The organism is Arthrobacter sp. NPDC080031, from assembly GCF_040702485.1.
Classification (GTDB): domain Bacteria; phylum Actinomycetota; class Actinomycetes; order Actinomycetales; family Micrococcaceae; genus Arthrobacter.
In genome coordinates this window covers 1-47,420 of the sequence record NZ_JBFBLA010000035.1, presented here as the reverse complement: position 1 = coordinate 47,420, position 47,420 = coordinate 1, and the positions used below count along the sequence as shown (strand labels likewise).

The 47,420-nt window shown below is 63.3% G+C and carries 37 protein-coding genes and 1 tRNA gene; 23 read left to right on the top strand and 15 right to left on the bottom strand.

Going from position 1 to position 47,420, the window contains the following annotated elements:
* Positions 1-343: 343 nt before the first annotated feature.
* The 5 genes from AB0323_RS21805 to AB0323_RS21785 are packed head-to-tail and all read left to right on the top strand — an operon-like array spanning position 344 to position 6,462.
* A complete protein-coding gene (locus AB0323_RS21805) occupies positions 344-1,660 on the top strand; it encodes an ABC transporter substrate-binding protein (protein ID WP_366179199.1) in 1,317 nt (438 codons plus the stop codon).
* Positions 1,661-1,674: 14 nt separating this feature from the next.
* A complete protein-coding gene (locus AB0323_RS21800; protein ID WP_366179198.1) occupies positions 1,675-2,679 on the top strand; it encodes a sugar ABC transporter permease in 1,005 nt (334 codons plus the stop codon).
* Positions 2,676-3,587 (top strand): carbohydrate ABC transporter permease, encoded by a 912-nt coding sequence (locus AB0323_RS21795; RefSeq protein ID WP_366179197.1) that lies wholly within the window; start codon positions 2,676-2,678, stop codon positions 3,585-3,587. The genes AB0323_RS21800 and AB0323_RS21795 overlap by 4 nt, the downstream gene beginning before the upstream one ends.
* Positions 3,588-3,592: 5 nt before the next feature.
* Positions 3,593-5,653: a beta-galactosidase gene (locus AB0323_RS21790; RefSeq protein WP_366179196.1), complete on the top strand. Its 2,061-nt coding sequence runs from the start codon at positions 3,593-3,595 to the stop codon at positions 5,651-5,653.
* A gap of 29 nt (positions 5,654-5,682) precedes the next feature.
* Positions 5,683-6,462 carry a DeoR/GlpR family DNA-binding transcription regulator gene (locus AB0323_RS21785; protein WP_366179195.1) on the top strand — a complete coding sequence of 260 codons (780 nt, stop codon included), beginning with the start codon at positions 5,683-5,685 and terminating at the stop codon, positions 6,460-6,462.
* A 19-nt stretch (positions 6,463-6,481) separates the two neighbouring features.
* Here AB0323_RS21785 and AB0323_RS21780 read toward each other — a convergent pair whose 3' ends face one another.
* Together AB0323_RS21780 and AB0323_RS21775 are read right to left on the bottom strand one after the other, a co-directional pair.
* The gene (locus AB0323_RS21780; RefSeq protein WP_366179194.1) at positions 6,482-7,501 is read right to left on the bottom strand and encodes a LacI family DNA-binding transcriptional regulator; all 1,020 of its coding nucleotides are present in this window, start codon (positions 7,499-7,501) and stop codon (positions 6,482-6,484) included.
* Between the two features lie 14 nt (positions 7,502-7,515).
* Positions 7,516-8,718, bottom strand: coding sequence for a Gfo/Idh/MocA family oxidoreductase (locus AB0323_RS21775; RefSeq protein WP_366179193.1), 1,203 nt, complete (start codon positions 8,716-8,718; stop codon positions 7,516-7,518).
* A 227-nt stretch (positions 8,719-8,945) separates the two neighbouring features.
* Here AB0323_RS21775 and AB0323_RS21770 point away from each other — a divergent pair, with 227 nt between their 5' ends.
* The 5 genes from AB0323_RS21770 to aroQ all read left to right on the top strand — a co-directional run bounded on the left by AB0323_RS21770 (position 8,946) and on the right by aroQ (position 15,150).
* Positions 8,946-9,887 carry a sugar ABC transporter permease gene (locus AB0323_RS21770; protein ID WP_366179192.1) on the top strand — a complete coding sequence of 314 codons (942 nt, stop codon included), beginning with the start codon at positions 8,946-8,948 and terminating at the stop codon, positions 9,885-9,887.
* A 12-nt stretch (positions 9,888-9,899) separates the two neighbouring features.
* A complete protein-coding gene (locus AB0323_RS21765) occupies positions 9,900-10,859 on the top strand; it encodes a carbohydrate ABC transporter permease (RefSeq protein WP_366179191.1) in 960 nt (319 codons plus the stop codon).
* Positions 10,860-10,910: 51 nt separating this feature from the next.
* Positions 10,911-12,266, top strand: a complete 1,356-nt coding sequence (locus tag AB0323_RS21760; protein WP_366179190.1) for a sugar ABC transporter substrate-binding protein — start codon at positions 10,911-10,913, stop codon at positions 12,264-12,266.
* Between the two features lie 112 nt (positions 12,267-12,378).
* Complete coding sequence (locus tag AB0323_RS21755) at positions 12,379-14,592, top strand: alpha-galactosidase (RefSeq protein ID WP_366179201.1); 2,214 nt, start codon at positions 12,379-12,381, stop codon at positions 14,590-14,592.
* A gap of 93 nt (positions 14,593-14,685) precedes the next feature.
* Positions 14,686-15,150 carry a type II 3-dehydroquinate dehydratase gene (gene aroQ, locus AB0323_RS21750; protein ID WP_364540388.1) on the top strand — a complete coding sequence of 155 codons (465 nt, stop codon included), beginning with the start codon at positions 14,686-14,688 and terminating at the stop codon, positions 15,148-15,150.
* Between the two features lie 562 nt (positions 15,151-15,712).
* Here the strand turns inward: aroQ and AB0323_RS21745 are convergent.
* Positions 15,713-16,897 carry a MarP family serine protease gene (locus AB0323_RS21745; protein WP_366179189.1) on the bottom strand — a complete coding sequence of 395 codons (1,185 nt, stop codon included), beginning with the start codon at positions 16,895-16,897 and terminating at the stop codon, positions 15,713-15,715.
* A gap of 247 nt (positions 16,898-17,144) precedes the next feature.
* Between AB0323_RS21745 and AB0323_RS21740 the strand changes: the two genes are divergently transcribed.
* Positions 17,145-17,822, top strand: a complete 678-nt coding sequence (locus AB0323_RS21740) for a Crp/Fnr family transcriptional regulator (RefSeq protein WP_011775987.1) — start codon at positions 17,145-17,147, stop codon at positions 17,820-17,822.
* Between the two features lie 97 nt (positions 17,823-17,919).
* Here AB0323_RS21740 and AB0323_RS21735 read toward each other — a convergent pair whose 3' ends face one another.
* Genes AB0323_RS21735 through AB0323_RS21725 form a run of 3 tightly spaced genes read right to left on the bottom strand, consistent with a single transcriptional unit; the run spans position 17,920 to position 19,543 of the window.
* Positions 17,920-18,831: an NUDIX hydrolase gene (locus AB0323_RS21735; protein WP_366179188.1), complete on the bottom strand. Its 912-nt coding sequence runs from the start codon at positions 18,829-18,831 to the stop codon at positions 17,920-17,922.
* A 17-nt stretch (positions 18,832-18,848) separates the two neighbouring features.
* Positions 18,849-19,385: a RidA family protein gene (locus AB0323_RS21730; RefSeq protein WP_366179187.1), complete on the bottom strand. Its 537-nt coding sequence runs from the start codon at positions 19,383-19,385 to the stop codon at positions 18,849-18,851.
* A 2-nt stretch (positions 19,386-19,387) separates the two neighbouring features.
* On the bottom strand, positions 19,388-19,543 hold the full coding sequence (locus AB0323_RS21725) for a DUF4177 domain-containing protein (protein ID WP_009359196.1): 156 nt from the start codon (positions 19,541-19,543) through the stop codon (positions 19,388-19,390).
* Here AB0323_RS21725 and AB0323_RS21720 point away from each other — a divergent pair.
* The 5 genes from AB0323_RS21720 to AB0323_RS21700 all read left to right on the top strand — a co-directional run bounded on the left by AB0323_RS21720 (position 19,542) and on the right by AB0323_RS21700 (position 26,997).
* Positions 19,542-21,881: a transglycosylase domain-containing protein gene (locus tag AB0323_RS21720; RefSeq protein WP_366179186.1), complete on the top strand. Its 2,340-nt coding sequence runs from the start codon at positions 19,542-19,544 to the stop codon at positions 21,879-21,881. The genes AB0323_RS21725 and AB0323_RS21720 overlap by 2 nt on opposite strands.
* Complete coding sequence (locus tag AB0323_RS21715) at positions 21,874-22,836, top strand: metallophosphoesterase (RefSeq protein ID WP_366179185.1); 963 nt, start codon at positions 21,874-21,876, stop codon at positions 22,834-22,836. Before AB0323_RS21720 ends, AB0323_RS21715 begins: the two co-directional genes overlap by 8 nt.
* Positions 22,837-23,191: 355 nt before the next feature.
* The gene (locus tag AB0323_RS21710) at positions 23,192-25,021 is read left to right on the top strand and encodes an ABC transporter ATP-binding protein (RefSeq protein ID WP_366179184.1); all 1,830 of its coding nucleotides are present in this window, start codon (positions 23,192-23,194) and stop codon (positions 25,019-25,021) included.
* Complete coding sequence (locus tag AB0323_RS21705) at positions 25,018-26,835, top strand: ABC transporter ATP-binding protein (protein ID WP_366179183.1); 1,818 nt, start codon at positions 25,018-25,020, stop codon at positions 26,833-26,835. Before AB0323_RS21710 ends, AB0323_RS21705 begins: the two co-directional genes overlap by 4 nt.
* Positions 26,836-26,920: 85 nt before the next feature.
* Positions 26,921-26,997: transfer RNA gene (locus tag AB0323_RS21700), tRNA-Pro, on the top strand.
* Positions 26,998-27,290: 293 nt separating this feature from the next.
* Here the strand turns inward: AB0323_RS21700 and AB0323_RS21695 are convergent.
* Positions 27,291-27,554: a hypothetical protein gene (locus AB0323_RS21695; RefSeq protein WP_366179182.1), complete on the bottom strand. Its 264-nt coding sequence runs from the start codon at positions 27,552-27,554 to the stop codon at positions 27,291-27,293.
* A 137-nt stretch (positions 27,555-27,691) separates the two neighbouring features.
* Between AB0323_RS21695 and AB0323_RS21690 the strand changes: the two genes are divergently transcribed.
* Complete coding sequence (locus AB0323_RS21690) at positions 27,692-28,978, top strand: helix-turn-helix domain-containing protein (protein ID WP_364540412.1); 1,287 nt, start codon at positions 27,692-27,694, stop codon at positions 28,976-28,978.
* 64 nt (positions 28,979-29,042) lie between these two features.
* Here AB0323_RS21690 and AB0323_RS21685 read toward each other — a convergent pair whose 3' ends face one another.
* Together AB0323_RS21685 and purD are read right to left on the bottom strand one after the other, a co-directional pair.
* Positions 29,043-29,978 carry a phosphoribosylaminoimidazolesuccinocarboxamide synthase gene (locus tag AB0323_RS21685; RefSeq protein ID WP_366179181.1) on the bottom strand — a complete coding sequence of 312 codons (936 nt, stop codon included), beginning with the start codon at positions 29,976-29,978 and terminating at the stop codon, positions 29,043-29,045.
* A gap of 3 nt (positions 29,979-29,981) precedes the next feature.
* Positions 29,982-31,292, bottom strand: a complete 1,311-nt coding sequence (gene purD / locus AB0323_RS21680) for a phosphoribosylamine--glycine ligase (RefSeq protein ID WP_366179200.1) — start codon at positions 31,290-31,292, stop codon at positions 29,982-29,984.
* A 560-nt stretch (positions 31,293-31,852) separates the two neighbouring features.
* Between purD and AB0323_RS21675 the strand changes: the two genes are divergently transcribed.
* The 3 genes from AB0323_RS21675 to AB0323_RS21665 are packed head-to-tail and all read left to right on the top strand — an operon-like array spanning position 31,853 to position 34,885.
* Entirely contained in the window at positions 31,853-33,430 is a 1,578-nt protein-coding gene (locus AB0323_RS21675) for a molybdopterin-dependent oxidoreductase (protein ID WP_366179180.1), read from the top strand.
* A 36-nt stretch (positions 33,431-33,466) separates the two neighbouring features.
* Positions 33,467-34,483: an asparaginase gene (locus tag AB0323_RS21670; protein ID WP_366179179.1), complete on the top strand. Its 1,017-nt coding sequence runs from the start codon at positions 33,467-33,469 to the stop codon at positions 34,481-34,483.
* 15 nt (positions 34,484-34,498) lie between these two features.
* Complete coding sequence (locus tag AB0323_RS21665; RefSeq protein ID WP_366179178.1) at positions 34,499-34,885, top strand: sterol carrier family protein; 387 nt, start codon at positions 34,499-34,501, stop codon at positions 34,883-34,885.
* A 66-nt stretch (positions 34,886-34,951) separates the two neighbouring features.
* Here the strand turns inward: AB0323_RS21665 and AB0323_RS21660 are convergent, their stop codons facing one another.
* The 3 genes from AB0323_RS21660 to AB0323_RS21650 all read right to left on the bottom strand — a co-directional run bounded on the left by AB0323_RS21660 (position 34,952) and on the right by AB0323_RS21650 (position 40,955).
* Positions 34,952-36,442: a cation:dicarboxylase symporter family transporter gene (locus AB0323_RS21660; RefSeq protein WP_366179177.1), complete on the bottom strand. Its 1,491-nt coding sequence runs from the start codon at positions 36,440-36,442 to the stop codon at positions 34,952-34,954.
* A gap of 119 nt (positions 36,443-36,561) precedes the next feature.
* Entirely contained in the window at positions 36,562-39,342 is a 2,781-nt protein-coding gene (locus AB0323_RS21655; RefSeq protein WP_366179176.1) for an ornithine decarboxylase, read from the bottom strand.
* A gap of 14 nt (positions 39,343-39,356) precedes the next feature.
* A complete protein-coding gene (locus AB0323_RS21650; protein ID WP_366179175.1) occupies positions 39,357-40,955 on the bottom strand; it encodes an amino acid permease in 1,599 nt (532 codons plus the stop codon).
* Positions 40,956-41,228: 273 nt separating this feature from the next.
* Between AB0323_RS21650 and AB0323_RS21645 the strand changes: the two genes are divergently transcribed.
* Together AB0323_RS21645 and AB0323_RS21640 are read left to right on the top strand one after the other, a co-directional pair.
* Entirely contained in the window at positions 41,229-42,845 is a 1,617-nt protein-coding gene (locus AB0323_RS21645) for a helix-turn-helix domain-containing protein (protein ID WP_366179174.1), read from the top strand.
* Positions 42,846-42,848: 3 nt separating this feature from the next.
* Complete coding sequence (locus AB0323_RS21640; protein ID WP_366179173.1) at positions 42,849-43,760, top strand: glutaminase; 912 nt, start codon at positions 42,849-42,851, stop codon at positions 43,758-43,760.
* A 26-nt stretch (positions 43,761-43,786) separates the two neighbouring features.
* Here AB0323_RS21640 and AB0323_RS21635 read toward each other — a convergent pair whose 3' ends face one another.
* The 3 genes from AB0323_RS21635 to AB0323_RS21625 all read right to left on the bottom strand — a co-directional run bounded on the left by AB0323_RS21635 (position 43,787) and on the right by AB0323_RS21625 (position 46,995).
* Positions 43,787-44,551 (bottom strand): SDR family oxidoreductase, encoded by a 765-nt coding sequence (locus AB0323_RS21635; RefSeq protein ID WP_366179172.1) that lies wholly within the window; start codon positions 44,549-44,551, stop codon positions 43,787-43,789.
* Positions 44,552-44,572: 21 nt separating this feature from the next.
* A complete protein-coding gene (locus tag AB0323_RS21630; protein WP_366179171.1) occupies positions 44,573-45,331 on the bottom strand; it encodes an aspartate/glutamate racemase family protein in 759 nt (252 codons plus the stop codon).
* Between the two features lie 95 nt (positions 45,332-45,426).
* Positions 45,427-46,995 carry an NCS1 family nucleobase:cation symporter-1 gene (locus tag AB0323_RS21625; protein WP_366179170.1) on the bottom strand — a complete coding sequence of 523 codons (1,569 nt, stop codon included), beginning with the start codon at positions 46,993-46,995 and terminating at the stop codon, positions 45,427-45,429.
* Positions 46,996-47,210: 215 nt separating this feature from the next.
* On the opposite strand from AB0323_RS21625, the gene AB0323_RS21620 reads away from it, so the two are divergent.
* Positions 47,211-47,420: hypothetical protein (locus AB0323_RS21620; RefSeq protein WP_366179169.1), on the top strand; the 210-nt coding region annotated here is incomplete at its 3' end.

The window sequence follows — 47,420 nt, the reverse complement described above, 5'->3', positions numbered from 1 at the left end:
CGTCCCCGAACTACCCAAAACCCGATCCGGGAAAATCATGCGCCGCCTCCTCAAAGACGTCGCCGAAGGCCGCGAACCCGGCGACGCCACCACCCTCTCCGACCCCACCATCATGGCCCAGATAGCCCAGTCCCTGAAAAAATAGGCTCTGCCCCAACCAAGCAAAGCCCCTCAGGCCAGCAGGCTAAGGCGGCGGTTCTCTCCAAGGAGGACCGCCGCTTCTGTCTTAAAACCCTCCGTCGCAAGAATGTTATATTTAGTGCTTTCATGTTCTCTTTTGAGCGGTTATAGTCGAGTTCTACGTGAGAAACCTCACAAGCACCACGCTTTCAAGGGAGAGAACATGGCAGCGAATCTTGACCCGATCCAGCCGGCCCACAATGCCGGCCCTGGACGCCGCACCATCCTGAAAACGCTCGGTATCGGCGCTGCGGGGCTCGCCGGCATTCCGCTGCTGGCTGCCTGCACCGGCGGCTCGGGGCCAGCTCCCGGAGCCACGTCGAACAGCCTGACCTTCGGCTCGGGTTCCTCGGACGACGTTCCCAAGGCCGCCTACAAAGCCGTCACCGATGCCTTCACCAAGAAGACCGGCATCACGGTGGCCACCAATGTCGTCCCGCACAACGACTTCCAGAACAAGATCAACTCCTACCTCCAGGGCAGCCCGGACGATGCCTTCACGTGGTTCGCCGGCTACCGCATGCAGTACTACGCGGGCAAGGGCCTCCTGGCTCCCGTGGATGACGTGTGGGCAACGATCGGCAGCAACTTCTCGGACGCCATGAAGAAGGCCTCCACCGGGCCGGACGGCAAGATGTACCTGGTCCCCAACTACAACTACCCTTGGGGATTCTTCTACCGGAAGAGCTTCTGGGCCGAAAAGGGCTACGCAGTACCGAAGACCTTCGATGAGTTGAAGACCTTGGCCGCCAAGATGAAGGCCGACGGCATCATCCCCATCGGCTTCGCGGACAAGGACGGCTGGCCGGCCATGGGCACTTTCGACTACATCAACATGCGCCTTAATGGCTATCAATTCCACGTGGACCTGACCGCCCACAAGGAAAGCTGGGACCAGAAGAAGGTCAGCGACGTCTTCGACACCTGGAAGGCCCTCCTTCCGTTCCAGGACCCCAATGCCCTCGGCCAGACGTGGCAGGACGCGGCCAAGGCCCTCGAAGCCAAGAAGACCGGGATGTACCTGTTGGGTTCGTTCGTGACCCAGCAGTTCACGGATCCCGCCGTGCTGGCGGACATCGATTTCTTCCCGTTCCCGGAAATCGCCGTGGAAGGCACCGACGCCGTCGAAGCCCCCATCGACGGATTGCTCCTCTCCAAAAAGGGCGGCGACAACAAGGCAGCGCACGACTTCCTGGCGTTCATGGGATCCGCCGATGGCCAGAACGCCTACTCATCGGTGGATGGCTCCAACATCGCCACCGTCAAGGGCGCCGACACGTCGAAGTTCACCCCGCTGAACAAGAAGTGCGCGGACACCATCGCCAATGCCAAGTACATCAGCCAGTTCCTTGACCGGGACGCCCTCCCTGCCATGGCCAACAACGTGATGATCCCCGCGCTGCAGTCCTTCATCAAGGACGGCACCGTGGACGTCAAGAACCTTGAAGCGCAGGCCAAGACCCTTTACGCAGCCCAGTAGCTGAAGGAATCCCCATGAGTACTACCGCCGAGAAACCGGCAGCACCGGACAGCGAGCCCGGTGCTGCCGGGCGAACCACGGCCCGCAAGGGCCAGCCCGGCACCGCCAGGCGGACCGGCAAAGCAGGCAGGGTCCGCCGCCTCACCCGCCGCGACAAATTCATCCTCGCGATCATGGTGGGATTGCCGACGCTGATCCAACTTCTGCTGGTCTGGCTGCCCACGCTCTTCTCCGTTGCGCTGAGCTTCACGCGCTGGAACGGCCTTGACCTGAAGGACATCAAGGCCGCAGGGACGGACAACTACCGCTTCGTGGTCCAGGACTATCCCCCGTTCTGGCCTGCCATTCAACACAACGTGCTGTGGCTCGTCTTCCTGGCCCTGATCGCAACCCCCCTCGGCCTGCTGCTGGCCGTACTTCTGGACCAGAAGATCCGCGGCAGCAAGATCTACCAGAGCATTTTCTTCACCCCCGTCATGTTGTCGTTGGCCCTCATCGGCATCATCTGGCAGCTGTTCTACAACCGGGACAGCGGGCTTCTGAACTACCTCCTGGGCACGGCGGGCACACCGCATGCCGTGGACTGGTTTGGAGATTCCAACGTCAACATCTGGGCGGCCATGGTTGCGGCTACCTGGCGTCACGCGGGCTACGTCATGATCCTGTACTTGGCCGGGCTCAAGGGCGTGGACCCCTCGCTGAGGGAGGCGGCGTCGATCGACGGCGCCAACGCGGCGCAGACGTTCTTCCGCATCGTCTTCCCGGCAATGCGCCCCGTGAACATCGTGATCGTGGTGATCACGATCATCGAGTCGCTACGTGCCTTCGACATTGTGTACGTCATCAACCGAGGCACCAACGGCCTTGAACTGATCAGCGCCCTGGTGATCCAGAACCTGATCGGCGAAGGCCAGGTGATCGGGGTCGGCTCTTCCCTCGCGGTGATTCTCCTGGTCATCTCGCTGATCCCCATCGTTTTCTACCTCGTCCGCACCTTCGGCAAGGAGAGCAAGGCATGAGCGCCCTCGCCAACCCCATCCCGCGCACAACGGCGGCCGCTGGCGCAGCCCGGAACTCCGGCAAGCGCCACTACGGGACCCATATCTTCCTGACCGTCATGGCAATCATGTGGCTGATTCCGCTGGTCTGGTCCTTGTTCACAGCGTTGCGTCCCAAGGCGGATACGGACAAATTCGGCTACTTCAGCCTTGGCGGCACCTTCAATTTCGACAACTTCATCCAGGCCTGGACCCAGGGCGGATTCTCGAAGTACCTCCTGAACTCGGTGATCATCACTGTTCCGTCGGTGCTCCTGACCCTGTTCTTTGCCTCGATGATGGCGTTCGCCGTCTCCAGGGTGAGCTGGAAATTCAACGTCACGCTCCTGATCATGTTCACGGCAGGCAACCTCCTGCCCCCGCAGGTCCTTGCGGCCCCGTTGTTCGAGATGTTCAAACATGTCACGCTGCCGTACTCCTTCAGCGATTCCGGCAACCTGCTCAACACCTACATCTCGGTGATCGCCGTGGACACGGCATTCCAGATCGGTTTTTGCACTTTCGTGCTTTCCAACTACATGAAGGCCCTCTCGTCCGACCTGACGGAGGCCGCGCTGGTGGACGGTGCCGGGATCTGGCGGCAGTACTGGAACATCATCCTGCCGCTGTGCCGGCCAGCCCTCGCGGCACTCGGAACCCTGGAAGTCATCTTCATCTACAACGACTTCTTCTGGCCGCTTCTCTTCATCCAAAGCGGTAACCGGCTGCCGATCACGACTGCCATCAATAACCTGCAGGGCGAGTTCCTCAGCAACTACAACCTGCTGGCGGCCGGCGCCACCATCACCGTGATACCCACCCTGATCATCTACCTCGTGCTGCAGCGCCAATTCGTGGCCGGCCTCACGCTGGGTTCCAGCAAAGGATAAAACGCATGGCAATGGATTACATCGTCGACAAGCTGGGCGGCCGGATCGCCTTCGGCGGCGACTACAACCCCGAACAATGGCCGGAAGAGGTCTGGAAGCACGACGTCGCCCTCATGAAGGAAGCCGGGGTGAACCTCGTCAGCGTCGGCATCTTCAGTTGGGCCCTTCTGGAGCCCGAAGAAGGCCGGTACGAGTTCGGCTGGCTGGACAGGGTCCTTGACCTGCTCCACACCAACGGCATCAGTGTGGATCTCGCGAACGCGAGCGCTTCTCCCCCGCCCTGGTTCAGCCGCAAGTACCCGGATTCACTTCCGGTGGATGCCGACGGCGTCCGGCAAAGTTATGGTTCGCGACAGGCCTTCGCGGCGTGCTCGCCGGACTATCGCCGGGCGGCAGCAGCCCTGACGACGGCGATCGTGCAGCGCTACGCGGGGCACCCCGCCGTCGTGATGTGGCATGTCCACAACGAATACGGCTGCCACAACCAACCGGACTTCGGCCCCCACGCAGAGCGTGGCTTCCAGGAATGGCTCCAGGCCAGGTACGGGAGCCTGGATGCGCTCAACGAGGCCTGGGGCACCGCCTTCTGGTCCCAGCATTACTACGACTGGGCCGAGATCCTGCCCCCGCGCCGCTCCGGAACGTGGGTGAACCCCACGCAGCAACTGGATTTCGCGAGGTTCTCCTCAGATGCCCTTCTTGAGTGCTTCAACGCAGAGGCAGACATCATCAGGGCACATTCGAAGCACCCGGTAACCACCAATTTCATGGGCTTCAACATGGGCCTGAACGCCCCCGTGGACTATTGGCGCTGGTCCGGACACATGGATGTCGTGTCCAATGACCACTATCTGATTGCCGCCGACGAGCGGAACTTCCAGGATCTGGCCATGACGGCGGACCTCACCCGCGGCTGGGCGCAGGGCAAGCCATGGCTCCTGATGGAACACTCCACCTCGGCAGTCAACTGGCAACCCCGCAACGTGGCGAAAGCGCCGGGCGAAATGCTGCGCAACTCCCTGCAGCACGTGGCCCGCGGAACCGATGGCGTGTTGTTCTTCCAATGGCGGGCCTCCCGTGCCGGGGCCGAAAAATACCACTCCGGACTGGTCCCCCACGCCGGCCGCGACAGCAAAGTGTGGCGCGAAGTGGTGGAGCTCGGCCGAGCGCTCGGGAGCATTTCGGAGGTGGCCGGCTCCACGGTCCAGGCCAAAGCCTGCATCATCCACGACACCGACGCCCGCTGGGGCACCGAACTGGACTCGCACCCCAGCCAGGACGCACGGAACCTCCCGGAGACACGCCGCTGGCACGATGCCCTCTACCGGGCAGGCATCACCACGGACATCCGGCAAAGCACCGATGACCTTTCCGGCTACAAGCTGGTGATCGCACCCATGCTGTACCTGGTCACGGATGAAGGCGCGGCAAGGCTCCACGAGTATGTCGAAGCCGGCGGAACCCTGGTGATCACCTATTTCTCCGGAATCGTCGACGAAAACGACCACATCCGCATGGACCCGGTCAACGGAGGCGGTTATCCCGGGGCATTCTCCAAACTGCTCGGCGTGAGCATGGAGGAATTCTTCCCCCTGCGTTCCGGCGATGCCGTGGGCTTGAGCCGATTCGGCTCCGGGACGGTCTGGAGCGAGCTGGGTAAGGCGGCCGGGGCGGAGGTTTTGGCCACGTTCGACGGCGGCGCGGGCACCGGCGTCGGGGGCACCGGCGTCGACGGCTCGCCGGCAGTGACCCGCCGGGCGGGATCCGCCGGACGCGGTGCCGCCTACTACGTGGCCACGAGTCTGGGCCGCGCGGGACTGGCCGAACTGGTCCAGCTCCTCTGCTCGGACGCCGGGGTGGAGCCGGTCCTGGGCGTTCAGCCACCGGAAGACGTGGAAATCGTCCGCAGGAGCAACGGCACCAAGGACTGGACCTTCGTCATCAACCACAGCGCGCAGGACGTGGAGGTACCGCTCGACGGCGTCGAGCTCCTGAGCGGAACCACCACCGGAGGTACCCTAAACCTTACTGCCGGAGGCGTCGCCGTCGTCGCCACTCCCGCCTAGCCACCCGCCGTCCTTCCAGAGAGGTTCCGATGCTTCAGGCAGCGCGCCACACCGCCATTGTCGACGCCGTCCAGCGTGAGCGGGTTGTCCGTGTCTCGGACCTCGCGCAGCTGCTGGGCGTCTCAGCCATGACCGTTCGGCGCGACATCGAGTCGCTTGAGGAGTCCGGTCTCGTCGAGCGCATCCATGGCGGTGCCAAGATACCCGGCGATGCCCGGACCCACGAGCCCGGCTTTGAGCTGAAATCCACCCAGTTGATCGAGGAAAAACACGCGATCGCCGTCGAGGCCGCCACCTTGGTCCACGAGGGCATGGCCGTGGGCCTGAGCGCCGGAACCACCACCTACGAGCTCGCCAAGGTGCTCCTGGAGGGCCCGCGGATCACGGTGGTGACGAACTCCATCAGGATTGCGGACCTCTTCCACAATGCCTCGGGTTCACGGGAGGGTTTCCCGGTCATCGTGACGGGTGGCGAGCGGACGCCGTCGGACGCTTTGGTGGGTCCCATCGCCACGGCCGCGCTGAAGCAACTGCACTTGGACATGCTTTTCCTCGGTGTCCACGGCATGGATGCGGATGCCGGATTCACCACGCCGAACCTGCAGGAAGCCGAAACCAACCGGGCCTTCATCAGTGCGGCCCGCAACGTGGTGGTTTTGGCGGACCACAGCAAGTGGGGAACGGTGGGGATCGCCTCGATTGCCCAGCTGGAGGAAGCCGACGTGCTCGTGACGGATTCGCATCTCGGCGAGGATGCGCGGCGTATCCTCGCTGACGGCGTCGGGAAACTCAGGATCGCCACGCCTTAGCGTCCGGAGGGGGAATGCGCTACGGGCACCCGCACGATTGCCGGATGCGGAGCTGGGTGGGGAAAACCCTGTGCTGCGGGGGTTCGTTGCGATTCTCGCCCACCAGCGCGGATACCGCGGCCTCCGCCATCTCCCACACGGGCTGCTCCACGGTGGTCAGGGCAGGCCAGCTGTATTCGGCCTCGATCGAACCGTCGAAGGACGCCACGGCGATATCGTCCGGAACGGACAGGCCGGCCTCGCGGATTGCGCGCAGGAGCCCGATTGCCTGCATATCGGAACTGGCGAAGATCGCCGTCGGGCGGTTGCCCGCGGCCAGGAGGCGTTGTCCGGCGGCGTAACCCCCGGGGCGGTCGAACCCGCCGCGGGCGAGCGGCCCAACAGGAAGCCCGGCAGCTTCGAGCGCCCGCCGCCACCCCTCCTCGCGCCCGTCAGCCTCGTTGTCGGCGGTGATGCCCATGGCGAGTCCGATGTTGGTGTGGCCGTGCCCGATCAAATGTTCCACGGCCAGGCGGGCTCCGGCTTCAAGGTCCACGCCTACGCTGTTGAATCCGGGAGCGACCGAGGCATGGTTCAACAGGACCGAGGGGATTTCCGCGCCGAAAAGCTCCAGTAAATCGGGTTCGAACATGACGCTTGCCAGGACCACACCATCCACTTGCCGCGCGGCGAGGTTGCGGATGTGGCGGCGTTCCGTGTCCAGCTTGTTGTCGGAATTCGTCAGCAGCAGGGCATATCCGCGCTCGGCGGCGGCCACTTCCACGGCATGTCCGAGCAGCGCCCAGAACGGGTTGCTCGAGTCCGGGATGATCAGGCCAACGGTCTGGTTGGACCCCATTTTGAGCGCACGCGCGGCGGCATTCGGCCTGTACCCGAGGATCCGGATGGCGTCCTGGACCTTCGCTTCGGTCGCCGGCGCCACTTTCTTGGGACCACCGTTCACCACATAGCTCACGACGGCGGTGCTCACCCCGGCGTACCGGGCCACGTCTTTGCGGGTCACCGGTCCGCGCGGGGTGTGCACTGCCGAAGTAGTCATGGTGATCATGCTAGCTACAAAGCCTCGGGGGCATCTCCAAAGTCCCTGATGGGGAGCCGTTCGCCGCCGCGGAGCGCGGACTCGTGCGCCACGACTCCGGGGAGCGTGAAGCGCGCGGCGACCCAGGCGTTGACCGGGGGAAGGCTTCCCTTGTTCACGGCCGTGACGAAGTCGTCCACCAGGAACTGGTGGCTGCCTTCGTGCCCGGTAGGAGCTCCCTCGAATTCAACGGGGAGCCGGCCGGCGTCGTGCACCGGAGCGAGGCCGGAGATGAACGCGCCGCGAAGTTCGGGCGCGACGTCCGCCAACGAGGGGTCATCGGGAGACATGCTCGGCTTGGTCTCCACCTGGTCCGAGACGTCCAGGACTCCCTTTTTGTCCTGCCACAGCGTGGTGGTGGCCAACTGCTCGAAGCTTGCCTCGGTGCCGAAGAAGCGGAAGCGCGATTCGCGGATGTGCGAGGGGTAGCCTACGCGGCGCATCTCGTTGGTCCGCATCACGCCGCCGTCGTTCATTTCGAACAGCGCCGTGGCGTTGGAGAAGTCATTGTCGAACATGCTGACTTCCTTGTCGAAGACGCCGTCGCCGCGATCGTCCTTGACTCCTATGCAGCTGACGCTCACGGCGTGGCCCGGAATGGCGCCCAGGACGCCACCGATGGCGTGCGTGGGGTACAGCATGGGCGGGTAGCTGGCGGTTGCTTTCCAGTTTTCGCCGCCGCTGTACTGGTATGCCTCGTAGAAGCCCAGATCCATGTCGTGGACATAGTCGCCTTCTGTGTAGAAAATGCGGCCGAACTTGCCGGCGGCGTGCTGCTTGCGGGCATAGACGGTGGCGGGGTTGTAGAAGCTGGTCTCTCCCATGGCATAGACAAGCTTGGTCTCACGCACGGCGTCGATGATTCCGGCGATCTGATCTTCGGAGATCGCCATGGGGACGGCCGAGTAGACGTGCTTTCCGGCGCGGAGCGCCTTGATCACCAACGGCCCGTGCGTCCAGCGCTGCGTGAAGATGGCGACGGCGTCGACGTCGGAGGCCAGCAACTCGTCGAAGCTGCCCATGGTGCCATCCAGGCCCAGCTGTTCAACGGCTTTGGAAGCCCGTTCCGGGAGCTCGTCCACAGCGTAGACGGCGGAAACCCCGGGGTGGAGCTTGAAGAGGTGAGCGAAGTGGCCGCCGAACTGGCCAAGGCCTACTACTCCCATTGAAAACGTCATTGTTAGCCCTTCGATTCAGTGTGTGGCTTCAGAATGCCATCGCCGCGCCGGGAGCGGTACGACAAGTGACTCAGGCCAGTGAATCACCGGGATCTACTCGAGTCAACAAAAAGCAAGAAATCTAAAATAATCAAACAAAAATTCACAACCTTGCTTGACCCCTTCATATCTACTCGTGTAGATTTCCATCAGTTGTAACCCACATCACAGTCAGGAAAGGGTCGAAGATGACCACCCTTGCCAAACAAGCGGAGCCCGCCGCGCTTCCCAAACCGGGCAAACCAGCCAAGTTCGGCATTCGCCGGATCGGTGACTTGAAGATCGCCTTGCTCTTCATCTTCCCGGCGATGATCGGCTTCGTTCTTTTCTTCCTCGTCCCCACCATCCGGGGGATCTACCTCAGCTTCACCGAGTACAGCATCCTGGGTGATCCCACCTGGATCGGCTTGAAGAACTACACGACGATCTTCAGCGACGATCTGTTCTGGAACGCCATGGCCGTCACCGTGCAGTACGTGGCACTGAACATCGGCTTCCAGACCGTCATCGCCATCGGACTCGCGCTCCTCATGCACCGTGTGGCCAAATCGACCTTCATCCGCGGCGTCCTGCTGCTGCCGTTCCTGGTGGCGAACGTGATCGTCGCACTGCTCTGGTTCTGGATGCTGGACTACCAGCTGGGCATCGTCAATGAAGTCATCAGCTGGATGGGCCTGCCCCGTATCGCCTTCTTCGGCAGCGAACAGTGGGCCATTCCCACCATCGCCTTCGTCAACGTCTGGCGGCACATGGGCTACACCGCCCTGCTGATCTTCGCAGGACTCCAGTCCATCCCCAACCACGTCTACGAAGTAGCCAACCTTGACGGGGCCTCCCCCACCCGCACCTTCTGGAGCATCACCATGCCGCTCTTGCGCCCGGTGTTGGCCCTGGTCCTGGTGGTCACCGTGATCGGTTCATTCCAAGTCTTCGACACCGTGGCTGTCACTACGCAAGGCGGACCTGTCAATGCCTCCCGGGTCATCCAGATGTACATCTACCAGAAGGCCTTCGGCGAGTCCGACTTCGGCTACGCCTCAGCGCTGTCCGTCATTCTCTTCATCATTCTCGCCCTGGTGGCCTTCATCCAGATGAAGTTCCTCAAAGGCAACGAGACGGACTTGGACTAAGGAAACCCCGCCATGAGTACCTCCACCAATTCCCGCCGTTTGCGGGAGTCCGCCACCGCCGTCGTCGGCTCCCCGCAATCGCACCGCACCCCCACGAAACCTTTCAACTGGCGCCGCGCCGGCGCATGGGTCCTCGTAGCGATCGCCGTCGTGGTCACGGTCGCTCCGTTCCTCTGGATGCTCCGGACAGCACTGTCCAGCAACCATTCGCTGGCCTCGAACGCCGGCAACCTCCTTCCTGCGGACTTCAGCTGGGGTGCCTTCCAGCGGGTCTTCGGGTTGCAAAGCCCCGAGCAAGCAATCGCCGAAGGCGGTTCCGGCGCCGACATCAATTTCTGGCTCTACCTGCGAAACTCGATCGTCTTCGCCACCATGACCACCGCAGGCCAGGTGTTCTTCAGCGCAATGGCCGCCTACGCCTTTTCCAGGCTGCGCTGGCCCGGACGGAACAAGGTCTTCGCGATCTTCCTGGCCACCATGATGGTCCCGCCGATCTTCACTGCCCTGCCGAACTTCCTGATGATCAAGAACCTGGGCCTGCTCAACACCTTCGCCGGACTGGCGCTGCCCTTCATGTTCATGACGCCGTTCGCCATCTTCTTCCTGCGCCAGTTCTTCCTGAGCATGTCCCGCGAAGTGGAAGAGGCCGCCATGCTCGACGGCGCCAAGCACCTCCGGATCTTCTTCCAGATCGTGATCCCCAATGCCGCAGCACCCCTGGCCACCCTCGCGCTGCTGACCTTCATCGGCCAGTGGAACGAGTACTTCTGGCCGCTCCTGGTGGGCCAGGACGAAAGCGTCCGCGTCCTCACCGTGGGCCTGGGTGTCTTCAAGTCCCAGTCCCCGCAGGGCGCACCGGACTGGAGCGGACTCATGGCCGCCACCCTCGTGGCTGCACTACCCGTCCTGATCCTCTTCATCGCCTTCGGCAAGAAGGTGGTCAACTCCATCGGCTTCTCCGGCATCAAATAAGTCATCCCCCAGCACCGCCCCGTTCCATCGCAACCCCCTGAAAGGTCCACCATGAAGAAATCCATTGGCACCGTCGCAGCTGCCGTAACCGTCGCTGTCGCGGCCGCGCTATCGCTCTCCGCTTGTGGCGGCGGATCCGCCCCCGCCTCCAGCGAAGCCAAAGGCGAGATCAACTACTGGTTGTGGGACGCCAACCAGCTCCCTGCCTACCAGCAGTGCGCGAGTGACTTCACCAAGGCCAACCCGAATATCACGGTCAAAATCACCCAGCGCGGCTGGGACGACTACTGGACCACCCTGACCAACGGATTCGTGTCCGGTACCGCCCCCGACGTCTTCACCGACCACCTGTCCAAGTACCCTGAGTTCGCTTCCAAGAAGCAGCTACTGGCCCTCGACGACGCCGTGGCCAAGGACGGCGTCAAACTGGACAGCTACAACAAGGGCCTGGCCGATCTCTGGGTGGGCCAGGACGGCAAGCGCTACGGCCTCCCGAAGGACTGGGACACCATCAGCCTCTTCTACAACAAAGCCATGACCGACTCTGCCGGCATCACTGCCGAGCAGATGGCCAAGCTCGATTGGAACCCCAAGGACGGCGGCAGCTACGAGAAGACCATCGCCCACCTGACCGTGGACAAGAACGGCAAGCGCGGAGACGAAGCCGGCTTCGACAAGAACAACGTGGCCGTCTACGGCTTGGGCTTGGAGTCCTCCGGCTCCGGCCAGGGCCAGACCCAGTGGAGCTTCCTCGCTGCAACCACCGGCTGGACCGCTACCGACAAGAACCCGTGGGGCACCAAGTTCAACTACGACGACCCGAAGTTCCAGGAAACCATCGCCTGGTGGGCCGGACTGGCGGACAAGGGCTACATGCCCAAACTTGAAACAACGGTAGGCGCCAGCGTTTCGGACAACTTCGGTGCAGGCAAGGCCGCGATCAACACCAGCGGCTCGTGGATGATCGGCCAGTACACCGGATACAAGGGTATTCAGACTGCCATCGCCCCCACCCCGACGGGACCGGACGGCAAGCGCGCGTCCATGTTCAACGGCCTCGCCGACTCCATCTGGGCCGGCACCAAGAACCCCGCGGCAGCCACCAAGTGGGTCGAATACCTTGGTTCCTCAGCTTGCCAGGACGTCGTCGCCAACAAGGCGGTCGTGTTCCCGGCGATCAGCACGTCCTCGGATTTGGCCGCCAAGGCTTTCGCGGCCAAGGGTGTTGACGTCTCCGCTTTCACCCAGCAGGTCAAAGACGGCACCACCTTCCTCTTCCCCATCGCGGACAAGGCTGCAAAAGTTGACGGCATCATGAAGCCCGCAATGGACGCAGTACTCAGCGGCAAGAAGCCGGCCAGCTCCCTCTCCGATGCCAACAACCAGGTCAACAACCTCTTCAAGTAACACCAGCCCCTGAAACCAGTCCGGGCACCGCCGCTTCACTCCTTTGACGGCGGCGCCCGGACTCTCCACTCCCTCGTAACGGGACCCCTACTCTCTGAAAGTGAACCAGCCCATGGACCCGCTCCACCTCCGTTCCGCCGGCACAAGCCTGGTGGTCAGTTTCGACAGCGGAGAGGCCGAAGTCATCCACTGGGGTGCCGATCTCGGCAGCACCCTCCCGGACCTCGCCATCCTGGGCGAACCCATCCCGCACTCCGCCGTCGACGCAACCGTCCCGGCGACGCTCATCCCTCAAGGTTCCTCCGCGTGGCGGGGCCGTCCGGGCCTGCGCGGCCAGCGAATCGCCGACGGCGTCCCAGGACTGGACTTTTCGCTCCGGCTCCGCGTGGCGGACGTGCAGGCTGACGCCAGCGTCGCCTCTGCGGCGGACGCCTCTGCAGTGGGCGCCTCTGCAATGATTGTCCAGAAGGATCACGACGCCGGAATCACCGTGACGTCCAAGCTCACGCTTCATCCCGGCGGCCTTCTTGAGCTGCGCCACACCGCCGTCAACGACGGCACGTCCCCCTTCCAGCTCGACGAGCTGGCCACCGTCCTCCCGGTGGGACCGGAGGCCGTCGAACTCCTCGACCTCACCGGGCGCTGGTGCCGCGAACGCCATCCGCAGCGCCGGACCGTCCAGCAAGGAACGTGGGTACGCACGGGACGCCACGGACGCACGGGGCATGATTCCTCGCTGCTTTTCGCCGCAGGTACGGCCGGATTCGGCAACCGCCACGGGAAGGTCTGGGCGACCCACCTGGCGTGGAGCGGCAACCACGAACAATTCGCCGACACCGTGGCCGATGGCCGCACCATGATCGGCGGTTCTGAACTCCTGGGCCCGGCGGAAGTAGTGCTCCAGCCTGGCGAGGGCTACACCACGCCCGCACTGTTTGCCGCCTACTCGGACCGTGGCCTGGACGGCATCAGCGAAGCGTTCTACAGCTGGTTCCGGTCCCGCCCGCATCACGTCCTTCCCGCCGCTTCCACGGGGCTCCCGTCCGGCAGGCCCCGCCCGGTGGTCCTGAACACGTGGGAGGCCGTGTACTTCAACCACAGGCTGGACACCCTGATCGAGCTCGCCGAGTCCGCCGCGGAGCTGGGCGTGGAGCGCTTCGTGCTCGACGACGGCTGGTTCCGCGGGCGCCGCGACGACCATGCCGGCCTGGGCGATTGGTACGTCGACGAAACCCTGTGGCCCGATGGCCTGACGCCGCTCATCGAGGCCGTGAACTCCCATGGCATGGAATTCGGGCTCTGGGTGGAACCGGAAATGATCAACCTGGATTCAGAGGTTGCCCGGGCACACCCCGACTGGATCGTGGGGCCCGCGGCCCTCTCCTACAAGGACGGCGGCCGTCTCCCGCTGGAATGGCGCCACCAGCACATCATCGACCTCGTCAACCCCGCAGCCTGGCAGTACGTCTTCGAGCGGATCGACACGCTGCTGGGGGAAAACAACATCAAATACCTCAAATGGGACCAGAACCGGGACCTCAGCGAGCACGGCCATGCGGGCCGCGCCTCCGTGCATGCGCAAACCCTGGCCGCCTACCGGCTCTTCGACGAGCTCCGCAAAGCCCACCCCGGCGTCGAAATAGAAAGCTGCTCTTCCGGCGGTGCCAGGGTGGACCTGGGCATCCTTGAGCGGACCGACAGGATCTGGGGATCGGACTGCAACGACGCCCTCGAAAGGCAAACCATCCAGCGCTGGACCGGCGTCGTGGTTCCACCGGAACTGGTGGGCGGGCACATCGGTCCGACCACCTCGCACACCACGGCCCGCACACACGATCTCTCCTTCCGCGCCATCACCGCGTTGTTCGGGCATTTCGGCATGGAATGGGATGTCCGCCAGGTGCAGGGCGCCGAACGCGAGGAGCTCAAGCGCTTCATCGGCCTGTACAAGGAGCACCGCGGGCTCATCCACAGCGGGCGGATGGTCCGTGCGGACGTCCCTGACGACTCGCTGATGCTGCACGGCGTGGTCTCCGACGACGGCGACGCTGGCTTGTTCGCCGTGGTCAGTACCCGGACGTCGTTCGCCGAACAACCCGGGCGCGTCGCCATCCCGGGCCTCGATCCCGGGCGTTCCTACACAGTGCAGGCCATTTTCCCGGCCCCCGGCGACGCCGACTATGCTCGCACCTTCACCCAGGTGCAACCGCCGGCATGGCTGCCATCCGGCGCGCAGGCGAGCGGCCGCTTCCTTGCCGAGGTGGGGCTTCCTATGCCGGTCCTGAACCCTGAGCACGCGCTGCTGCTCCGCTTCACTGCGGTGTAGCTGCCGTCCGGCGTTTCTTACACAGTCCTTTAACCTGCCGTGGGCTGCGTAAGAAACGCCGGACCGTCTCCGCACACCGATAGATTGGGAGTTATGACTGAAGCTCCCAACGCCACCGAAGCCGGTCGCGGCACCATCCTCGTCCTCAATGGCCCCAACCTGAACCTGCTCGGCACGCGCGAGCCGGAAAAGTACGGCACCTCCACTTTGGCCGACGTCGAACAGCTCGCCATGGCAGCCGCCGGGGCCCACGGATTCACAGTGGACTGCGTCCAGTCCAACCACGAGGGCGACCTCATTGACGCCATTCACGGCGCACGTGGAACCGCCGTCGGGATCGTCATCAACGCGGGTGCGTACACGCACACTTCCGTCGCACTCCGGGACGCCCTTGCTGCGGTGCAGCTTCCCGCCGTCGAAGTCCACATCACCAATGTTCACCAGCGCGAGGAATTCCGGCACCACTCCTACCTGTCCCCGGTGTGCTCCGCGGTGATCGTCGGCGCGGGAGTCCAGGGCTACAAGCTGGCCATCGACTACCTCGCCACCGCGGTCTAGATCCTCGCACTGGGCAGGCTCCTTGGGACATGCTCATTCTTCGTGACCAGGGCCAGACATGTGCACCCCCTCCCAAGGGACATGCTCATCCTTCATGGCCAAGGTTGGTCATGTGCACCCCCTCCCAAGGGACATGCCCATTCCTCATGGCCAGGACTGGACATAATCGCAATATGTCCAGCGCTCAGATCAAGCGCAGAGCATGTCCGTCGTGGGAAGCAGCACTTTTCACATCCCGGCAAATGGGGACATGCTCATTCTTGGTGGCTAGGACTGGACATGTGCACCCCCTCCCAAGGGACATGCTCATTCTTGGTGGCCAGGACTGGACATAATCGCAATATGTCCAGCGCTCAGATCAAGCGCAGAGCATGTCCCATCGTGGGCAGCACCACTTTTCACATCCCTGCAAATGGGGACATGCTCATACTCCGTGACCAGGGCTGGACATGTGCACCCCCCTCCCAAGGGACATGCTCATTCTTCATGGCCAGGACTGGACATAATCGCAATATGTCCAGCGCTCAGATCAAGCGCTGAGCATGTCCCATCGTGGGCAGGGCTACTTCTTGGTGCACTGGCCTGACGACACTGCCTCGCTCAGGGATGGTGCTTGCTGGGCCACTGGCGAGAGCTCGTCCATGGTCAGTGCGTAGCCCACTGCCACATCCGAAGTGGTCTTGGCGAAGACGACGCCGGCAACCTGCCCTTGGGTCGTCAGAAGCGGACCGCCCGAATTGCCGGGCTGCACGTCTCCGGCCAGCTTGTAGACCTGTTCCGGGGACGGGTTGTTGCCGTAAATGTCCGGAACCAGCAGGGTCGAAATGCCCTCAACCGCGGCCGGCTTGGACTGGAACGGACCTCCGTGGGGGTAGCCGGCGAACGCCGCGGGAGAACCGGCCGGAAGGTCGGCGCTCAACTGCAGGGGCGCCGTCGGGAGACCGTCGACGGCGACCACGGCCAAGTCGCGTTGGCTGTCGAAGTAGACGACGCGACCAGGCAACGCACCGCCGTCGGGGATTTCCACCACAGGCTGCGACACGCCGGCCACGACGTGCGCATTGGTCACCACCCGGCCAGGGGACACAACGAAGCCGGAGCCCGTCTGGTTCTGGCCGCACTGGTAGGCCGTGCCAGCAATCTTCAGCACGGAATGGGCCGCGTTGTTGAGTGCCGGTGTGTCCGTGCTGGTGTTCGGAATGGGCATAGGTGCAACGGGGCCGATGCCCTCGATGAGTTGCGGAATGCCGTTGCCCATGACCGTGGAACGCAGTTGCGCGACGCTGGCCTTGATGGGTGTGGGCGTCATGGTGTCGATGAACCGGATCACCTTGGAATCGGCCAGCTGCTGCGAGACGAACGGCACACCCAAGGAGCCGATGCTGAACGCCAGCATGGACATGACCAGCGCGGCAACGACCAAGCTGACGAAACCACCCAGCACGCGGTCAAGTGCGTGCAATGGCTGGATGCGCAGGGCTTTGCGGACCCTCTGGCCGATCCAGGTACCGAGCCCATGCCCCAGGACAATGAGCACTACGGCCGAGCCGATAATGGCGGTCAGCCTCCAGCCGCTGTCCTTCACCCAGTCACCGACGAGCGGGACCGCGATAAAGGCAGCCACTGCTCCTACGGCAAAGCCTGCGATTCCGCCGAGCGTCACGAAGAAGCCATTGCGCAGTCCGTAGATCAGGTAGGAAAGAAGCGTCAAAATCAACGCCAGGTCCAATATGGTCAAGCCGAACACCAAAGCTCCTCACAGCCGAGTAAGCCCCAATTGTAGTTGCACAGGCTGACAGCTTCCCTTCGTAAGCAAGCCGCAGCCGACATCGCGAAGCGGCCGCCCAGCCGGGGATTCCCTGCCGGTTGGGGAACGGTTTTGGGCCTCTTCCGCGTGATTTAGGGCGTTTCGGCTGCCAAGTACGTCACAGACGCGACAAAATTCTGAAACAATGGCTGAAGCGCCCCAGCCGAACTTTTACTCAGGAGATTTCATGGACATCGAGGTATTGCGCCGCGCACCCCTCTTCGCCACCCTTGACGACGACGCTTTCCGTCTGCTGACGGACGAACTCACAGAGGTGGACCTTTCACGCGGAGCGTCTGTTTTCCGCGAGGGCGATCAGGGTGACCAGCTCTACTTCATCGTGTCCGGCAAGGTTAAGCTCGGCCGCACCTCCCCGGATGGCCGCGAATCCCTCCTGGCCATTCTCGGCCCGGGCGAGCTCTTCGGCGAAATGGCCCTGTTCGACCCCAGCCCGCGCACCGCAACGGCCACGGCCGTGTCCGAGACCCGGCTGGCAGGCCTGAAGAACGAAAGCCTGAACGCCCTGCTGCGCACCCGTCCCGAGGTGTCCGCGCAGTTGCTTCAGGCACTCGCCCGCCGCCTGCGCCGCACCAATGATTCCCTGTCCGACCTCGTGTTCTCGGACGTCCCGGGCCGTGTTGCCAAGGCCCTTCTGGACCTCGCGGACCGCTTCGGCCGGCCTGCGACCGACGGCGTCCTGGTCGCCCACGAACTCACGCAGGAAGAACTGGCCCAGCTGGTCGGAGCCTCCCGCGAGACGGTCAACAAGGCCCTCGCAGAGTTCGTCCAGCGAGGCTGGCTCCGCCTGGAAGCCCGCGCAGTAGTCATCCTGGACATGCAGCGCCTCCGCCAGCGCTCCCGGTAGTTTCCAGCGACACAGAAAATGCCTGGCGACAACGGAATTCGGAATTCCGGTGTCGCCAGGCATTTTTCGTGTCGCCGGCGTCGTTAGTCGTAGGTCCTCAGCGCTCCCGCTGTGGCTCCCCTGAAACCGTCCGGGCCGCCTCGACTTCGAGCATGAGCGCGCCATCCTCCTCGACGAGCCGCGGCTGGTACATATGCGGCTTCCGTTTGTAGCTGAGGTACGCGATACAACCTTGGGCAGCGGCCATCTTCTCGAGGATGATCTCCGAACCCGGCACCAGCAACTGGCCCAAAGTCAAGCCAACCGTGTTTTCCTGGCCGATTTCGTCCCCAAGCGCAGTGGTCTCGCGCTCGGCCATGAGTTTGGAAACGCACACCCAACGCCCCCAGACACCCTTGCTGGCCAGCAACGAGGGCTGCTGGTTAACAGGAAGGGTGGCCGCGAAGTAGCGGGTGTTGAAGCGCCGGTGTGCGAAGTCCGGGCTAAGCCAGTTGACCAGCGGCTTGAGCAGGTCCGTCCGCAGCGACAAGCCACGCTTGGCCAGGACATCCGTAAACGACTTGTCCTGGGCTGCCACGGCCTCACGGGCTTTCATCCACTCGGGAGTGGATGTCGCCTCCACGGTGGTGGACAGGTCGGGGCCGGCCAGCAGCACGCCGGTTTCCTCGAACAGTTCGCGGATGGCGCCCACCACGTGGCGGCGCGCCAGTCCGACGTCGGCGGTCCCCAGCATCTCAGCCCAATGCTGAGGCGAGGGGCCAAGCCAGCCGAGGGCGTCGTCGTCGGTGGGTTCCAGCGAACCGCCGGGAAACGCGACAACGCCCAACGGCGAGGAACCGGGACGGTAACCCATCCACGTTTCCAGGCCGGTGGGCGAATCGCGGAGCAGGACAACGGATGATGCAAAACGCGCGGCGCGGGGGGCCCGTTCGCCGAGCTCAAGCCAATTCCGTGCAGCCCCTTCTAGTTCAGGGGGTAACGCAAACAGGCGTCGGGCTAGTTGTGGCAATTGAGTGAACCGGTTCCTTAGCTGAATTCAGCGATCAACTCGACCTCGACGGGAGAGTCGAGCGGAAGGACTGCAACGCCGACTGCGGAACGCGCGTGCTGCCCTTTATCGCCGAAGACACGCCCGAGAAGCTCGGATGCACCATTGATTACACCGGGCTGGCCGGTGAAGGAGGTATCGGAGGCCACGAAGCCGACGACTTTAACGATGCGCGTGATGCGGTCGAGGTCCCCGATGACGCTCTTGACGGCAGCCAAGGCATTGACAGCGCAGACCGCTGCATACCTCTGCGCGTCTTCCGGAGACACCGTGGGCTCTTCCGAAAGGCCCTCTTCACCGCTGGAGACTTTGCCCGTAGCTTCGAGTTTGCCGTTAATGAAGGGCAGCTGTCCGGAGGTGTAGACGTGGTTGCCGGAGACGATGGCCGGAACATAGGCGGCCACCGGAGCTGCAACAGCCGGCAGGGTCAGTCCGAGTTCGGCAAGGCGCTGCTCGACGGCGGATGCCGGAGCCGTGGAATCCGCGCCAACGCTGGTTTCTGCGGGGGTTGTCATTGTTACTGCTTCTCCCTCTTCAAGTATGCAACAAGTCCGTTTCCATCGGGTCCGGGGACAACCTGGACGAGCTCCCAGCCGTCCTCTCCCCACTGGTCCAGGATCTGCTTTGTAGCGTGAATGATGAGCGGAATCGTCGCGTACTCCCATTTGGTCATGAAAGAAAGACTAGCCCTTGCCGGTAAAGTGGAGAACATGGTGACTCGTAGGAACCCTCTATTCGACACTGCCACCACTCTTGGAAAGATCCTCGGATTCCTCGGTGTGAGCGCTATTTGTGGTGTCCTGGTGGCGGGCTTGCTCGTCCCCGCGGCCGCCGTTTCAGGCAGTGCGGCGAGTGGGTCCATTCAGTTCTTTGACACGCTGCCGGCGGAACTTCAGGTGAACCCGCCCAGCCAGGCGACCACCATCCTGGCCGCGGACGGCAGCCAGATCGCCTCCATCTACTCCGAGAACCGCACGCGGGTCTCGCTGGACCAGATGAGCCCTTTCATCAAGGACGCGATCGTCGCGGTTGAGGACAGCCGCTTCTATCAGCACGGGGGCATCGACGCCACCGGCATCATGCGCGCCATCGTCAGCACAGCGAGCGGAAAGCAGCAGGGTGCGTCCACCATCACCCAGCAGTACGTGAACAACGTCATCAACGAGTCACTCGTGTCCCAGAACAAGGCTTCCGACGTCAAGCTCAACGGCGTCAACAAGGGCGTGGGTGACAAGCTCCGGGAAATGAAGCTGGCCATCGCCCTGGAGAAGAAGTTCTCCAAGCAACAGATCCTTGAGGGCTACCTCAACATTGTCTTCTTCAACAAGGATGCCTACGGGATCGAAGCCGCCTCGAGGCTCTTCTTCAGCACCAGCGCCAAGGACCTCACGTTGCCGCAGGCCGCCTTGCTGGCCGGCGTCGTCAACAGCCCGTCCTACTACGATCCCGTGACGAATCCGGACCACGCGAAACAGCGTCGCGACCTGGTGCTCGGCCTCATGTTGGACCAGGGAAAGATCAAGAAGGCTGACTACGACGCCGCCATCGCGACGCCGGTGACCACCAAGGTCACGCAGCCTCGCCAAGGCTGTGCGTATGCCACTACGGCACCGTATTTCTGTGACTACGTGCTGCACTTGCTGCTCAACAACCCGGCCTACGGCGCCACGCCCGCCGAGCGTGGAAACCGGGTCTCGCGCGGCGGCCTGACCATCCAGACCACGCTGGATCCCAAGGCGCAAAACGTTGCCCAAGCCCAGGTCGATGCCACGACCGGCGATAACCCAGACAAGTGGGGGGCCACGATAGTCTCGGTCCAACCGGGCAGCGGGAAGATCGTTTCCATGGCGCAGAACACGGTGTGGCTGCCCGCGGCGGGAAAGTTCGATCAGACACAGAATTTCAACGTGGATGTGGTCGATGCCAACGGCAACGATCTTAACGGTTTGGGGGGATTTCAGCCCGGCTCCACCATGAAGCCCTTCACGTTTGCCGAATGGCTCAATGAGGGCAAATCGATGAACACCACCATCAACGCAACGGTCCGCAGGTACCCGCAGAATTTCCCTTGGCGGAACACATGCCCCACGCCCGAGAATGGTTTCTACGACGCCAATGTCCCGGGGAGTTATGACCTTCAAAACTCGGATGACACCCATTACCGCTCAATGACGGTGCTGTACGGTCTGATGAACTCGATCAACACCGCCACCTTCGCCTCTGCGTCGCAGCTGGACCTTTGCGGCATCCAAAAGATCGTCGACGCCGTGGGCATCCACGGCGGAAACCCTGTGCGCGACCAGTCCGGGGCGGTCACGGATGCCAATCCAAAGGTTCCCATGACCACGCTGGGCAACCTGATCGGTTCCACCCAGACCGCGCCGCTCACCATGGCTAGTGCGATGGCAACGTTCTCCAACAACGGCAAGTACTGTGAGCCCATCGCCATCACGTCGGTGACAGACCAGACGGGCGCAAAGCTGCCAGCCCAGTCTCCCAACTGCAAGGATGCCGTCAGCCCGGAGGTTGCCCACGGTGTCGCGTACGCCATGCAAGAGGTTCTTAACCAGGGTTCCGGTTCGCTGATCCAGCCCAGAATCTCTACCAAGACCAGTTTCCCCATTGCGGCCAAAACCGGAACCAATGACAGCAACGGCTCCACTTGGGTTGTTGGGTACACTTCCGGTCTCGCGACAGCCAGCTGGTTCGGAGACCCGCTGGGCAGTCAGCTCCGCCAGGGACGCAATATCACTGTGAACGGGAAGTTCTATCCCAGTGTTGACGGTTACATGATCGCCGGTCCGCAGTTTTCCAACTACATGTCGCAGGTTGCTCCAGCCTATGGAACCAATCCGTTCCCGGCCCCGCCGTCGAACCTGCTCGATCCGCCGGGGTACAGACCTTCGACGCCGAGCAACAACACTCCGAGCAACACTTTTCCGAGCACCCAGCCGAGCAGCAACGGGAACGGCAATGGAAATGGAAATGGCAACGGGAAGAACAATGGCTAACGGCTCGAAGCCCGTCATTGAATCGCTGGCAAGCCGCGTCCGAAGCATCGGACGCGGCTTTGCCGTAGCTGCCGGTGCTGGCGCAACCGCCGGCGTTGCCGGCCTCGCGTATGGCCTCTGGGAAAAGAACCAGTTCGTGCTCCGCGAGGAGGTCGTTCCGATCCTGCCCGAAGGCTCGGCTCCCCTCCGTGTACTGCACTTGAGCGATATCCATTTCGTGCCAAGCCAGCGGAGGAAGGCCGAATGGCTGCGTTCGCTCGCGGCGCTCGAGCCTGACCTCGTGGTGAACACGGGTGACAATCTCAGCCACCCCCACGCCGTCGTTCCGCTGTTGGACGCGTTGCGGCCACTGTTGAAGTTTCCGGGTGTCTTCGTCCCGGGCTCCAACGACTACTACGCCCCGCGGTTCAAGAACCCGGCAGCGTATTTGCGCGGCCCGTCGCGCGTCAAGAACAAACAGGTCGAGCTCGATTGGCCTCGGCTGCGTTCCGGCTTCGGGATGTCCGGCTGGATCGACCTCACCAACAGGCACCAGTCCCTGCCCATCAACGGGATCCGCTTCGATTTCTCCGGCGTGGACGATCCCCATCTGAATCGGGAGCGATACGCTGGCTGGCCACGCGGCACCGCCGGACAGGACTCCCGCCCGCATCTGCGCGTCGCTGTCATTCACGCCCCCTACCAACGTGTCCTGGACCATTTCACGAACGACTCGGCAGACCTCATCCTCGCCGGACACACCCACGGCGGCCAGATCTGCATTCCGGGCTACGGCGCCTTGGTCGCCAATTGCGATCTCCCCACGTGGCGCGCAAAGGGTTTGCATGATTGGGAGAACGACGGACGCACGACGCCGGTCAACGTCTCAGGCGGCATCGGCACCTCACGCTTCGCCCCGGTCCGGATCGCCTGCAAGCCGGAAGCCGTGCTGCTGACCCTGACGGCCCGCCAATAGCAGGCACCCACCACCGGGCATGCGCATCCCGGCACCCGAAGAACGGACATAAGCACCCCCGCACCAATGAGCATGTCCATCCCGCCACGCCGAGTTTGGACATGTCCACCCCGCACCAATGAGCATGTCCCTCGTGCCGAGCCAAGGATGGGCATAACCGCAATATGTCCATCCTTGGCTAGCAAGGCTGGACATGTCCCGGGGAGGGGCGGGTCGGAATACCTCGTATCACGCAACGCAATGGTGCTGTGAATCCCGTTACGCGATGGCATAGGGTAGTTGCTATAGGAAACTACCTCCGTGCGTCGCGCCGGGCAGGCGCGGAACGCCGGGACAAAGCTTTTGAGAAGCGGGCATGGCCAAACAGACTTCATTCTTCACCTCCGTCAAACGTCTTTATCCGCACGTCAAACCGATCCTCCCCCGGCTTTTCATGGGGCTGCTCAGCGCTTTGCTGGCCAGCATCATGGCGCTTGCCATTCCGCAGGTGCTGCGGGTCCTGATCAACAGCTCCCTCCACCCCGGCGGCTCCACTAGCGCTGTCTGGATTGCCGCCGTCGTGGTCCTGGCACTCGGTATCGCAGAAGCCGGGCTTGTGGCCCTGCGACGCCAGTTCGTCATCAATCCCGCAACCACAGTGGAATCGAGGATGCGGGTGTCCCTCTACGGACATCTGCAGGACCTCACCGTTTCCTTCCACGACCGCTGGGGCTCAGGCCAGCTCCTGTCCCGCTCGATGACGGACTTGAACTTCCTGCGGCGTTGGATGGCGTTCGGCGCGATCATGCTGGTGGTGACCACTTTGACCGTGGTGATCGGCGTCGTGGTGATGTTCACGATGAGCTGGCAGCTGGCCTTGATCTTCCTGGCCGCCGCGGTGCCCATCATGGCCTATTCCTTCCGCTTCCGCCGCCGCTTCAGCCTGGTAACCCGGCTCAGCCAGGACCAGGCCGGCGACCTCGCAACCACGGTGGAGGAGTCCGTTCATGGAATCCGCGTGCTCAAGGCGTTCGGTCGCAGCCGCGAAGCACTGGAGAACTTCAACGAGCAGGCCGAGGAGCTGAGGCAGACCGAGATCGCCAAGGCCAAACACCAAGCCACCTTCACGCTGGTCGTGACGCTGCTGCCCGAGCTGGCGCTCGGCGTCGGGCTCGTGGCGGGCGTCCTGCTCGTCTCCACGGGCCAACTCAGTATCGGTTCCCTCGTTGCGTTCTTCGGCACCGCAGCGGTTGTGGCGGCGCCGGTGGAATTCTCGGGGACACTCCTGGCCATGGCGTTGACCGCGAAGACGGCCCTCGACCGCCACTTCGAGGTCATGGACATGCTCAACACCATCACCAGTCCTGCGAACCCCCGGACGCCCGAGGAACTGCGCGGGGCCTTGAGCTTCAAGGGCGCTGCTTTCGGTTTCGACGACGGCGCCCGGCTCCTGCACGACATCACCCTGGACATCAAGCCCGGCGAAACCATGGCTCTTGTGGGCATTACGGGCAGCGGAAAGAGCGCCTTGCTCCAGCTGGTCCCCCGGCTCTATGACGTGAGCGAAGGATCCGTGACCATCGACGGCGTGGATGTCCGCGACTTCAACGTCGAACAGCTCAGGTCCGTCGTGGCGGTCGCGTTCGAGGACACCACGCTGTTTTCCAGCTCCGTCCGGGACAACGTGCTGCTCGGCGCGCCCGACACTTCCGAGGAAGCCCTTGAGGAAGCGCTCGACGTCGCGCAGGCGCACTTCGCGTATTCGCTGCCCGACGGCGTCGGGACACTCATCGGCGAAGAAGGCCTAAGCCTTTCCGGCGGCCAGCGGCAGCGCATCGCGCTTGCCCGGGCCATCGCTGCCAAGCCCAAGATCCTCGTGCTGGACGACCCGTTGTCGGCCTTGGACGTCAACACGGAGGAACTCGTCACGGCCAGGCTGCGCGAAGTCCTCCGGGACACCACCACGCTCATCGTCGCGCACAGGCCCTCGACCGTGGCTCTGGCCGACCGGGTGGCGCTACTCGAAAACGGAAGCATCACCGCCGTCGGGACCCATACGGAACTCTTGGCCAACAACGCGCACTACCGCTACGTGATCGCGAGCCTCGACGCCGGTCCGAAGGACCTCGACCTCGAACTCGATGAACTAGAACACGAGCTGGATTCGGAACAGCACATGGACCAAGCCGGGGAGGGCCGCCGATGAGCACGTTCGGTACCGCCAATGAAGACAACGCCCACCTGAGCCGCAGCGACAGCAAAGCGGTACGACGGCGGTCGGTCGCCTTGCTGGGGTCGCTCATCCGCCCGGTCCGGTTGCGGTTCTGGATGACGCTGGGCATGGTGGTGCTCTCCCAGGCCACCCGGGTAGCCGGGCCTGCGATCATCGCTTTTGGCATCGACCACGCACTGCCGTCGCTGCTCGTCGGGAACAGCATGCCGGTGGTCGTGGCGGGCGTCCTTTATCTGACGGCGGCCGTCGCGACGGCGATTTTGACGGCCCTGTACGTCACTTCCACGGCAAAGCTGAGCCAATCCATGCTCCTTGACCTTCGGCTGCGGGTCTTCCGGCATACCCAACGTCTCAGCTTGGAGTTCCACGAGAAGTACACCTCGGGACGGATCATCGCACGCCAGACCTCGGACCTTGAGGCGCTGCGTGAACTCCTCGATTCGGGCGTCAGCTCGCTGGCATCCGGGATCCTGTTCATGCTTTTCACGGCATTTACCGTATTTGCCCTCGACTGGCGCAGCGGGCTACTCATGCTGGCCACGGGTGTGCCCGCATACTTCCTGGCCCGCTGGTACCAGAAGCACTCGCAGATCGCCTTCCGCGAATCACGGGTGGTGTCCGCGAGGCTGATTGTGCACTTCGTGGAGACCATGACCGGCATCCGGGCCATCAAGGCCTTCCGCAAGGAACCGGAGAACGCCCGGCGCTATGCCGAACTCTCCGAGGACTACCGCAAAGTCACGGTCCGCTCCATCAACCTCAACGGCATCTTCCAACCGGGACTGGTCCTCATCGGCAACGTGTGCGTGGCAGTGGTCCTGCTGTTCGGCGGCTTCCGGGTGCTCTCCGGAGACCTGGCGGTGGGTGTTCTTTTGGCGCTGATCCTTTCCACGAAGCGCTTCTTCCAGCCCGTGGACCAGATGGCCATGTTCTACAACTCGTTCCAAAGCGCCCAAGCCGCGCTCGAAAAGGTATCCGGACTGCTCGAAGAAGTCCCCACCGTCCGGCCGCCCAAGAACCCCGTGCCCTTGCCCCATGCCCGCGGCGAAATCGACTTCCGTGGCGTGGAGTTCGGCTACGGCAACGGCAAGGTGGTTGTCCCCAAGCTGGACCTCCACATTTCCGCGGGACAGACCATTGCGCTCGTGGGACAAACCGGCGCCGGCAAATCGACCTTCGCCAAGCTCATCGCCCGCTTCTATGACGTCACCGAAGGATCCCTGACCCTCGACGGCGTCGACCTCCGGGAGCTCTCGACGGCGGACCTGCGCCGTGCCGTCGTGATGGTCACCCAGGAAGCCTTCCTCTTCAGCGGTTCCGTGGCGGACAACATCGCCTTGGGGCGGCCTGGGGCCACCCGCGCCGAAATTGAAGAAGCCGCCCGGGCAGTAGGGGCCCATGACTTCATCTCCGCCTTGCCCGACGGCTACGACACCGACGTTAACAAGCGCGGCGGCCGGGTCTCCGCCGGGCAACGGCAATTGATCGGCTTTGCCCGGGCATTCATCGCGGCCCCGGCAGTACTCATCCTGGATGAAGCGACATCTTCGCTTGATATCCCCTCCGAACGGCTGGTGCAGGCCGGCCTCAGCAACCTGCTGTCCGGAACGGACTCCGAGCGGACCGCCATCATCATCGCCCACCGGCTCTCTACGGTGGAGACCGCAGACCGGGTGCTGGTGGTGCACGAGGGACGCATCGTGGAAGACGGCACGCCGGCCGAGCTCATCGGCGGAGGAGGGCGCTTCGCCCGCTTACACGGCGCCTGGAAGGACTCGCTGGTCTGAGCTTCCCGTTCCCCGGCGGGGCTTCCTTCGATTTCGCATCCGGGGAGGGATCGGCTATTCTTGAACAGTTGCTTTCGCAGCGGATCGGGATGTAGCGCAGCTTGGTAGCGCGCTTCGTTCGGGACGAAGAGGTCGCAGGTTCAAATCCTGTCATCCCGACCAATTTGGTAGAAGACCTTCCACTCGGAAGGTCTTCTACTTTATTTAACGATCTTTTCGGGGGCCCGGGAAAACCGGAAAAACATTCCCCCGACCGGTTTCCGCGCTTGTCCAAGGTTTAGAGACAAGTGTTGTTAACAACCCCGGCACAATGACCCTGGGCATGTCATGGCCCACGCGGATCTTCGCGCAAAAGAAATCCCCGGCGTGTCGATTTCAGACAACCGGGGACTTCATCACTTCATTTGAATTATCCAGCAGCTGCCGGATCTCCGGAAGCCGCTGTCGAGCCTCAGCTACACGGGATCGGGCCAGTTACCGATAGCCTGCGAGACCCTCATGGGGTCCGGCCAGTTACCAATAGCCTGCGAAACCGCACCCATCGGATCGGGCCAGTTGCCGATAGCCTGCGAGAGCCTCATCGGGTCGGGCCAGTTACCAATGCTGAGCACCGTGCTGACGGTGTCTGCCACAGGGGCTGCGGAAACGACGGCTGGTGCCGCGGCGGAGAATGCAAGAGCGCCGGCCAAGGCCACTGCTGCAGCAATCTTCTTCAACATAATTTTTCCTCAATGCGAGTCGGATTCGTTACGGAAATTTCGCGGTCCCTGTTGACATTCATTGTAAAATGTTTTCCACAGCGACTGTCAAGCTTTAGGGTAAAGACAGCGCAAAGACCAGCCTCTAGGAGGAACCTGTGGGGAACGGATTCGGAGAAAAGCTCCGTGCCGAACGGCTCGAACGTGGGCTGACCCAGGCTGAATTGGGCAGGGACCTTTACTCGCCCAGCTACATTTCACTTCTTGAAACCGGGCGGAGGGAGCCGACGGCCGAAGTCATTGAAGAACTCGCCCGTCGTCTGGAACTGGCACCCAAAGCCTTGGAAGCCTGGAGCCAGCCCGTATCCGTCAGTGACGCCGAATACGTGCTAGCGGGGCTGTACGCCAGGCAGGCTTGGGACCTCAGGGACTACCCGCTTGCCGCAAGCCACGCATCAACCGCCGCCCAAATCGCGCTCGAGGCAAAGAACACCAGCGCCTGGTGGAACATGACCTACATGCAGGCCGAATGCCTCATGAAGCAGGGCCAGCTGAAGGAATGCCAGCAGATCATCCAGCATCTCCTGGAACATCCCATGGCTACGGAATCCGCGGGCCTGGGAGTCCGGGCCCGTCAGATGCTTGCCGCTGTCTGCCACGGACAAGGGCAGCTGGCAACCGCCGTCGAGCACGCCAAGGAAGCCGTGAGGCTTTCCGAGCAGCTGCCCAAAGGCTCAACCCTGATCATCGGGGCGCACCGGGCTCTGATCGGAGCATTGGCCGAGAGCGGCAGGTTGGACGAAGCCTGGACGTATTGCCAGGCCATGAACAACCAGATGGACGACCACTCGATGTCCCAGCTCGCAGGCGAAGTGGCCTGGGTGGTGGGAAACGTGGCCTTCATGCGCCACGACTACGTGGAAGGCATCAAGCATCACGAGCGCGCCGCGAAGCTGCTCTCGCCCGCCAATGACATCGAGCTGTGGGCCCGCTTCAACAAGGCATCGGCAGCCGTCCGGCTCTCCTCGGGAATCGTGGAGCCGGAGACACTCTCAGCTATCGAACGCGCTGAACTCGCCCTGTCGATTGTCGGCGGAAACAAGACGGACCAGCTGGAAGTTGCGTTTATCCGCGCCCGCTGGCTCTACCTGACGGGCGACATTCCGGCCGCCATCACCAAGTTGCGCGAAATCCACGCGGACCGCGATGTTCTCGCCCGGCACACCGCAGGCGAGGTCGCTTTCCTCCTCGGCAAGGCACTCAAGGCAGCCGGTGAAAACGCAGACGCACTGGTCCACCTCGAAGAGGCCCAGCGCGATTTCACCGCCGCGGGCGCAGCCGACCGTGTACAGCAGGCCATGGACTCCGTACTGGAGATCCGGCTGGCGGAACGTCGGGCGGCGTCTGGCCATAGCGGGAGCGCGCAGTCTTCCCGCGCAAGCTGAGCGCACGCCCAACTGGCTCGCAGTTGTTGTCGTTTAGACGCATCTAAACGACAACAACTGCAAGTCAGACGAAAGTCCTGCCGGTGAGCTTCTCGTAGGCTTCGACATAGCGGGCACGCGTCTTCTCCACGACGTCGGCCGGCAGCGCGGGCGGCGGGGTGTCACTCGAGCGGTCCCAGCCCGATTCCGCGGAGGTCAGCCAGTCACGCACGAACTGCTTGTCGAACGAAGGCTGCGCCTTGCCCGGCTCGTAGGTGGAAGCGTCCCAGAAACGTGAGGAATCCGGAGTCAGGACCTCATCGCCCAAGGTGATGACACCGGTGGTGACATCGATGCCGAACTCAACCTTCGTGTCGGCCAGGATGATGCCGCGGCCGCGGGCGATCTCTTCCGCGCGGGTGTAGATCTTCAACGTGAGTTCGCTCAGGCGCGCGGCGATGTCGTCGCCCACCATCGCGACGACGTCGTCATAAGTGATGTTCTCGTCGTGCTCGCCGACCTCAGCCTTGGCAGAAGGGGTGAAGATGGCGTGCTCAAGCCGCGAGCCGTCAACGAGGCCTTCAGGCAGCGGGATGTCGCAGACGGTGCCGGATTGCCGGTACTCGGCCAGCCCGGATCCGGTGAGGTAGCCGCGGGCGATGCATTCCACGGGGAACATCTCCAGCCGCTTGCAGATCATCGCGCGGCCCTCGACTTCCGCGGGCACTCCCTCGGCGGCCGTGGACCCCAGGACGTGGTGCTCCACGCCAAGCTGCTCGAACCACCAGAGGCTCAGCTGCGTGAGGATCCGGCCTTTGTCCGGGATCTCGCTGCTCAAGACATGGTCGTAGGCGCTGATGCGGTCGCTGGCCACCACCAGGACGCGGTCCTGGCCGGACCCGTCCGCGATGACATCATCCGCCGGAACGTAGAGGTCACGGACTTTGCCCGAGTAGAAGTGCTTCCACCCCGGGAGGTCGAGGGTTTCGGTCTGCAGTCCGTTTGCGTTGCTTTCAGGCATGGTTCAAGCCTTCACGTTCGGGATGGAGCCGGTCGCCGGGGAGACCACGTGGATCTCGCCGCGGGCTGCCTTGCCGGCGATATCGGTACGGAACTGTCCGCCGTCGAGCTGGACCAGCTCCACGCCGTCGTACGCCCGCTCGCGCGCCTCCACGAGGTCCGTCCCCAATGCCACAACGGCCAGCACCCGGCCGCCGGCGGAGACGATACGGCCTTCTTCGTCCAGTTTGGTGCCGGCGTGGATGACGTGGACGCCTTCCAGTGCCTCAACCTTGTTCAGGCCGCGGATCCGGTCCCCCGTGCGGGGAGTGTCCGGGTAGTTTTCGGCGGCAACGACGACGGCGACGGCCGACTCCTTCGACCAGCGCAGCTCTTCAGCCTGGTCCAGTTCGCCCTTGGCCGCTGCCAGCAGGAGCGCGCCGAGCGGGGTCTTGAGCCGGGCCAGGACGGCCTGCGTTTCAGGATCGCCGAAACGGACGTTGAATTCGATAACGCGCGTGCCACGGGACGTCAGCGCCAGGCCGCAGTAGAGGACGCCGACGAATGGAGTTCCACGGCTGGCCATCTCGTCCACCGTGGGCTGCGCCACGCGGTCGATGACTTCCTGGACCAGTCCAGCAGGTGCCCAGTCGAGCGGGGTGTACGCGCCCATGCCACCGGTGTTGGGGCCTTCGTCATTGTCGAAAATCCGTTTGAAGTCCTGAGCCGGGGACAGCGGCACCGTGGTGCGGCCGTCGCAGAGGACGAACAGGGAGACCTCGGGTCCGTCCAGGAACTCCTCGATGACAACTGTTCCGCCGGCGTCGAAACAAGACTGGGCGTGGGCGAGTGCTTCCTCGCGGTCATTGGTGACCACTACGCCCTTGCCGGCGGCCAGTCCGTCATCCTTGACGACATGCGGAGCGCCGAAAGTGTCCAGTGCGTCAGCTGCCTCCGCAGCGTTTGTTGCCACCCGGGCCATGGCGGTGGGCACGCCTGCCTCGGCCATGACTTCCTTGGCGAACGCTTTGGAGGCTTCGAGCTGCGCCGCGGCCTTGCTGGGGCCGAAGACCGGAATGCCGGCTTCGCGGACTGCGTCGGATACGCCCGCTGCGAGCGGTGCTTCCGGGCCGACGACAACCAGGTCGACCGCCAGCTTCGTCGCAAGCGCTGCGACGGCGTCGGGGTTGTTCCCGTCGATCGCGTACGTGGGGACCAGCTTGGCGATGCCCGCGTTTCCCGGAGCCGCATGGACCTCGGAAACGTTGGGATCCTTGAGCAAGGAGCGGACAATTGCGTGTTCGCGGCCGCCGGGGCCAATGACGAGTACCTTCACAGTCTTCAAGGGTACTTTGTGCGGGGGCAGGACTCCTAAGCTGTCTCCACCACTGGACATGCCCACCCGCACCGCGGCACCCAGAGGGAGCATGCCCACCCTTGGCCATGAGCAATGGACATAACACTGGTATGCCCACTCCTGAGCTCCAACGCAGGGCATGCCCCAATTCAGACCACAAGCACCACGAGGCACATGTCCAATCCAGGCCTCGAGCAATGGACATAACACTGATATGCCCACTCCTGAGCCCCAACGCAGGGCATGTGCAATCCACACACCCACCGCAGGGCATGTGCCAGTCCCACACCAACCAGGGCATGTCCCAACCAGGCCACAAGCACCACGAGGCACAAGCCCACCCTTGGCCATGTGCAATGGACATATGCCCATTCCTGAGCTCCAACGCAGAGCATGTGCAATCCACACCGCAAGCACCCACAGGGAGCATGCCCTCCCTTGGCCTCGAGCAATGGACATAACACTGATATGCCCACTCCTAAACTCCACCGCAGGGCATGTCCACCCATCTCGGGGGCCTCCGGCTACGAACCCCCTGCATGAAGAAGCTCAGGAACTGGCTCAGGGGACCCACCGCTTTGGCTGCTCTGGCCGGGGTGGCCGCTGCCGCCGTCGTACTTTCCGTTGCGGAACTGATCGGCGCCTTCTTTACGGCCCGGGCTACGCCGGTGATTGCGCTGGGCTCCACGTTCATCGACTTCACGCCGCCGTGGATGAAGGACTTTGCCGTGACCACGTTCGGGACCAATGACAAGGCTGCACTGTTTGTGGGCATGGGCCTGACCATCTTCGTGCTGGCTTGCGTGCTGGGTGTCGTGGCCTTCCGCAATTGGGTGCTCGGTGTGTTGGGCGTTCTCGGCATGGGCGCGGTGATTGTGGCCGCCGTGGTGACCCGGGCCAGCGTGAAGCCCGCGGATTCCATACCGAGCCTGATCGGCACTGTGGCTGGGCTCATTGTCCTCCGCCTGTTGGTCGCCCGTATCTGGCGGCTGAACTCCTTCCCTGACGCTCCTGCCGACACGGCGGCCAAAGGCATCGAGCGTCCCGCCACGACCCGCCGAACCTTCTTCGCCGCCACCGGTATCACCGTTGCGGCAGCGGCCGTCGCAGCCGGAGGCGGTCGGTTCCTGAGTGCCGCACGCAGCAATGTGGCCAAGGCACGGGATTCTTTGAAGCTCCCGGCTCCGGCCCGGCCGGCTGCTCCCGTCCCTGCGGGCGTCCAGTCCCCGACGGCGGGAGTCACCCCCTGGCTGACCCCGGCCAAGGACTTCTACAGGATCGACACCGCCCTCAGCGTGCCGGAGATCAACGCCCAGGATTGGGAGCTGCGGATCCACGGGCTGGTGGAACAAGAGGTCCGGCTGACCTTTCAGGATCTGCTCGACGCCCAACTGATCGAAACCCACGTGTCGCTGACCTGCGTGTCCAACCCTGTGGGCGGAAACCTCGCCGGCAACGCCAAATGGCTGGGCATGCCCATCCGTGACGTACTCAAACAAGCCCGTCCCAAAACCAGCGCGGACATGGTCCTCTCCACCTCCATCGACGGCTTCAGCGCCTCCACTCCGCTGGAAGTGCTCCAGGACGGCAGGGACGCCATCCTGGCCATCGGCATGAACGGCGAGCCCCTCCCGCTGGAACACGGCTACCCCGTGCGCATGGTGGTTCCGGGTCTTTACGGCTTCGTCTCGGCGACCAAATGGGTGGTGGACCTGGAAGTCACCCGGTTCGCTGACAGCAAGGCCTACTGGACCACCCGCGGCTGGTCCGAGCGGGGTCCCATCAAGACAATGGCCCGGCTTGAAGTTCCCAAGTCCTTCGCCAAAGTGCCCGCCGGCAGGGTCGCCTTGGGCGGCACCGCCTGGGCCCAGACCCGCGGCATCAAAAAGGTGGAGGTCCAGATTGACAACGGCCCATGGTCCGAAGCGACCCTTGCCGCGGAGGCATCCGTTGTCACGTGGCGGCAGTGGTCCTTCAATTGGGACGCCACTCCGGGCCCCCACTACATCAAGGTCCGGGCCACGGACGGAACCGGCGAACTGCAGACTGAAAAGAGGGCGGATCCCGTGCCCGACGGCGCCTCCGGATGGCAGTCCGTCATGGTGACCGTGGAGTAGCCCGGGAAGACGGTGCCTTCACCCTAGACTTGCATCATGCCCTTGAGTTCGCATGAAACCTTCAGCGTTGAGTCCGCCGTCGAACTGGCAGTGGTCGAACGCAGCGGTTTCATCGAATCACGTCACATCGGTTCCGCGGTGGTTCTTTCCGGCGACGGCTCCGTGGTGACCCAGCTCGGCGACATCACGACGCCCATCTACGCCCGCTCCGCGCTCAAGCCGTTCCAGGCCCTGGCGTCAATGCAGTCGGGCGTGCCGCTCCGCGGCGCCCAGGTGGCTTTGGCCTGTGCCAGCCATGTAGGCTCGCTCGATCACATGGACGTGGTGGAAGGCATGCTGAAAGCCGCGGGCGTCCGGGAAGAACAGCTGCAGTGCCCTTCGGCATGGCCGCAGGACGAAGTCGCCCGCAATTGGCTGATCCGTTCCGAACACGGCAAGTCCAAGCTGGCTTTCAACTGTTCGGGAAAGCACGCCGCGTTCCTCTGGGCCTGCACGGAGAACGGCTGGGACACGCACAGCTACCTGGAGCCCAATCATCCCTTGCAACAGCGCGTACGGACAGTCGTCGAGGAATACAGCGGCGAGAAAATCGCCCACCTCGGCATTGATGGATGCGGAGCACCTGTGGCTGCGCTTTCCCTGACCGGGCTGGCGCGGGCCTACTCGCGCCTGGCGCAGGCCCCGCGGGACCAGAGCTCCAATGCCCGCGCGGCGACCATTGCCACGTCCATGTTGGACTACCCGTGGGCAGTGCAGGGCCGCGGCGAGGCAAACACCATCGTCATGGACGAACTCGAAGTGCTTGCCAAGGGCGGAGCGGAGGGTGTCCTGGTCCTGGCAACTCCAACAGGGGCCTCAGTCGCAGTGAAGATCCTTGACGGGAACCCCCGCGCGGCCACTTTGGTTGGACTCACGCTTCTCGCGGTAGCCGGCGCCGTGGATATTCCCGGTGTCTCGAGCGTGCTCGAAAAGGTGGTTGAGCCCGTTCTCGGCGGTGGCCACTCGGTCGGCAGGATCCGCCTTGGCCACGCCGTTTCGGCGCTGCTGGACTGATTGGAACTCCGGGCTATGGCAATTGCACGACGCCGGATCGACCTTGAAGAAGGCCGCGCGGCACTGGCCGCATGGCAGGCCGCCGTCGGGCACGAACCCGCGCCCGTGACGCCGCCGCCGCGCACCGTTTTGGCAACCGCCGTGCGTTACTCGCTGGAGGAACTCACCGCCCGCGCCCCCGGCAATTCGGTGGAAGTCAGGGTGCCGCCCTTCGGCGTCACCCAGTGCGTGGAGGGCCCCCGGCACACGCGCGGCACCCCGCCGAACGTCATTGAGTGCGACGCCGCCACCTGGCTGGAGATGGCCACAGGCCGCTTGGCGTGGTCCGCCGCCGTCGACGCCGGCCGGGTAGCCGCGTCGGGCCTGCGCGCGGATTTGTCAGGGCTGCTGCCGCTGTTCTGAGCGCTTAAATGGGTGATCGCCCCGCGGCGGAGCCTTGGGGCGATCACCTGCAATGGTGCGTGGTGCCTAGTCCGGACTGATGGAGGGGCTCCGGTGTTGCCCCGGTTTGATCATTTCGAACTGCGGAATCGCATCGGGATTCGGGCCGCCCCGGAACTTCGGCGAAGGCTCTTGTCCTTCGCTGAGGCGCTCGATTTCCTGTTCCTCGAAGACGTCTTCGGCCCCGAGCATGATCGCGGAGTCCTCGTTGGTGATCTCACCGCTGAAGGCGCGGAGCATGACGGAACGGTCGAACTGGCCCTCCCATTTCGCGACGACGAACGTGGCCACGCAGTTGCCGAGCAGGTTGACGACGACGCGCATGGAGTCCATGAGGCGGTCGGCACCCAGGAGCAGTGCGACGCCGGCGACGGGGAAGATGCCCAGTGCGGCGGCCGTGGCCGAGAGAGCAAGGAATGACGATCCCGGTACGCCGGCCATGCCCTTTGACGTCAGGAGCAGGACACCCAGGGCTGCCAACTGCTGACCGGGGTCGAGGTGGTGGCCGAATGCCTGGGCCAGGAACAACAGCGAGATCGAAAGGTAGATCGCGGCGCCGTCGAGGTTGAAGGAGTAGCCCGTCGGGACAACCAGGCCTGTGGTGGCCCTGGAGCAACCGGCGTTGGTCAGCTTGGTCATGATGCGGGGCATGACCGCCTCGGTGGATGCCGTTCCCAGCGCGAGGAGGAATTCCTCACGGGTGTACTTCAGGAACTGCCACAGGGGTACCCTGGCGAAGCTCCAGGCGACGAGGAACAGCAGGCCGATGAAGACAATGGCCGCCCCGTAACAGGAGGCGATCAGGAGCGCATACGTCCCGAGGGTGTCGAGTCCGTATTGGCCGATGATGAACGCCATGGCGCCGAACGCACCGATGGGCGCCACTTTCATGATCCACGACATGATCTTGAAGATCAGTTCCAGGACGGTTTCCATGAGGCTGATGACCGGGAGGCAGCGCTCGCGGCCGATGACGACGATTGCCGCGCCGAAGAAGACCGAGAAGAACAGCACCTGGAGAAGGCTGTTGCTGGCGAAAGCGCCGATCACAGAGGTGGGAATGATGTCCAGGAGGAAGGAAGCCGCATCCTTGGGCGGCACGGTCCCGGTCTTGGCGTTCAGCGCATCCTGGGAAAGAGTGCTGGGATCGATGTGGAGTCCGGCACCGGGCTGGACCAGGTTTCCGACGATCAGGCCGAAAACGAGTGCGAAAAGCGTGGCGCCGGTGAAGTACAGAAGGGCTTTGACCCCGACCCTTCCGACCGCCTTGACGTCGCCCACTGCCGAGATACCCGTGACGATCACGAGGAAGATCAGCGGAGCGATGATCATCTTGATGAGTTGAATGAAACCATCGCCCAGTGGCCGGAGGGTGGACCCGATGTTCGGCCAGAAATGGCCGATGAGTACACCTGCGACGACGGCGATCAGAATTTGGAAGAAGAGCGACTTATACAGTGGCTTCTTCTTCCGCGGAGCCGAACTCGCCTTCAGCGCCGCAGAGTCTGGGATCTTCATTGATCTGAACCAATCAGTTTGGGAACAGCCCCTGCTTTCGGGGGTTGTTCTCAAATGTAATCCCGCTCACACGATTCCACAAGGGGAAATTCAAATTTCACAATGTGGAATCTCGTGGTTTAGCGCTGCACGCCCCCAACCTCCTTGGCCGTGAACACCCTGTAGCCGCGCCCCGGGTCGAAACCGTGGACTTCCCGGGTATCGAGTGCGGCCATGAACTCCAGCGCCTTACCCGTGATCACCTGTCCAGGGACGAGGATGGGGAAGCCCGGAGGATACGGGGTGACGAATCCCGCCGAAACAACTTCCTCGCCTTCCGCGATCCGCGCCTTGAGGTCGTCGGCCGACAAGTAGGTGGTCGCTCCGTCCTTGTAGCTCTCGAAATAGGCGGCCCGGAGGTCCCCGTCAGGACTGAGCGGATCCCGCCGAAAGCGCCTTGCGAAACTGCTGAAATCGGGCAAGGGCGGAGTGGCTCCCGTGGTGCCCGCGGCGGGACCGGCGTGCGGCGTTTTCCGCGCCGGACGTTCCTCCTCGAAAGACTCGGCCAGCTTGACCAGGACCTCGATCAGATAGGCGACGGCGCTGCGGGAGGTGCCGATGTTGGTCATGAAGAGCACGGTGTTACGGGAGGTCTTGTTGACCTGGATGCCGTGCTTGTCGGCGAGATAGCGGTGCCGGAAAGTGTCGCCGTCGACCCCTGTCCGGCTGATGTCCAGCGTGAGGCGGCTGGGATCGACGACGAACTCGTCATGCTCCCAGGCGTCCGCCAGTGCTGCCAGGCCATCGCGGAGCGGCATGGCACTGCCGGTTTCCCGATAGGGCGCCGCAATGAGGTCCCTCGACGTGAGGACCCGGAAGTATTTCTTCAGCAACGGGTGGCGGGCCACTGCCTGCGCAACGATGGTTGCCAGATCCGCCTGTTTCTGTACCAGGCCGAAACCCTCCAGCTCCACCTGGCGGCGGCCGACGTCGAGCGAAGCGAGGATCTGGTAATTGGGCGACGTGGAGGTATGAGTCATATATGCTTCGCGAAATGACTCTTGGTTATGCTCGCTGAAGTCTTGGTCGAAGACATGGATCATGGATCCCTGACGCAGCGAGGTGAGGGTCTTGTGGGTGGACTGCGTGGCATAGACGCGCAGCCGCGCTTTCGCCGGATCCGGGATAAGCCGGGTCTCCAGCCAGAGTTCGTCATCGGCGGGCGTGCCCGTGACCGCGTCGTGGAGCGATGCCGCTTGTTCGGCGTGCCTGGCGGCATAGCCGGGATCACTGAAGGAGGCCTCAAGCTTCCTCGCTGCGGCCATCGCCGTCCTGCGCCGGAAGACGGGGTGGGACCGGGCGAAGGCGAACCAGGCTTCGTCCCAAAGGAAGACAAGGTCCGGTTTGATGGCCAGGCATTCTTCCATGACGCGTTCCACGTCATAGACGATGCCGTCGAAGGTGCAGTTGGTCAGCGTGATCATCTTGACTTCGTCCAGGCGCCCGGCACGTCGGTAGGCCAGCAATCGTGCCTTGATGGTGGCCAAGGGCACGGCACCGTAGAACGCGAACTTGTCCAGCGGGTAGGCGTCCAGGTAGGAAACCTGGGCTCCGGCGAGGACAAAAGCATAGTGGTGGGATTTGTGGCAGTTGCGGTCGACGAGGACCACGTTCCCCGGAGCAAGGATGGACTGATGAACGATCTTGTTGGCGGTGGATGTTCCATTGGTGACGAAGAAGGTTTTCTGGGAACCGAAAGCCCGCGCCGCCAGGTCCTGGGCCTCCTTGATCGATCCGTGCGGGTCCAACAGCGAATCGAGCCCTCCCGACGTCGCGGACGTCTCGGCCAGGAGAAGGTTCATCCCGTAGAAATCGGCCATGTCGCGGATCCAGGGCGAATTGCCCACCGAGCCCCCGCGAGAGATCGGCAAGGCGTGGAAGACGCTGGCCGGCCGCCGGCTGTATTCCTGCAGCGCGGTAAAAAACGGGGTCCTGTACCGCTCAGCGACACCCGACAACAGCGATAGGTGCAGGTCGAGATTGTCTTGCCTGCGGAAAATCCTCCGGAACCGCTTCGTCAGTGAACCCGCGAGGCTCTCCATGGCGACACCGGCCACCAGGTACACATCCAGCTCGGGGCGTAACTCGGAGATCTGCTCGGCCAGGCTAAGGAACCTCCCCAGCGGTGGCATTCCGGCAAGTTCGGGACCCACTAGGCCTCCAAGGTATTTCCTCAGGTCGCGGCCGAGCGGCTGGCTGCTTCCGGTGGTGAATCCCGGGCGGAGAATGCACGCCTGGATAGCAGGATTCAGGATCAAGGCAACCAGCGCATCCTCGTAGCTGGGAACCACGATGAGTTCGTAGGCGAAGGCATCGGACGGCCTCCGCTGGGCCAGCATTTCCGCTTTCAGGGTTTCGGCTTCTTGTTCGGAGATGTCGTCGACAAACAGGACCTCGAACCGGGGCCGCTCGCCCGCCGGCCGTGGCGCCCGGGAGCTTTCGTCCTGGACACCCGGAATGGAGCGCCCGGCGCGGGGCTGCCCGGACAATCCGCGGATCATCTCCAGTCCGGCGTCGTAATCACCGGAATCCAGGCAGCCGAGCAGAGGCGCCACCGAGGCGAGCCCCGGCGCCGCCCAATACAGTTCCATGGCCTGAAGCAGCAGCAGCGCCTGCACGGCTTGGTCCTTCAGGGCGGCGAACGACGGCGTTCCCGTGCCGCCCTTTGCCAGCTGCTTGAACGCGTACCCGAGAAACTCCCACGCATCAGCGCGCGAACGCCACGCGCTGCTAGGCGTGCCGATGTCCCGCTTCGAAAGTTGGTTGTTCACCTGGTTTCGATTGGTCAGGGTGGTTTGCTTGGACAGGGTGTCGCTGTTGTTTCGGGACGGCATGCCGGGCAAGGTGGTTCCGCTTTCCATCAATTCGTTGTGCATCAGGAGCGTTGGCCGCCCTGGGAGAAGGATCCTGCGACGACGGGCAGGTCGCCAGTGTGGCCGCGTCGGGCCTCGGCTGCCTCCAGGATGCGTTTGCGGCAAGCGAACCAGCCGGCAATGAGCAGGGGTATAAGGAGCAGCAAGGAAGCGAGGACCCAGCGCCCTGTCTCCGAGAAGCCCATCGTGACGAGGACGAAGGCAAGGAAGGCGAGCGTGAGGTATGAGGTGAAGGGGGCTCCGAAGAGCCGGAATGACGGACGGACGGCCTTGCCGAGCCTGACCCAGGCCTGAAGCTTGATGTGGCACAGGATGATGGTTGCCCAGCCGCCGATGATTCCGATGGCGGACACCTCGAGAACGATCTCGAACACTTGGGACGGGACCAGGGCATTCAGGCCGACGCCAAGCAGCGTGATCACCGCCGTCAGCAGGATGCCGCCATACGGCACCCCCGATTTGCTCATCCTTGCGGTGAACTGCGGCGCGGAGCCATTGACCGCCATGGACCTCAAGATCCGGCCCGTGGAATACAGGCCGGCGTTCAGACTCGACAAAGCCGCTGTCAGGACAACGAAGTTCATCACTGATGCCGAAACAGCCGCGGCATGGGGATCCCCGAGATGGGAGAAGAAGGTGACGAAGGGCGATTCACCGGATTTGTACGCCGTGAACGGCAAGAGCAACGAGAGGAGCAGCACCGAACCGACATAGAAGAGCGCGATCCGGAAGACCACCGTGTTGACGGCTTTGGGCATCACCTTTTCCGGGTTGGCAGTTTCGCCTGCAGCCGTACCAACAAGTTCAATCGCCGCATACGCGAACACGACGCCGCTGATCGCGAGCAGGGGCGCCACGGCTCCCGTCGGGAAGGCTCCCCCGTGGTCCAGGATCACGCCCAACCCTGGAACGCCGATATCGGTCTTCCCGCCAAAGACGATGAAGCAGACCCCGACGACGAGGAAGGCTACGAGCGCCGTCACCTTGATCAGGGCGAACCAGAATTCCATCTCGCCGAAGATCTTCACGGAGACGAGGTTGAGGGCCAGGACAATGACGAGGGCGCAAAGCGCGATAAGCCACTGTGGGATTGTTTGCAGCGGCTGCCAGAATTGTCCCCAGAATTTGACGTAAAGCGCCACGGCCGTGACATCGACGATCGACGTCATGGCCCAGTTAAGGAAGTACAACCAGCCGGCCGCGTAGGCCAGCTTCTCGCCGTAGAACTCGCGGGCATAGGACACGAACGAGCCCGAGGATGGCCTGTGGAGAACCAGTTCGCCAAGGGCGCGCAGAATCAGGAACGCAAAGAAGCCGCAAAGGGCACAGACGAAGATCAAGGCCGGACCGGAACCGTTCAATCGGCCTCCCGCCCCCATCAAGAGGCCCGTTCCGATCGCGCCCCCGATCGCTATCATTTGGATCTGCCGGGGTTTGAGGGTCTTGTGGTAGCCGGCGTCCTCGCTTGAAAAATCCTGCGCAGCCGTTGAACGGTCGCCAAGAAGTTCACGGGTGTTTTCCAGCGAATCTGCGGGATCAAGCCAGGCGATCTGAGCCCCGGCGATCGGGCTCGACGCAGGCCGGTTCAGTGTGCGTTTCATTCCAGGGGTCTCCTTTGACTCCGGTTCCGCGGGTGCGGCTGCATACTCCAGAACTTGTCCCCCTGCTGACCTGTGGAATCACAGCTGCACTGCTGGATCATCAGCGGAGGGGACGGAAAACAACTCTAGGTTCCGGCGGAAGGGAACGAACTGTCTGGCCAGCTAAATTCGTCCGATCCCCGTTGTGCTCCAATGACAACCCGGTTCAGGCGGAGTGCGAGTAATGTTCATGGCTGTGAGCGCGGCTAAGCCGCTTAGAGGAAGTGAATACGGGTGGCACCCCAGGAATCTGCCGAGCATGTCATTGGCGCCATGCTCAGCGACATACTTGAAGACATTGGCGTCGACAACGGGCAACTGCTGGTTCCTCCCGGAACGGACAACGGCACGGTTCGTGAAACGGTGATCGTGGACGCCGAGGACGAGACGCCGGTGCGGCGCGGGAGCTTGGTCCTGCTGATCGGAGTCCGGGGTCGCGCGGCATTGCCCGGCATCCGGAAGCTGATTCCGGACCAGCCCGCAGCCGTCGCGGTGAAAGGGAACGAGGAGGAACTGGACGCCGTCCGGGAAGTGCTGCTTCCCACCGGAATCGGCCTGATCGCAGTGTCTCCCGCAATGAACTGGGGCACGCTGGAGAGCATCGCCAAGAACCGCATCCAGGAGCCTGCACTTTCCACCGACGCGTCCACGATCATTCACCGGGATCTTTTTGCGATCGCCCAGACCACCGCGACCCTGGCCAACGGCCACGTGGTCATTGAGGATCCGGCAAACCGCGTCCTGGCGTACTCACCGGCCTCCAATGACGTCGATGAACTCCGCAGGCTCTCCATCCTGGCCCGGCGCGGACCGGAGCGGTACCAAAAACTGCTGAAGGAATCAGGGGTCTACAAGCACCTGCAAGCAGCCGAGGCGCCCATCCATATGGAAGCCAACCCGGCGGAAGGTCTTCGGGAACGGGTGGCGATCGGTATCCATGCAGGCAACAGGATCCTGGGGTACATCTGGCTTCAAGAAGGGAAGGAACCGCTCGCTCCCAACACGGACAAGCTCATGGTCGGGGCGGCCCGGCACGCGGCCATAGAATTGGTCCGGCACCGCAACGAGCAGTCCCAGGCACTACGGCGCGACAGGATCTCCAGCCTGCTCAGCGGCACTCCCCAGATCCACTCCCAGGCACAGTCCGCGGGCATCGATCCCTCCAAGCCGGCAGCCCTGGTCTTGATTTCCGCCCAGGGCGACGACGAGACGGCAGCGGGCTTGCAACTGCGGCGTGGCGAGCTGGCCAATGTCGCGTCGATCCATGCGGCCGCCTACCGTCCCGGTGCCGTCGTGGGAGCCATCGGCTTGGAGATAGCCATGATTCTTCCTGACCTTGACCCCATTAAGTCCCCGCCGGCTATCAACCGCCTCATCAACGTCATTGTCCGGGACGCAAGGGTCCACCTGCACTGCCAGGTCCAGGCCGCCGTCGGGCCCGTCGTCGAACGCTTGGACGCGTTGCATGGCACACTCGAGCACGTCCGGAGCGTACTCAAGGTCCTGGAAAGCACGCCCTCGATCCACGTGGCGTCCTACGCCGATGTGGAAACGACCGTACTGACAAAGGAATTGCTGGAACTTCTGGCGTCGAGGACCGACCTTCGGCATGGCGGGATCTCCCTGCTGTGCAGCAAGTACCCGGAGTTCGCCACAACCCTGCTGACCTACCTTGAATTCTTCGGTGATGTGAACCGGTGCGCGGAAGAACTGGCCGTCCACCGGAATACGGTCCATTACCGGCTGCGGCGGGCCTGCGAAGAAGCCGGCATCGACCTCCACTCCGCAGAGCAACGGCTGCTCGCGCATCTTCAGCTCAGGCTGTGGACCCACTCCGAAGGACGGCGCTAGACCATGGACCTCCAGAATCTCCTTGACGACATTGTCGGCACGGTTCAGCCCTTGCTCGGCCAAGGAGCGCCGGCAGACTACATCCCGAGCCTGGCCGCGGTGGATCCCAAGCAATTCGGCATTTCCGTGGCAACCCCCAACGGCGATCTGTTCTCCTCCGGAGACGCCGACGTGCCATTCTCCATCCAAAGCATCTCCAAGGTCTACGCCCTCGCCCTGGTGCTGGCCGGGGATGGCGACCGGATCTGGAAGCGCGTGTTCCGGGAGCCCTCCGGCAATCCGTTCAATTCCCTGGTGCAGCTGGAACACGAAGACGGAATTCCGCGGAATCCGTTCATCAATGCCGGTGCCTTGGTGGTCACCGACAGGCTGCTCAGCATCGCGGGCAACTCGCCATCTCCCGTCCGGGAATTGCTCCGGCAAGAAAGCGGAAACAGCTCTATCGATGCCGACCCCGAGGTGGCCGCTTCAGAGGCGGCAAACAATCACCGCAACGCCTCGCTGGCGCACTTCCTGGCCAGCTACGGGAACCTCGAAAACCCCGTGGACTCGGTCCTCGAGGCATACATCAACCAGTGCGCGCTCGAAATGAGCTGCACTGATTTGGCCCTCGCGAGCCGTTTCCTGGCCAACAACGGGCTACGCGGAGACGGCACGCCGCTTCTGTCCCCGTCCCAGACAAAGAGAATCAACGCCGTGATGCTCACGTGCGGCACCTACGACGCCGCCGGCGAATTCGCCTACCGCGTGGGACTCCCCGGAAAGAGCGGCGTGGGTGGCGGCATTGTGGCCGTAGTGCCCAACAAATGCACCATCTGCGTCTGGAGCCCGGGCCTGGGCCGATCCGGGAATTCACTGGCAGGCGTCGCCGCCCTCGATGAATTCACCACCCGCACGGGCTGGTCGATTTTCTAGCCGGCCGGGCATCCAGCCGCAACGGGCTAGCCGCGGCCCACGAATGGCATCCCCGCCGCAGTCACCACCACGGAACCAACGTTGGCCGACGCCGGCATGTTCGCCATCATGAGCACCGCGCGGGCAGCGTCCTCCACGGGAAACATCGGCTCGACACGCCTGCTTCCATCGGCCTGGAGCGCGCCCGAGCCCACGCCGATGGTGTCCATGATTTCGGTGCGGGTGTTGCCGATATCGATCTGCCCGCAGCTGATTCCGTACGGGCGCCCGTCCAGTTCGATGCTCTTGGTCAGGCCGCTCATGGCGTGCTTGCTCACGGTGTACGCCACGGACAAGGGCCTCGGCGAATGGGCGGAGATGGAGCCGTTGTTGATGATGCGTCCGCCGTGCGGTTCCTGCGATTTCATGGTGCGCACGGCCTCTGCCGCGCACAGCATGGATCCGGTGACGTTCACGGCCAGGGTGGCATTCCAATCGGCGACGCTGATCTCATCCACGCTGCCGGAAGGACCGAAGATGCCCGCGTTGTTGAACAGGACATCGACCCTCCCCCAGCGCTGCCGGGCCGCCGCGAAAAGGCGCGCGACGTCGTCGGGCACCGTCACATCGCACGGCACCACGAGCGCCTCGGGGTGGCCGCCGGAAGTCTCGAGAAGCTGCGCTTCCCGCCGTCCGGCGAGCGTAACGCAGTAGCCTTCGGCCAACAGAAGGCGGGCAACCGCCCGCCCGATCCCGGAACCGGCTCCGGTGACGACGGCGACCCGGGGCCGGGTGGGGATGGTTTCGCTCACGCGGTTCTCCTGTTTGTTGAGTCAGTGCGCGGCGGGAGCTTCCGCCGTCGTCGTATCCGTTGTGGTCAGGGGCCAGCCTATGACGGTCTTGGGACGCGGTGTGGCGTAGGTCCGGACCTTGGACGTGGACAGTCCCAGGCGGACGAGCGACTCGGCGATGGTCACGGCGGCGGCGACTCCATCCACCACGGGAACGCCGCAGCGTTGGCGGATCTGTTCGTCGAGCCCGGCCATGCCGCCGCAGCCGAGGACGATGACTTCCGCTTTGTCGTCACGCACGGCGCGTTCAGCTTGTTCCACGATGGCTTCGACTGCGCGCTCCGGGTATTCCTCGAGTTCCAGGACGGCCATGCCGCTCGCACGGACGGAAGCGCAACGGGCCTCGAGTCCGGCAAGCTTGAGGCGGTCTTCGATGAGCGGGACCGCGCGGTCCAAAGTGGTGACCACGGAGTATTTGTGGCCGAGGAACATCGCGGTGCTGGCCGCGGCCTCGGTGATGTCGACCACCGGAACGTTCAGGAGCTCCTGTAGTCCCTCGCGGCCGTGCTCGCCATAGCCGGCCTGGATGACGGCGTCGAACGGTTCAGGGTAGTTGACCACGCGGTCCATCACGGCAATGGCGGCGAGGTAGCTTTCAAAGTTCCCTTCGCAGGAATCGGCGCCGAACCGCGGGGTAATGCCGATGATCTCGGTGCCGGGAGCCGCGACGCTTCGCGCCTGGGCTGCGATGGAGTCGGTCATGGATTGTGTGGTGTTGACGTTTGCGACGAGGATGCGCATGTGTTCCTCCTGGATTGGGTTGGTACGCCCAACTGACTCGCAGTTGTTGTCGTTTTGCCGGGCGAAAACGACAACAACTGCGAGCCAGTTGAGTATTAGTGGTTGCTGAGGACGGCGATCGGCTCGCCGGAGACGTCGGTGTGCTGCTGTTTCTTGTCCGCGAACAAGTAGTAGCACAACGCCCCGATGCCTGCGCCGAAGAACCAGGCGAACGGTGCCGCGGCCTCCAGGGCGGGAATGAACGCGATGAGGATGGCGACGACGGCGGCCGGAACCATTGCGGCGATCGCCCGGGGGTTGACTCCGCGCTTGTAGAAGTAGGTGCCCGAAGGGTGGTCCGTGTAGAGGTCGAGGATGTTGACCTTGCCGCGGCGCAGGAGCCAGTAGTCGGCCATGACGACGCCGAACAGGGGGCCGAGCAGCGCGCCGAGTCCGCCCAGGAAGTACACGATCACCAGGGGGTTGTTGTAGAGGTTCCACGGCAGGATGACCAAGCCGATGGTACCGCTGACCCACGCCGCCTTGCGGAAGTTCAGGTGCTTGGGGAAGAGGTTGGTCAGCGCGTAGACGGGTGCCACGAAGTTCGCCATGAGGTTCACTGCGATGGTCAGGATCAGCAAGGCAAGGCAGGCCAGGACGAGGAAGAGCGTGTTGGGGATGCTCTGCACGATGTCCGAGGGGCTTTCGATGATCTTGCCGTTGATCTTGTACTGGCCGCCCGCCATGATGACCACGATTGCGCCGAACAGGAGCATGTTGATGGGGATGCCCCAGAAGTTGCCGCGGACAATGGACTTCTTGGAGACCGAGGAACGGGTGAAGTCGCAGAAGTTCAGGACGAAAGTGCCGTAGATGGAGACCCAGAGGGCGCCGCCGGCAAAGATCGTGCGCCACATCTCCCCTCCTTCGAGGCCCTTGATGCCGGACCACTGGATGGCTCCCCCGGCCTCCACGAAGACCCAGATGGCAATGGCGAGCATGGTGGCAAGAATGATGGGGCCGGCGAAGGCCTCGTACTTGCGGATCATTTCCATGCCGAAGCTGACGATGACCAACTGGACAATCCAGAGGGATACGAAAGCGATCCAGCCAAGGGTGGACAGGCCCAGGATCGAGTTGGCGTCCATGTCCTTGAGTCCGGGGAACATCGCGACAAGCATGACGCGGAGCACCACCGAGGCGAGGTAGGTCTGGATTCCGAACCAGGCGATGGCCACAGCGCCACGGACCAGGCTGGCCAACTGCGCACCCCGGATACCGAAGCTGATCCGGCTCATGACCGGGAAGGGGACACCGGTCTTCTGGCCCATGAATCCGGAGAAGGTCAAGAGGGTGAACAGCAAGACCGCGCCGATCCCAAGGGCCACGAGGATTTGCCACCCGCCCAGGCCAAGCGAAAAGAGGCCGATGGCGAAAGCGTAGTTGCCAAGGCTGTGGACGTCGTTGGCCCAGAGGGTGAAGATGCTGTAACTGGTCCAGCGCCTGCCCTCTTTCTTGGTGGGGGCGAGGTCCAGGTTATAGAGGCTGGGGCTGATGGCGCGGCCCGCTGCGACGGAGGCTACATCGCAGAGGGTTTCATTTCCTACTGACGGATGGACTGAACTGCCTGGCAGTACGGTCTGCTCCGAAGCTGTCGTGACGCCGACCGGGGGAGTCGATTGCATCCTGGATCTCCACTTCTTTGTGGTGCTGCAACTAGGCTTCCTAGACGCTGTGAGAGGATTTGAAGATTTTCGCATCGTGGAATCTAGTTATTGAATAGTGAAATAACTGTATGAGCTAGGTCACCTTTGGTCAAGGGCCGCACTCCCGACGGCGGTCACAAACGGCAGCGTGGGGCCGCGGGGCCCTGCGGGGCGCCAGCCTCCGCCCCGCCGGATTGACGCTTGGCAAAGGCATCGCTAATCTCGAATTACAGAATTTTATTCTCACAATACGAAATTTCCATGCACGTTTCAGCGCGCACTACAGTGCAAGCGCCCAGACATTCAATGAAGAGAGGTTGGACGTGGCTGCAGGAGAAGAGACCTCACACATCCTTAGCGGGTTGACTTCCCAGCTGCCTGATCGTGATCCGGAAGAGACTGCC

What these genes read in the sequence shown, in the direction of transcription:
- AB0323_RS21755 (WP_366179201.1), top strand. Translation starts at nt 12,379, where the DNA reads ATGGACCCGCTCCACCTCCGTTCCGCCGGCACAAGCCTGGTGGTCAGT.
- AB0323_RS21795 (WP_366179197.1), top strand. Translation starts at nt 2,676, where the DNA reads ATGAGCGCCCTCGCCAACCCCATCCCGCGCACAACGGCGGCCGCTGGC.
- AB0323_RS21765 (WP_366179191.1), top strand. Translation starts at nt 9,900, where the DNA reads ATGAGTACCTCCACCAATTCCCGCCGTTTGCGGGAGTCCGCCACCGCC.
- AB0323_RS21670 (WP_366179179.1), top strand. Translation starts at nt 33,467, where the DNA reads ATGCCCTTGAGTTCGCATGAAACCTTCAGCGTTGAGTCCGCCGTCGAA.
- AB0323_RS21710 (WP_366179184.1), top strand. Translation starts at nt 23,192, where the DNA reads ATGGCCAAACAGACTTCATTCTTCACCTCCGTCAAACGTCTTTATCCG.
- AB0323_RS21725 (WP_009359196.1), bottom strand. Translation starts at nt 19,543, where the DNA reads ATGACCAAATGGGAGTACGCGACGATTCCGCTCATCATTCACGCTACA.
- AB0323_RS21640 (WP_366179173.1), top strand. Translation starts at nt 42,849, where the DNA reads ATGGACCTCCAGAATCTCCTTGACGACATTGTCGGCACGGTTCAGCCC.
- AB0323_RS21730 (WP_366179187.1), bottom strand. Translation starts at nt 19,385, where the DNA reads ATGACAACCCCCGCAGAAACCAGCGTTGGCGCGGATTCCACGGCTCCG.
- AB0323_RS21800 (WP_366179198.1), top strand. Translation starts at nt 1,675, where the DNA reads ATGAGTACTACCGCCGAGAAACCGGCAGCACCGGACAGCGAGCCCGGT.
- AB0323_RS21785 (WP_366179195.1), top strand. Translation starts at nt 5,683, where the DNA reads ATGCTTCAGGCAGCGCGCCACACCGCCATTGTCGACGCCGTCCAGCGT.
- AB0323_RS21665 (WP_366179178.1), top strand. Translation starts at nt 34,499, where the DNA reads ATGGCAATTGCACGACGCCGGATCGACCTTGAAGAAGGCCGCGCGGCA.
- AB0323_RS21760 (WP_366179190.1), top strand. Translation starts at nt 10,911, where the DNA reads ATGAAGAAATCCATTGGCACCGTCGCAGCTGCCGTAACCGTCGCTGTC.
- AB0323_RS21685 (WP_366179181.1), bottom strand. Translation starts at nt 29,978, where the DNA reads ATGCCTGAAAGCAACGCAAACGGACTGCAGACCGAAACCCTCGACCTC.
- AB0323_RS21805 (WP_366179199.1), top strand. Translation starts at nt 344, where the DNA reads ATGGCAGCGAATCTTGACCCGATCCAGCCGGCCCACAATGCCGGCCCT.
- AB0323_RS21780 (WP_366179194.1), bottom strand. Translation starts at nt 7,501, where the DNA reads ATGACTACTTCGGCAGTGCACACCCCGCGCGGACCGGTGACCCGCAAA.
- AB0323_RS21740 (WP_011775987.1), top strand. Translation starts at nt 17,145, where the DNA reads ATGGACATCGAGGTATTGCGCCGCGCACCCCTCTTCGCCACCCTTGAC.
- AB0323_RS21650 (WP_366179175.1), bottom strand. Translation starts at nt 40,955, where the DNA reads ATGAAACGCACACTGAACCGGCCTGCGTCGAGCCCGATCGCCGGGGCT.
- AB0323_RS21660 (WP_366179177.1), bottom strand. Translation starts at nt 36,442, where the DNA reads ATGAAGATCCCAGACTCTGCGGCGCTGAAGGCGAGTTCGGCTCCGCGG.
- aroQ (WP_364540388.1), top strand. Translation starts at nt 14,686, where the DNA reads ATGACTGAAGCTCCCAACGCCACCGAAGCCGGTCGCGGCACCATCCTC.
- AB0323_RS21655 (WP_366179176.1), bottom strand. Translation starts at nt 39,342, where the DNA reads ATGGAAAGCGGAACCACCTTGCCCGGCATGCCGTCCCGAAACAACAGC.
- AB0323_RS21705 (WP_366179183.1), top strand. Translation starts at nt 25,018, where the DNA reads ATGAGCACGTTCGGTACCGCCAATGAAGACAACGCCCACCTGAGCCGC.
- AB0323_RS21625 (WP_366179170.1), bottom strand. Translation starts at nt 46,995, where the DNA reads ATGCAATCGACTCCCCCGGTCGGCGTCACGACAGCTTCGGAGCAGACC.
- AB0323_RS21675 (WP_366179180.1), top strand. Translation starts at nt 31,853, where the DNA reads ATGAAGAAGCTCAGGAACTGGCTCAGGGGACCCACCGCTTTGGCTGCT.
- AB0323_RS21630 (WP_366179171.1), bottom strand. Translation starts at nt 45,331, where the DNA reads ATGCGCATCCTCGTCGCAAACGTCAACACCACACAATCCATGACCGAC.
- AB0323_RS21790 (WP_366179196.1), top strand. Translation starts at nt 3,593, where the DNA reads ATGGCAATGGATTACATCGTCGACAAGCTGGGCGGCCGGATCGCCTTC.
- AB0323_RS21775 (WP_366179193.1), bottom strand. Translation starts at nt 8,718, where the DNA reads ATGACGTTTTCAATGGGAGTAGTAGGCCTTGGCCAGTTCGGCGGCCAC.
- AB0323_RS21720 (WP_366179186.1), top strand. Translation starts at nt 19,542, where the DNA reads ATGAAAGAAAGACTAGCCCTTGCCGGTAAAGTGGAGAACATGGTGACT.
- AB0323_RS21715 (WP_366179185.1), top strand. Translation starts at nt 21,874, where the DNA reads ATGGCTAACGGCTCGAAGCCCGTCATTGAATCGCTGGCAAGCCGCGTC.
- AB0323_RS21695 (WP_366179182.1), bottom strand. Translation starts at nt 27,554, where the DNA reads ATGTTGAAGAAGATTGCTGCAGCAGTGGCCTTGGCCGGCGCTCTTGCA.
- AB0323_RS21770 (WP_366179192.1), top strand. Translation starts at nt 8,946, where the DNA reads ATGACCACCCTTGCCAAACAAGCGGAGCCCGCCGCGCTTCCCAAACCG.